The sequence below is a fragment of the Shewanella sp. 1180_01 genome (genome assembly GCF_052850535.1).
The window spans coordinates 1-57671 of record NZ_VXCT01000007.1 but is presented as its reverse complement, the minus strand read 5'-3'; the positions used below and the strand labels follow the sequence as shown (position 1 = coordinate 57671).

At 48.2% G+C, this 57671-nt stretch carries 57 protein-coding genes and 2 pseudogenes (1 of these 59 running past the window's edge); 20 read left to right on the top strand and 39 right to left on the bottom strand.

What is annotated here, in order from left to right; all coding sequences use genetic code 11:
* On the top strand, nucleotides 1–941 hold the 3' portion of the coding sequence (locus FW758_RS06195; RefSeq protein WP_446444929.1) for a trans-sulfuration enzyme family protein. The gene continues 220 nt to the left of window position 1, outside the view; 941 of the gene's 1161 nt are visible here — the last part of the coding sequence; its start codon lies off the left edge, out of view; its stop codon occupies nucleotides 939–941.
* A gap of 229 nt (nucleotides 942–1170) precedes the next feature.
* Here FW758_RS06195 and FW758_RS06190 read toward each other — a convergent pair whose 3' ends face one another.
* Both FW758_RS06190 and FW758_RS06185 read right to left on the bottom strand, forming a co-directional pair.
* Entirely contained in the window at nucleotides 1171–1824 is a 654-nt protein-coding gene (locus tag FW758_RS06190; protein WP_006079785.1) for a DUF2959 domain-containing protein, read from the bottom strand.
* A gap of 29 nt (nucleotides 1825–1853) precedes the next feature.
* On the bottom strand, nucleotides 1854–2075 hold the full coding sequence (locus FW758_RS06185) for a hypothetical protein (RefSeq protein ID WP_006079786.1): 222 nt from the start codon (nucleotides 2073–2075) through the stop codon (nucleotides 1854–1856).
* Between the two features lie 81 nt (nucleotides 2076–2156).
* On the opposite strand from FW758_RS06185, the gene FW758_RS06180 reads away from it, so the two are divergent.
* The 6 genes from FW758_RS06180 (at nucleotide 2157) to azoR (ending at nucleotide 6558) form a co-directional block, all read left to right on the top strand.
* Nucleotides 2157–3128: a virulence factor BrkB family protein gene (locus tag FW758_RS06180; protein ID WP_446444928.1), complete on the top strand. Its 972-nt coding sequence runs from the start codon at nucleotides 2157–2159 to the stop codon at nucleotides 3126–3128.
* A 36-nt stretch (nucleotides 3129–3164) separates the two neighbouring features.
* The gene (locus FW758_RS06175; RefSeq protein ID WP_446444927.1) at nucleotides 3165–4130 is read left to right on the top strand and encodes an alpha/beta fold hydrolase; all 966 of its coding nucleotides are present in this window, start codon (nucleotides 3165–3167) and stop codon (nucleotides 4128–4130) included.
* A complete protein-coding gene (locus tag FW758_RS06170) occupies nucleotides 4127–4732 on the top strand; it encodes a hypothetical protein (RefSeq protein ID WP_259527451.1) in 606 nt (201 codons plus the stop codon). Before FW758_RS06175 ends, FW758_RS06170 begins: the two co-directional genes overlap by 4 nt.
* Nucleotides 4733–4749: 17 nt before the next feature.
* A complete protein-coding gene (gene dtd / locus FW758_RS06165) occupies nucleotides 4750–5187 on the top strand; it encodes a D-aminoacyl-tRNA deacylase (RefSeq protein ID WP_011982175.1) in 438 nt (145 codons plus the stop codon).
* Between the two features lie 159 nt (nucleotides 5188–5346).
* The gene (locus FW758_RS06160; protein WP_432370387.1) at nucleotides 5347–5802 is read left to right on the top strand and encodes a thioesterase domain-containing protein; all 456 of its coding nucleotides are present in this window, start codon (nucleotides 5347–5349) and stop codon (nucleotides 5800–5802) included.
* Nucleotides 5803–5961: 159 nt separating this feature from the next.
* Nucleotides 5962–6558, top strand: coding sequence for an FMN-dependent NADH-azoreductase (gene azoR / locus FW758_RS06155; protein WP_006079792.1), 597 nt, complete (start codon nucleotides 5962–5964; stop codon nucleotides 6556–6558).
* Between the two features lie 85 nt (nucleotides 6559–6643).
* Here azoR and FW758_RS06150 read toward each other — a convergent pair whose 3' ends face one another.
* Both FW758_RS06150 and FW758_RS06145 read right to left on the bottom strand, forming a co-directional pair.
* Nucleotides 6644–6967: a rhodanese-like domain-containing protein gene (locus FW758_RS06150; protein WP_011845563.1), complete on the bottom strand. Its 324-nt coding sequence runs from the start codon at nucleotides 6965–6967 to the stop codon at nucleotides 6644–6646.
* 145 nt (nucleotides 6968–7112) lie between these two features.
* Complete coding sequence (locus FW758_RS06145; protein ID WP_226059398.1) at nucleotides 7113–7688, bottom strand: helix-turn-helix domain-containing protein; 576 nt, start codon at nucleotides 7686–7688, stop codon at nucleotides 7113–7115.
* 163 nt (nucleotides 7689–7851) lie between these two features.
* On the opposite strand from FW758_RS06145, the gene FW758_RS06140 reads away from it, so the two are divergent.
* On the top strand, nucleotides 7852–9039 hold the full coding sequence (locus FW758_RS06140) for a benzoate/H(+) symporter BenE family transporter (RefSeq protein WP_012586541.1): 1188 nt from the start codon (nucleotides 7852–7854) through the stop codon (nucleotides 9037–9039).
* A 52-nt stretch (nucleotides 9040–9091) separates the two neighbouring features.
* Here FW758_RS06140 and FW758_RS06135 read toward each other — a convergent pair whose 3' ends face one another.
* The gene (locus FW758_RS06135; RefSeq protein ID WP_446444926.1) at nucleotides 9092–9547 is read right to left on the bottom strand and encodes a GNAT family N-acetyltransferase; all 456 of its coding nucleotides are present in this window, start codon (nucleotides 9545–9547) and stop codon (nucleotides 9092–9094) included.
* Nucleotides 9548–10651: 1104 nt separating this feature from the next.
* Here FW758_RS06135 and FW758_RS06130 point away from each other — a divergent pair.
* Together FW758_RS06130 and FW758_RS06125 are read left to right on the top strand one after the other, a co-directional pair.
* Nucleotides 10652–11218 (top strand): annotated as a pseudogene (locus FW758_RS06130) (FRG domain-containing protein); the annotation flags it as partial.
* A gap of 1 nt (nucleotide 11219) precedes the next feature.
* Complete coding sequence (locus tag FW758_RS06125) at nucleotides 11220–12275, top strand: DUF262 domain-containing protein (protein ID WP_263266513.1); 1056 nt, start codon at nucleotides 11220–11222, stop codon at nucleotides 12273–12275.
* Nucleotides 12276–13150: 875 nt separating this feature from the next.
* On the opposite strand, the gene FW758_RS06120 is transcribed toward FW758_RS06125, so the two are convergent.
* Together FW758_RS06120 and FW758_RS06115 are read right to left on the bottom strand one after the other, a co-directional pair.
* Complete coding sequence (locus tag FW758_RS06120; RefSeq protein WP_446444925.1) at nucleotides 13151–13450, bottom strand: type II toxin-antitoxin system RelE/ParE family toxin; 300 nt, start codon at nucleotides 13448–13450, stop codon at nucleotides 13151–13153.
* An 8-nt stretch (nucleotides 13451–13458) separates the two neighbouring features.
* The gene (locus tag FW758_RS06115; protein WP_446444924.1) at nucleotides 13459–13701 is read right to left on the bottom strand and encodes a type II toxin-antitoxin system Phd/YefM family antitoxin; all 243 of its coding nucleotides are present in this window, start codon (nucleotides 13699–13701) and stop codon (nucleotides 13459–13461) included.
* Nucleotides 13702–13744: 43 nt separating this feature from the next.
* Here FW758_RS06115 and FW758_RS06110 point away from each other — a divergent pair, with 43 nt between their 5' ends.
* Entirely contained in the window at nucleotides 13745–13972 is a 228-nt protein-coding gene (locus FW758_RS06110) for a hypothetical protein (RefSeq protein WP_446444923.1), read from the top strand.
* A 17-nt stretch (nucleotides 13973–13989) separates the two neighbouring features.
* Here the strand turns inward: FW758_RS06110 and FW758_RS06105 are convergent, their stop codons facing one another.
* The 30 genes from FW758_RS06105 to gmk all read right to left on the bottom strand — a co-directional run bounded on the left by FW758_RS06105 (nucleotide 13990) and on the right by gmk (nucleotide 45269).
* Nucleotides 13990–14733 (bottom strand): hypothetical protein, encoded by a 744-nt coding sequence (locus tag FW758_RS06105; RefSeq protein WP_446444922.1) that lies wholly within the window; start codon nucleotides 14731–14733, stop codon nucleotides 13990–13992.
* Nucleotides 14734–14761: 28 nt separating this feature from the next.
* Entirely contained in the window at nucleotides 14762–16021 is a 1260-nt protein-coding gene (locus tag FW758_RS06100; RefSeq protein ID WP_446444921.1) for a beta-ketoacyl-ACP synthase, read from the bottom strand.
* Nucleotides 16022–16747 carry a 3-ketoacyl-ACP reductase FabG2 gene (locus FW758_RS06095; protein ID WP_446444920.1) on the bottom strand — a complete coding sequence of 242 codons (726 nt, stop codon included), beginning with the start codon at nucleotides 16745–16747 and terminating at the stop codon, nucleotides 16022–16024. It abuts the gene before it with no gap.
* Between the two features lie 177 nt (nucleotides 16748–16924).
* Entirely contained in the window at nucleotides 16925–17458 is a 534-nt protein-coding gene (locus tag FW758_RS06090; RefSeq protein ID WP_446444919.1) for a hotdog family protein, read from the bottom strand.
* Between the two features lie 4 nt (nucleotides 17459–17462).
* Nucleotides 17463–18662 carry a beta-ketoacyl-[acyl-carrier-protein] synthase family protein gene (locus tag FW758_RS06085; RefSeq protein WP_446444918.1) on the bottom strand — a complete coding sequence of 400 codons (1200 nt, stop codon included), beginning with the start codon at nucleotides 18660–18662 and terminating at the stop codon, nucleotides 17463–17465.
* Between the two features lie 47 nt (nucleotides 18663–18709).
* Entirely contained in the window at nucleotides 18710–19474 is a 765-nt protein-coding gene (locus FW758_RS06080; protein WP_446444917.1) for a DUF3261 domain-containing protein, read from the bottom strand.
* A 4-nt stretch (nucleotides 19475–19478) separates the two neighbouring features.
* The gene (locus FW758_RS06075; RefSeq protein ID WP_446444916.1) at nucleotides 19479–20768 is read right to left on the bottom strand and encodes an NAD(P)/FAD-dependent oxidoreductase; all 1290 of its coding nucleotides are present in this window, start codon (nucleotides 20766–20768) and stop codon (nucleotides 19479–19481) included.
* 23 nt (nucleotides 20769–20791) lie between these two features.
* A complete protein-coding gene (locus tag FW758_RS06070) occupies nucleotides 20792–23287 on the bottom strand; it encodes an MMPL family transporter (RefSeq protein ID WP_446444915.1) in 2496 nt (831 codons plus the stop codon).
* A 2-nt stretch (nucleotides 23288–23289) separates the two neighbouring features.
* Nucleotides 23290–24087: an outer membrane lipoprotein carrier protein LolA gene (locus FW758_RS06065; protein WP_446444914.1), complete on the bottom strand. Its 798-nt coding sequence runs from the start codon at nucleotides 24085–24087 to the stop codon at nucleotides 23290–23292.
* A complete protein-coding gene (locus FW758_RS06060) occupies nucleotides 24087–24518 on the bottom strand; it encodes an acyl-CoA thioesterase (protein WP_063884990.1) in 432 nt (143 codons plus the stop codon). Before FW758_RS06060 ends, FW758_RS06065 begins: the two co-directional genes overlap by 1 nt.
* Nucleotides 24515–26089 carry an HAL/PAL/TAL family ammonia-lyase gene (locus FW758_RS06055; protein ID WP_446444913.1) on the bottom strand — a complete coding sequence of 525 codons (1575 nt, stop codon included), beginning with the start codon at nucleotides 26087–26089 and terminating at the stop codon, nucleotides 24515–24517. Before FW758_RS06055 ends, FW758_RS06060 begins: the two co-directional genes overlap by 4 nt.
* Complete coding sequence (locus FW758_RS06050; protein ID WP_446444912.1) at nucleotides 26086–27945, bottom strand: glycosyltransferase family 2 protein; 1860 nt, start codon at nucleotides 27943–27945, stop codon at nucleotides 26086–26088. Before FW758_RS06050 ends, FW758_RS06055 begins: the two co-directional genes overlap by 4 nt.
* Nucleotides 27939–28343 (bottom strand): ApeI family dehydratase, encoded by a 405-nt coding sequence (locus tag FW758_RS06045; protein ID WP_446444911.1) that lies wholly within the window; start codon nucleotides 28341–28343, stop codon nucleotides 27939–27941. The genes FW758_RS06050 and FW758_RS06045 overlap by 7 nt, the downstream gene beginning before the upstream one ends.
* A complete protein-coding gene (locus FW758_RS06040; protein ID WP_446444910.1) occupies nucleotides 28336–29700 on the bottom strand; it encodes an AMP-binding protein in 1365 nt (454 codons plus the stop codon). Before FW758_RS06040 ends, FW758_RS06045 begins: the two co-directional genes overlap by 8 nt.
* Nucleotides 29697–30245: a hypothetical protein gene (locus tag FW758_RS06035; RefSeq protein ID WP_446444909.1), complete on the bottom strand. Its 549-nt coding sequence runs from the start codon at nucleotides 30243–30245 to the stop codon at nucleotides 29697–29699. The genes FW758_RS06040 and FW758_RS06035 overlap by 4 nt, the downstream gene beginning before the upstream one ends.
* On the bottom strand, nucleotides 30245–30493 hold the full coding sequence (locus FW758_RS06030) for an acyl carrier protein (RefSeq protein ID WP_006079822.1): 249 nt from the start codon (nucleotides 30491–30493) through the stop codon (nucleotides 30245–30247). Before FW758_RS06030 ends, FW758_RS06035 begins: the two co-directional genes overlap by 1 nt.
* 9 nt (nucleotides 30494–30502) lie before the next feature.
* On the bottom strand, nucleotides 30503–30757 hold the full coding sequence (locus tag FW758_RS06025; RefSeq protein ID WP_006079824.1) for a phosphopantetheine-binding protein: 255 nt from the start codon (nucleotides 30755–30757) through the stop codon (nucleotides 30503–30505).
* The gene (locus FW758_RS06020) at nucleotides 30741–31616 is read right to left on the bottom strand and encodes a lysophospholipid acyltransferase family protein (RefSeq protein WP_259578580.1); all 876 of its coding nucleotides are present in this window, start codon (nucleotides 31614–31616) and stop codon (nucleotides 30741–30743) included. Before FW758_RS06020 ends, FW758_RS06025 begins: the two co-directional genes overlap by 17 nt.
* Nucleotides 31609–32343 (bottom strand): beta-ketoacyl synthase chain length factor, encoded by a 735-nt coding sequence (locus FW758_RS06015; RefSeq protein ID WP_115335696.1) that lies wholly within the window; start codon nucleotides 32341–32343, stop codon nucleotides 31609–31611. The genes FW758_RS06020 and FW758_RS06015 overlap by 8 nt, the downstream gene beginning before the upstream one ends.
* 355 nt (nucleotides 32344–32698) lie before the next feature.
* On the bottom strand, nucleotides 32699–33595 hold the full coding sequence (locus FW758_RS06010; RefSeq protein WP_115335695.1) for a DUF3014 domain-containing protein: 897 nt from the start codon (nucleotides 33593–33595) through the stop codon (nucleotides 32699–32701).
* Nucleotides 33596–33793: 198 nt separating this feature from the next.
* Nucleotides 33794–35869, bottom strand: coding sequence for an ATP-dependent DNA helicase RecG (gene recG, locus FW758_RS06005; protein WP_446444908.1), 2076 nt, complete (start codon nucleotides 35867–35869; stop codon nucleotides 33794–33796).
* 184 nt (nucleotides 35870–36053) lie between these two features.
* Nucleotides 36054–36650 carry a response regulator transcription factor gene (locus tag FW758_RS06000; protein WP_011845584.1) on the bottom strand — a complete coding sequence of 199 codons (597 nt, stop codon included), beginning with the start codon at nucleotides 36648–36650 and terminating at the stop codon, nucleotides 36054–36056.
* The gene (locus FW758_RS05995) at nucleotides 36650–37729 is read right to left on the bottom strand and encodes a sensor histidine kinase (RefSeq protein ID WP_259574438.1); all 1080 of its coding nucleotides are present in this window, start codon (nucleotides 37727–37729) and stop codon (nucleotides 36650–36652) included. Before FW758_RS05995 ends, FW758_RS06000 begins: the two co-directional genes overlap by 1 nt.
* Before the next feature lie 84 nt (nucleotides 37730–37813).
* A complete protein-coding gene (locus FW758_RS05990) occupies nucleotides 37814–38518 on the bottom strand; it encodes a hypothetical protein (RefSeq protein ID WP_446444907.1) in 705 nt (234 codons plus the stop codon).
* Nucleotides 38519–38732: 214 nt separating this feature from the next.
* Nucleotides 38733–39677 carry a calcium/sodium antiporter gene (locus FW758_RS05985; protein WP_259587668.1) on the bottom strand — a complete coding sequence of 315 codons (945 nt, stop codon included), beginning with the start codon at nucleotides 39675–39677 and terminating at the stop codon, nucleotides 38733–38735.
* A 179-nt stretch (nucleotides 39678–39856) separates the two neighbouring features.
* Complete coding sequence (locus FW758_RS05980) at nucleotides 39857–41521, bottom strand: AMP-binding protein (protein ID WP_006079836.1); 1665 nt, start codon at nucleotides 41519–41521, stop codon at nucleotides 39857–39859.
* Nucleotides 41522–41748: 227 nt separating this feature from the next.
* A complete protein-coding gene (locus FW758_RS05975) occupies nucleotides 41749–42132 on the bottom strand; it encodes a RidA family protein (protein ID WP_115335691.1) in 384 nt (127 codons plus the stop codon).
* A gap of 25 nt (nucleotides 42133–42157) precedes the next feature.
* Complete coding sequence (gene spoT, locus FW758_RS05970) at nucleotides 42158–44263, bottom strand: bifunctional GTP diphosphokinase/guanosine-3',5'-bis pyrophosphate 3'-pyrophosphohydrolase (RefSeq protein WP_006079840.1); 2106 nt, start codon at nucleotides 44261–44263, stop codon at nucleotides 42158–42160.
* 45 nt (nucleotides 44264–44308) lie between these two features.
* Nucleotides 44309–44587 carry a DNA-directed RNA polymerase subunit omega gene (gene rpoZ / locus FW758_RS05965; RefSeq protein WP_006079841.1) on the bottom strand — a complete coding sequence of 93 codons (279 nt, stop codon included), beginning with the start codon at nucleotides 44585–44587 and terminating at the stop codon, nucleotides 44309–44311.
* 49 nt (nucleotides 44588–44636) lie between these two features.
* Nucleotides 44637–45269 carry a guanylate kinase gene (gene gmk / locus FW758_RS05960; protein WP_006079843.1) on the bottom strand — a complete coding sequence of 211 codons (633 nt, stop codon included), beginning with the start codon at nucleotides 45267–45269 and terminating at the stop codon, nucleotides 44637–44639.
* Nucleotides 45270–45521: 252 nt separating this feature from the next.
* Here gmk and FW758_RS05955 point away from each other — a divergent pair, with 252 nt between their 5' ends.
* The 4 genes from FW758_RS05955 to FW758_RS05940 all read left to right on the top strand — a co-directional run bounded on the left by FW758_RS05955 (nucleotide 45522) and on the right by FW758_RS05940 (nucleotide 50885).
* Nucleotides 45522–47150 (top strand): hypothetical protein, encoded by a 1629-nt coding sequence (locus tag FW758_RS05955; RefSeq protein WP_446444906.1) that lies wholly within the window; start codon nucleotides 45522–45524, stop codon nucleotides 47148–47150.
* A gap of 204 nt (nucleotides 47151–47354) precedes the next feature.
* A complete protein-coding gene (locus FW758_RS05950) occupies nucleotides 47355–48227 on the top strand; it encodes an NTP transferase domain-containing protein (protein WP_446444905.1) in 873 nt (290 codons plus the stop codon).
* On the top strand, nucleotides 48220–49284 hold the full coding sequence (locus FW758_RS05945; protein ID WP_006086635.1) for a phosphotransferase enzyme family protein: 1065 nt from the start codon (nucleotides 48220–48222) through the stop codon (nucleotides 49282–49284). Before FW758_RS05950 ends, FW758_RS05945 begins: the two co-directional genes overlap by 8 nt.
* Before the next feature lie 182 nt (nucleotides 49285–49466).
* On the top strand, nucleotides 49467–50885 hold the full coding sequence (locus FW758_RS05940) for an MFS transporter (RefSeq protein ID WP_432344924.1): 1419 nt from the start codon (nucleotides 49467–49469) through the stop codon (nucleotides 50883–50885).
* A 9-nt stretch (nucleotides 50886–50894) separates the two neighbouring features.
* Here the strand turns inward: FW758_RS05940 and FW758_RS05935 are convergent, their stop codons facing one another.
* On the bottom strand, nucleotides 50895–51848 hold the full coding sequence (locus FW758_RS05935) for a sulfotransferase family protein (protein ID WP_432344927.1): 954 nt from the start codon (nucleotides 51846–51848) through the stop codon (nucleotides 50895–50897).
* A gap of 646 nt (nucleotides 51849–52494) precedes the next feature.
* Between FW758_RS05935 and FW758_RS05930 the strand changes: the two genes are divergently transcribed.
* On the top strand, nucleotides 52495–53610 hold the full coding sequence (locus tag FW758_RS05930) for a Fic family protein (protein ID WP_446444904.1): 1116 nt from the start codon (nucleotides 52495–52497) through the stop codon (nucleotides 53608–53610).
* Nucleotides 53611–53701: 91 nt separating this feature from the next.
* Here FW758_RS05930 and FW758_RS05925 read toward each other — a convergent pair whose 3' ends face one another.
* A complete protein-coding gene (locus tag FW758_RS05925; protein WP_446444903.1) occupies nucleotides 53702–55024 on the bottom strand; it encodes an ATP-binding protein in 1323 nt (440 codons plus the stop codon).
* A 121-nt stretch (nucleotides 55025–55145) separates the two neighbouring features.
* On the opposite strand from FW758_RS05925, the pseudogene FW758_RS05920 reads away from it, so the two are divergent.
* The 4 genes and pseudogenes from FW758_RS05920 to FW758_RS05905 all read left to right on the top strand — a co-directional run.
* Nucleotides 55146–55633: pseudogene (locus tag FW758_RS05920) on the top strand (Fic family protein); the annotation flags it as partial.
* A 26-nt stretch (nucleotides 55634–55659) separates the two neighbouring features.
* Nucleotides 55660–55812 (top strand): hypothetical protein, encoded by a 153-nt coding sequence (locus FW758_RS05915; RefSeq protein WP_446444902.1) that lies wholly within the window; start codon nucleotides 55660–55662, stop codon nucleotides 55810–55812.
* 118 nt (nucleotides 55813–55930) lie between these two features.
* Nucleotides 55931–57229 carry a restriction endonuclease gene (locus FW758_RS05910; protein WP_446444901.1) on the top strand — a complete coding sequence of 433 codons (1299 nt, stop codon included), beginning with the start codon at nucleotides 55931–55933 and terminating at the stop codon, nucleotides 57227–57229.
* 23 nt (nucleotides 57230–57252) lie between these two features.
* On the top strand, nucleotides 57253–57671 hold a 419-nt coding region (locus FW758_RS05905), incomplete at its 3' end, for an AAA family ATPase (RefSeq protein WP_446444900.1).

Below are 57671 nucleotides of genomic sequence, written 5' to 3'. Positions count from 1 at the left end.
ATGACGCGCTCGTGGTTGCGAGTGGTATGGCGGCAATCAGCAGTATTTTCTATGCCTTGGCCAGTCAAGGTGATGAGATCGCATTTATCGATCCTGTATATGGTGGTACTGCGGCATTTCTAATCCAAACGCTGACCCGCGCGGGCATTACAGTGCGCCGTTATCAAGATGACGACCACTTATTGTCTGAGATAAGCCCCGAGACAAAAATTATCTTATTTGAGCCTATTACCAATCCGACGTTAAAAGTCAGTGATTATCGTAAGGTAAAGCTCGCCGCTGAGCGGGTTGGGGCAATCACCATTTGTGATAATACGTTTTTAACGCCGTATTTATTCAAACCGCTGGAACATGGCATAGATATCGTGATGCACAGTGCCACTAAATATTTAAGTGGACATGGTGATTTAATCGCAGGTGTGGTCGCGGGCCGTAAAGCATTAATGCAGCCAATTCGCACCATAGCACTTAAGCATATTGGGGCTGCTATTGGGCCACAGGAAGCCTATTTACTGCAGCGCGGTTTACGTACTTTAGCGTTGCGAATGGATGCCCATCTTGCGGGAGCCGCTAAAGTCGCTGCTTTTTTAGCATCACATCCGAGCGTCGCAAAAGTCTATTACCCTGGGCTTTCACAGGACCCTGGGCATCAAGTTTTGAGTGAAACGATAAATGCCTTTGGCGGTATGGTGAGTATTGAGCTTGAAGGCGGGTTTAGCCGAGCGGCGCAGTTTTTAGATAATTTAAACCTATTTACTCAAGCGGTCAGTTTAGGCGATCTAGAAAGCCTAGCTTGCCACCCAGCAAGTACTACTCATGCGGCAATGGATGCCGCGAGCAGGCTGGCGTCTGGGGTGAACGATAACCTGATCAGACTGAGTATTGGCGTTGAAGATCCTCAAGATTTAATTGCCGATCTTGAAAAGGCATTAGCAATATAAGACGGATAATTTGAATCCGGCCTGTAGCTAAGATCGTGTGACAACTCGCGGTAGATTTTTCCTGCGGGATAATTTGATAAATGGTCAATCACTTAGTGTGATGTGCAATGTCAGCAACTCACTAACAATGACTCATATTAAGCGGCGATGAGTTAGCCCAAGCTGTTAGTTCTGTTTTCTTTAATTGAAACTAACAGCTTGCGCCTCGAAGGAGTCAAAGGTATTCAAGCTAACTTTTGGATTTTTCGAGTGACTCAATAAACTTGTTCGACTCGTTAATCGATTTGTTCATCTCTTTAATCAGGCCTGAAATATCGGTTTGCAGGCTGGCAAATTCGCCTTTGATCGCACCAATGGCTTGGGCGTTCAAGTTATGCTTGAGATACAGCATGTTGTCTTTCATGGCGGTGAGGATGGGCGGCATTTTTGATTCGGCGCGGTGCATGCTTTTGATCAATTGTTCGTAGGCGCGGCGGGTTTCTTTGAGCTTAGCTTCACTGTTACGGCGCAGGCTGGCTTTGCTGATCTCGCCAATTTCATCTTGCCACTCATCGAATAACGCTTCGGCTACATCTTCAACTTTCTTGATGCGGTTACTGACGTTATCTGCGGCGCTTTGGGCCGATTCGTATTCATCCTTAGCCTTGTTATAGGCTTTTTCTAGGTTGCCGCCATCGTGATTGAGCAGGGCTTGCATCTCTTCGAGGGCCGAGCTGAACTCTTTTTGGGCGTCCTCTTGGGATTCTTTCGCGTCTTTAACTCTGTCGACCATAATATCGCGTTTATGGTAACCGACCTTTTCCATCGCGCCGTAATAGGCACTTTGGCAACCACTGAGCAGGAGGCTTGCGGCAATCAGGCCTGAAGTTATCAGTCTTTTCATTGGGTATTCCGTCACTGAGTGAATTGAAATTAATCGGCCTTAAATCGGGCCGCATCGATAATGCTCCACAGATGAAAGATAGCACCTATTACCGCGGGCACAATTAGCCACCAGAGGGCATAACCCACCACTGTGATAATGAAAAATAACAGTGCGGCCATAATGCGGCCTTGTAATAGTTGGCCTAACCCAGGGAAAAATAGGCTAGCAATAGCGGAAATAACGTTACCCGCAGATCCTTGTTGAGACATCAATTCACTCCTTAGACTTGTAAATTAAGTGTTTATTGTACGAAGATAACGAGTCTATACCAACAGAATCAAGAGAAACCCGTGACTAAGAAGATAGAACTGGCACAAATTCGCGTCTTATTCCTCGGGATCTGGCACTTCCTGCTGCATTTAAGGCGGCGTTTAGTGGAAGATCAGATCAATATCCGCGCCGGACACTTGGCCTATGTCACGCTATTGTCACTCGTGCCTATGGTGGCCGTGACTATGTCTATGCTGTCGGCGTTTCCAGTGTTTAAGGGCATTCGTGGGCAGATAGAAGGCTTTGTTTACGAAAACTTTTTACCCGCTGCTGGCGACACAGTGCAAGTGTATATCAATGAATTTGTGGGCAATGCGTCTAAGGGCACAGCCGTGGGGATCGCGGCCTTAGTGGTGGTTGCCATTATGCTGATTTCCGCCATCGACAAATCACTCAATAACATTTGGCGCACTAAAGAGAAGCGTTCCGTGGTGGTCGCATTTTCTATGTATTGGATGGTGCTAACGTTAGGGCCGGTATTGGTCGGGGCGAGTTTGGTCGCATCTTCCTATGTGATTTCACTGAAGGTGTTTGAAGCTGAAGCTTTATCGGGCATGTTGCCGATTTTTATTGCGCGTTTGCCCATGTTGTTTTCAGTTGCCGCATTCCTGCTTTTATACATGGTGGTGCCGAATCAGAAGGTGAAGTTTTTACATGCGTTATTGGGGGCGATTGTGGCCGCGCTCTTGTTTGAGCTAGGTATAAAAGGCTTTGCCTTGTACGTGACTCAGTTTCCAAGTTATGAAGCCATCTACGGCGCGCTCGCGACGATACCCATAGTGTTTGTCTGGGTGTATTTATCGTGGATGATAGTGCTGCTCGGCGCGGAAATTACCGCGGCTATGCCAGAATATTTAGATTATGAATCAAGCTCTGATGATGAAACGGCCTTGAATGCCAAGCCATTAGCAGATGCCAGCCAAGGTGATTCGTCGTCAGTATTAACGTCGGCAGAGGTGACGGCACTCAAGGCCGTGGCGAAATCGGAATGACATCCCTAAACGGTTAAGTAATGGCGATAACACTTAATGCCTGAATCAGTGCCCGAATCCTTTCCCCCTTTTATCCGCCGCGACTGGTTTAGCGTTGGCAATGGTCAGCAATTACATCTGGCGCAATACGGTAATCCTCAAGGTATCCCTCTGTTGTATTTGCACGGCGGTCCGGGAGCAGGTTGTGATATCGGTGATTTAGCCCTATTTAATGGCGAACAATATTGGATTTTGCTGTTAGATCAACGAGGTTCTGGGCAATCCTTGCCCTTTGGCGATTTAGCCCATAATCATCTTAATGGTTTGATCTGCGATATGGAGGCTATTCGCCTCGCGTTAGGTATTGAGCGCTGGTGTTTAGCGGGCGGCTCCTTTGGGGCCACATTAGGCTTAATTTACAGCGGATTATTTCCCGAACGGGTGATAGCGCAAGTGCTGTGGGCGTTATTTATTCCGTCTAAAGAAGGCATCGATTGGCTCTATGGCGCTGACGGCGCGGCAAAATTGCAACCTGCGGCTTATCGACTCTTCAGTGGTAATGCGCCCGTTGCGCCATCGCTGGCTGAACTGCTGGATTTATACCATCAAGGTTTGGCATCGGCCGATGAAAACCTGCGACACCATTTTGCGCGGCGTTGGGTTCAGTGGGAGCTAAAGCTCGCGGGGGCGAGATTGGTGTTGCCAAGACAGTTACCTGACCCAGTATTAGCGTTAGCGGATATCGAATTGCACTTTGCTCTGCATGATTACTTCAATGCCATGAGTGTGTTGCAACGCGTGACGCCTAGGGTGAAGGCGCGTAGTGTGTTATTGCAAGGAATGCAGGATGCGATTTGCCCAGCGGCGCTATTGCGCGATTTTTTGGCTGGGTTAGAGCATGCTATTACGATTCAATCTGTTGCCGACGGCGGACATATGCTCAATAGCGAGTCGTTGTTTTTGGCGGTCACAGCAGAAATCCATGCTATGTGGTCGTGGATACATCAAAGGGAAATACAATGAAAACATTGCTCATCAGTGCCAGTTTACTCGGATTAACTGCCTGTGCCGCCACGGCGCCCTCGCAAACCAGCGCGATTGACCCTGTGGTGGCTCAGGAGACCGTGAGTGCGCCCGTCGCGCCCAAAGTCGTTGAACTGGGTGGACTAACCAATGACGCTGCCGCTGAGCGCTTGTATCAAGCGTTGATTAACGCTAACTACTTGGCCACCAAGGTTGCGCCAACTAAAGTCGCGGTGCAGTTTGGTAATAACCAGTTTTTGCTTGAGCCGAGTATTAATTCTGCGGGCATTGACCGTATTTTAATGAATCGTTTCTATGCTGTGCATCCGCAATTACAGGCTAGCCAAGAGCTGCCTGTGGTGATTGGCACTTTGAATCAAAAGCTTAATTTTGCCAAGTTCGTGTTGCTGGACCAAGGCGCTGTGATCCAAATACAAGGCACTGTCACCTTTGCCGATCGTGTTGAAATCGAAGAGTTACGTCGTTTTATGCTGTGGACCAATGGCGGTTTGGCACAAGTCGCGCAATCCCTGCCAGATGGCATCGATCAATATATTCGTCCTATCCCGCTCATGCAGCAAATGGTTCCCGTTAAGCCTTAATCTAAAAAGGAAAAGTTGTGATTGCGTTAATTCAAAGAGTGAGCCGCGCCAGTGTGGTTGTCGATAATCAAACCATAGGTGCAATCGATAAGGGTCTGTTGGTACTCCTGGGCGTCGAGCAGCAGGATACCCGTGAGAAGATGGAAAAACTGGCAACTAAAGTGATGAGTTATCGCGTGTTTTCCGATGAAAATGGCAAGATGAATCTCAACCTAGAGCAAGTCGGTGGCTCTTTGTTAGTGGTGTCGCAATTTACCTTGGCCGCCGATACGGGCCGTGGCTTGAGACCGAGTTTTTCGGGCGCCGGTACGCCGGATCAAGCCTTGGCACTGTATGAAGAGTTTGTCGCATTTTGCCGCGCTAAGGGCGTGACCACAGAAACCGGACAATTCGGCGCCGATATGCAAGTGTCCTTAGTCAATGATGGCCCTGTGACTTTTAATCTGCAGGTGTAGCTTCTTATCGCACGAGTGATTGCGTTAGTTATTGTGTTAGCTATTACGTTAGCTATTACGTTAGCTATTACATTAGTCATCGCGTGGTTTTTCTGGGGGATAGAGTGTTGAACTTATTCGGTGTTAGCTGTGAAGAGGGTTGTATCGAGGTAAATGCACATGGATGAATTACTACTTACTCAATTACTCACTCAGTTACGCCAGACGTGGCACAGTACTATTCCTGTTAGCGAATTTATGCAGATTGCGCCACTCGATTACAGCGAGGGTGAGTTTCGAGTCACTGCGCCGATAGCGCCCAATATTAATCTGCATCAGACCATGTTTGCCGGCAGCATTTATACCTTGATGACCTTAACTGGCTGGGGCGCTGTGTGGCTGAACCAGCAGTTAGCTGGCGTTGCGGGTGACATTGTGCTCGCCGATGCCCATATTCGTTATCTCGCTCCAGTGACTTGTGACCCTGTGGTAACAGTGCAATGGCCAGATGTGGATCTCAGCCCGTTGCAAAGGGGGCGCAGAGTTAAAGTGAAGTTAGCTGTGCAATTGTATTGTGATGCTAAGCTTTGTGCGGTATTCGAAGGCCTGTATGTCAGTGCGCCGAAAGCGAGTTAATTTATAGCACGTCGCAACAACCTATAACCTTTCTAAAAAATCGAAGTGAATCTCAAATTTTATCCACTTTATTTCTTTTTTATGGGCGAATACACTAGCGTCATAGAGTTGAGATATTCCATCTGACTCTGAGTCATTTACCTATTTTCGGAGCAGATTATGTCTAAAGTCTTAATTTTAAAATCAAGCATTCTTGGCGGTTATTCACAATCTGCCGTGTTAATTGACCACTTAGCTAGCCACTGGGAAACCCAAGGCGCCGCTATCACAGTACGTGATTTAGGCGGTAAAGACGTGCTGCCTATGGTAGACGGTGAAATAGCTTCTGGTTTACGTGGTGGTGCAGAATTGTCGGCACGTCAGCAAGAAATGCTCGCATTATCAGATACCTTAGTTGCTGAATTAAAAGCGAACGACACTATTGTTATCGCAGCGCCTATGTATAACTTCACTATTCCGGCTCAACTTAAAAACTGGATCGATTTCATTGCCCGCGCTGGTGTGACTTTTACTTACACTGAAACGGGTCCAAAAGGATTAGTGGAAGGTAAACGCGCTGTGTTAGTGACGACCCGTGGCGGCGCTCACAAAGATGGCCCAACGGATCACGTTGTACCTTACTTGAAAACGGTTTTAGGCTTTATTGGTATCACTAATGTTGAAGTGGTTTACGCCGAAGCGCTGAACATGGGTCCTGAAGCACACGACAAAGGCATGAGCGAAGCGAAACACAGTATCGATCAGCTGAAGGCTTAATTTTCCCATTGATTAGTTGAGTCATTTGATTTAGCTGAATAAATAATGCCAGCCCTTAATAGGTTGGCATTTTTGTATGTGCATTTTAGCTCGGTTGGCAGCAGACTAAATCTTTAAGTGAGCCACCATTCACCACGCAGCCAAAACCATTGGCCTTGAGGATATCGCAGCCTTTTTGCGCTCGAATACCCGCGCCACAGTAGAGCACGAAGGGATGTTGTTTATTGTCGACTTGATGCAACCATTGGTCGAGCGTTGGCAATGGCACATTAATGGCTTGGGGCAAATGACCGGAGGCAAATTCCTCTGGTGAACGCACATCAATCACCCGTGCGCCTTGCTCAATCAATTGCCAACACTTTTCGCCCGATTGACTGCCGGATAACTTAGCCAGTAAAGATTGAAACATAGCATTGCTCCTACCATTAGAAAATTTTCAATAAGTTTATTCTAATGAATTGGCGAGTGCAAGCGTTGCAAATTATCGGTAGTAATGGTTTGGTCTTTGGCGTTGTTGGTACTCGAACTCTGCATTACTGGCGTTAGATAAGCTGCTACAAGCTAGATTCACTGCCTCGTTGATAGTGAATGATGTCGTGGAAGACCACGGCTTGGTCGTTGAGATTTCGATAGCCATGGGGTTTGTCGGCCGCAAATCGTACCGCTTCACCTTGTTTGAGCGTTTGCCACTGTCCATCGACTAACACTTCCATCGTGCCGCTTAATACAATGACATGCTCAGTGACGCCAGCTTCATGGGGCTCAGAAAGCCGCTCATAGTTTGGCAGCAGAGTGAGTTCAAACATCTCAAAACCGAAACGGTCTTCAAAGGGAAACAGTGAGGCGACTAGCATGCCGTCGGTGGCGGGTTGTTGGCGTAATTCGTCGGGTTTACGGAATACTGCGCCTTGGCTCTGGGGCATGGGCTCGAGAAAGGTCGAAAGCGAGATATTGAATCCACTGGCAATTTTCCACAGCGTCGCAATGGTTGGGCTCGATTCACCGCGCTCGATTTGTCCTATCATGGCCTTGCTGACGCCTGTCTCTTGGGCGGCTTTATCTAAACTCCATCCCTTTTGGTTGCGAAGTGCTTTGAGTGTGGTGGCGAGATAGCTGTTTATCGTCTGCACAATGGCCCCATCATTTTTATAAAAATTTAGTTTGTACGTTATAACGCACAGGTGCTATCTTGTCCATCTCGTACGTTATAGCGCACGAAGGCTATCTTGTTCATTTGATAAGCGATAGCGCACAACGTGGTGGCGACATCAATTGCAGAGAAAGGGAGTGGATATGTGGCGAGATGCAGGGAGTTTGTCAAAAATATCAGCGGGTTTTATTGCGGTATTAGTGGGTTATAGCAGCTCGGCTGTGATTATCTTTCAAGCGGCGGAAGCTGTGGGTGCGACACCTGCACAGATTAGTTCGTGGCTGTGGGCTTTAGGTGTGGGCATGGGCGTGACCAGCATAGGGTTATCGCTTTACTACAAGAATCCTATTTTAACGGCTTGGTCGACACCGGGCGCGGCGCTGATGGTGACCAGCCTTGCAGGGTTGAGCGTAAACCAAGCCATAGGCGCTTTTCTGGTGAGTTCGATTTTAATCACTCTTTGCGGGGTGGCGGGCTGGATGGATAAACTTATTCGTATCATGCCGCAGTCAGTCGCTTCAGCCATGTTAGCGGGGATCCTGCTGCAATTTGGGCTAGGGCTATTTCAGGCTATGCAAACCCAGCTGAGCCTCATATTAATCATGCTGTTGGTGTTTGTCGTGGTTAAGCCTTTTGCGCCGCGCTACATCATCTTGCTGACCTTGCTGGTGGGCATTGGCATGAGCTTTCAATTGGATTTACTCAAGTTAGATGCGGTTCAGTTGCAACTGGCGATGCCAGTGTGGACCACGCCTGAGTTTTCGCTGGCGAGTGTAATTGGCGTGGCGCTACCGCTGTTTGTAGTGACTATGGCCTCGCAAAATATGCCAGGAGTTGCTGCGCTGCACGGTAATGGCTACAGGCCGCCTATTTCGCCTTTGATCACGAGCACAGGGCTAATCGGGGTAATTCTGGCGCCCTTTGGCGGTTTTGCTTTTAACTTATCCGCCATCACAGCGGCTATCTGCATGGGGAAAGAGGCGGATCCGAATCCGGCGACCCGCTACTGGGCGGCGGTATGGGGCGGGGTGTTTTACTTTATCACTGGGTTACTCGGCGCCACTGTGGTTGGTCTGTTTTCCGCTTTCCCGAAGGAATTAGTACTAGCCATCGCCGGATTAGCGCTGCTTGGCACTATCGCCAATAGCCTGACTGCCGCATTAGCTAAAACCGAAGATCGCGAAGTCGCGGTGATCACTTTCTTGGTCACGGCATCAGGTTTTAGTGTGCTGGGTATCGGCAGCGCATTTTGGGGACTGTTGCTTGGGTTTATTATCCATTGGTGGAACGGGCACAGAACTGCAGCTGTGGTGAAGCGAGCGAATAATTAGCTGCAGCACAGCGCCTTAGTAGATGAATTTAAAAGACTAAGGCGCATGTGTTTTAGATTTTCTTTGTCATAAACACGCTATTGGGGTCGAGTTGGTAGCCGTCGAAGGGGCCACAGATTTCAAAACCAAATTTGCAGTAGAGCAGGCGAGCTGGGTTGAAGAAGTCCATCGAACCTGTCTCTAGACTCAGACGTTTGACGCCAGCGCTTTTGGCATCGTTAATCAAGTGCTGCAATATTTTAGACGCTATGCCTTGCTGTTTATAGGGCGCGGCGGTGCGCATGGATTTGATCTCGGCGTGCTCAGCATCTAACCATTTTAGTGCACCGCAGCCCGCTAAATTGTTGCCATCCCATAGGGTCCAAAAACGGATATTGGGCTGACGCAGGCCATCAAGATCTAATGCGTGAACGCTTTCGGGCGGTGAAGTTGTCCGCATATCGTCGAGGTGTTCTGTTAAAAGTGCTGCAATTTCAGGCCCTTTTAGATCATCTAGTATTATTTTCATCGTTGCTCTCAAGATTAAAATTCCCTGTGTTGTCGCTTATCCATCATAGTGTTATCGCGTTTAGTTCTTTTTAGGGGTAAACGCTGCGGTGGATAAGCAAAGGGTAGGCCAAGAGTTTTTATCTTTAGCTAAAGCTAAACCCAGAATCAAAGTCAAAGTCGTGGGGCTTCACCCCACACCCGACCAAGGAGGACTGCTCGTCCTATCCTCCTTGGATTCTCCAAGACGCCCCTTACGGAGTTGAAATCTCCTTGGGCAATTAGCGTCCTTATGCTATCGCGTCAGACGCTCGTCCCTGATTCGACTGATGCTATCTCGGCCTCCATGCCTCGATCACGCAACGAACGCTAACGCCCTGCGGCAACTCCGAGGGGAAAGTGTATTCCTTAGACTCTAGCGTTATTGGTCAATTGTTAAGAAGTAAAAGTTATGTTTGTCCGACCTTTTACAATCCTTAACTCCTTTGCAAAACCGCTGTTTTTTTTGCGACTATAACGGTGTTTTAAGCGGATACATTCACCATTCCTTTAACGCATGTTCTGTAGTTCTATTTACTACAAAGTGGCTTGCCGAAGCTTGAATGCAGATTGAAAGTACATTATGTCGTTGTTTTTAAATAGACTACTTGATTTCATGGCACGAATGATTAGTGCGCTAAATATCTTATCGGTTTATTTGTGTAGTAAATAAATGTGAGTTATGCGATAACGGTGATAACTTACTGTCATATTTAAAGAATTTTGTCATAGAAGTTTAAAACAAAGTAGGTTTTTTGTTTGAGTTTAACGAGAAGTATAGGTATAACCCCGTTAAACCTACGAAATCTAGAATTCATCGCGCTAACACCTTTTAGGGAACATTAGTTTTGCCTAACATATTGACTACTATAAGAATTACTTCATTTCAAGATTTTTTGAATAATGTTGATATGGGGCAGAATAGTCCTGAATCATCCTTATGGTTCAGAGGGGCTGGTAAGTCTAGCTATACATTATCACCATCTCTTCATCGTCATCTAAAAGTGACAGATACTGCTTCCTTACTAGATTATGAAAAAAAACTATTAACTAGATTTAAGGAGCGGTCAGTACATATTTACAGCATCGTATAGATGATGTTTGGGAATTGTTGTTTTTAATGCAGCACTACGGTATGCCAACGAGACTATTAGATTGGACTGAAAATCCCTTTATATCTCTGTTTTTTGCGCTGAGTTCTGCAAATAAAGATGCTAGTGGTAATTATGTTGACGATGCAGCTGTTTGGGTATTGTCACCTCCAAAATGGAATCAATGTGTATTTAGTAATATAAGTTATCGGGGAGGACCTATGTCGCCATCTGAGACAACTGTTACAAGCTATCAGCCAAACACTGAATCTCAGTTAATGCATGAAAACCCTGTTGCAATACTTGGAATTCATAATAGTCCTCGAATAGTTGCTCAAAGAGGATCATTTTGTTTGTTCGGAAAGTCGTTAACTCCAATGGAAACAATTTATAAAAATGGTGCATTTGAACAGGATACGCTAAAAAAAATAGAAATACCTCATGAAATTATTGGTGATTTACTAGATAAATTAGTTTGGATGGGTATTACTGATTCTGTCGTGTATCCTGATCTGGAAGGGTTGGCTAAAGAAACAAAGCGTCTATTTGGGTTTGGAGTTTAATATGTTTAAAGTGCAGTCGCATCAAACTAGAACGCTCAGTTGGTGGTATAAACAACGTAATGAAATTGATTTTGAACCTTCATATCAACGAAAAGGAAATCTTTGGGGGGATAGAGATAAAGCATATTTAATAGATTCAATAATTAATGGTTTTGATGTGCCGAAAATATATTTGACTGACTTTACAATTGTAAACTCTCCTCTAAACGAAAGGAATCTTTCGTACTCAGTAATTGATGGTCGTCAGAGATTAGAATCTATTTTTGCATTCATGGCAGACAAGATCCCATTGAATAGTGATTTTGTTTATTATGCAAATCCCAGCATTAAAATAGGTGGAAAATACTACTCTGACCTTAAAATGAATCAACCTAAAGTCATTGAGGTACTTGAAGAGTTTAATTTAGACGTAATGAGCGTTGTTGCAGATGATGTTGAAAAAATTAAAGATCTTTTTATTCGCCTAAACAAAAGCAAGCCTTTGACTGGCGCTGAATTGAGAAATGCGATGGAGGGAATAATACCTGACTTGATTAGGGGGTTGGTAGATAGACCATTCTTTAAGGTTAATATAAAGTTTTCAACACAACGAGGTCAAGATAGTAATGCTGCAGCCAAAATACTTCTGATCCAACATAGAGGACGGTTTGTTGATACAAAAAAAGCAAACTTAGATAAATTTGTTAATGAAGGAACTAAAGCAGAAAATCCTGAACTATATATTGACTCTGCTTTTGCTGCACAAAAAATAATCGACATTATGCATGAAATATTTGAAGAGAGAGACCATCTTCTTAGTGCACAGGGAATGCTTTCGATTTTTTATGTTTTGGTTAGAGATTATAAACAAAAATTAGAATTCATACGTCCTTTCTTATTAGAGTTTATGAGTGAGCGAAAGAAAAATGTCGATTTATCTAAGCTTGGTTCTGCAGATGTGGAGCAAGAGTATTTAACTTTTGATTCATTTATAAAAAATGCTAATGATATTGGAGGGCTTAAAGGGAGTTACGATATTTTAAGTAGTCGATTTGATGAGTATTTGAAATACGTATAACAAGTTTATGAACACGGACTTGTATAAGCTGTCCCCTTTTTTGCTTGTGCGAAAAAGCCACCTACTTATACAAGCCGGTTACCAAGATATTAATCCAAAATTGTAGTATTTATCCTCACCCAGTGAATCATTAAGCTCTTATTTAACAATACTTCTATTGTTAGTTTTCCCCAAAAGTTTGGTGAAACCTGTAATCGTTAAATATTAGCTCTAGTCTTTTGAACTTAGAGGCTATGTTAATGATCGAAAGGCCAACCATGGTGATTGGTGAGACGACCGTCCGCCCCATGGACGGGGCGGTCGAGCATCCAAGGATGAACTTGCTGCGCGTCGTCGAGCCAGTACCATGGTTGGCCTCACTCTGAGCAATATCTATGTTTAATAGCCTCTTCGCCTTTCATAGCTCTCGTTCATAAACTTTGAAACTATTCACAGTGTAGTGAGTGATTACCATCGCAAGCCTGTATAGGCAATTTCAGCAAACGCTAAGGCCAACAGTAATTTAAAAAGTGATCCAAACGAATATAAAAATGGCCGAGCATAAGCTCGGCCATGATTTGTTCGATTAAGCGTAAAACGGGCTGGTTTAATAGAATTTCTTCAGGTAGCTGAATTTAATTGGCCACCCACTGTTAATTCTTTTGGTGTGCAGATATAACTACTTTAATTTCATGGTTTTACTGTGGATTCAACCATATAAGCTAGCAGATTACGCAGATGCTCGAAAGGCAAACCATGGTGATTGGTGAGACGACCGTCCGCCCCATGGACGGGGCGGTCGAGCATCCAGGGATGGACTCGCTGCGTGTCGTCGAGTCAGTACCATGGTTGGCCTCACTCCTACTTTTTATATCTGCTCTATGAAAGGGGTGAGACTATTTCAGATGATTTTGTGGTAGTTGTGGCTGGCCTAACATGGCAACGATGAGGATGAAGTCGTCTTCTTTTGTGAAGTAGGCGGTGTGTTTAGCAATCGGAAAGTAGAATCCGTTGGGGTAAATATCATCGCAGCTTCTGCCTAGTCCGGGGTTATCGGCTAACATTTGAAAGCCAGATATTAGGCTTTCTTTGTATTTGTGCCACTGCGACTCAGAAAAGTGTTGAATGGTGTAGTCTTTAATCTTTAGTAAGTGAGTCTGAGCTAACTTACTCAGTTTATAGCGTTTATTTTTCATGTAAGTTGCTACAGGGCGTTAAGAAAATCTTCGCCATCAACAACATTAGCTTTCGCTAAGTCTTCTTTAGCAGCGTTGAAGCAGTGTTTAAGGTAATCCGCTTTCATCGCCTCAAGCTGTTCGAAGTCGTGGATAGACATCACAACAACCGCATTTTTACTGTTTTTGCTGATCTTGATAGGTTCGCGTTGAGCATTTAGCAGTAACTCACCGAAATTTCGTTTGGCGTCATTGGCTGTTAATGTTTGCACGATTAAGCCCTCTTATTTGGAAATACAGTAGCAGTATAGTGTATTGTGCGAAACGCTCAAAACGATTAAATCGTGCGATCTTTTCGAAAACAAATGGGTCATAAAGCTTTATCACCAACAAAAAGCACTGGCTACAGGGCCAATCGCGCTGTGCGGCATTCTGCGGGGGTTCCCTAATCCACCCACTGTTAATTTTTTCTCCAAACGCAAAACTGTCGAAGCCAATATAAAAATGGCCGAGGATATGCTCGGCCATGATTTGCTCGATTAAGCGTTAAACGGGCTGGTTTAGTAGAATTTCTTCAGGTAGCTTGCCGCATATTTTTGCAGTTTTCGGTTCGAACTTGTGGTCGCAATATTTTCAATCACGTCGCGGTAATCTGCGTTGCCTGAACTAGCTAGCGCTTTTGCCATGTTGGCATAGGTATCGATGGCGAGTTTATCATCGGCCATTAAGCGTGGCGTTTTCAATTCGTTACTGAGGATGGCTAAGATAAAGTCATCGTACTGACGATCATCCATAATGCGTTTAGCCGCCAGTCGCATTAACTCTAAATCATCGCTGCGTAGCGCATTGGCAAAGGCATTATTTTGCTGACTTTGGTCGGCAGCATATTGGCTTTTATCACCAAGAATGGTATTCCACTTTTTATATTGCGCTAGGTTTTCATTGGCTTGAGATGCGTATTTTTTGAGTTTTTTGTGATAGTTGCCATTCATAATGCTGTTGATGGTTTCGCTGTACTTGTCGTTACCCGAATAGGCTAAGCCTTTGACTAACCAAGCACTGTAGTCGATGGCATTTTTTTCAGTCGCTTGGGGTAAAGAGGCAAGCAGTTTAGCTTCGAGCACATCGTAAATCGCAGGATCGGATAAGCCTGCAAGGGTTAAGGATTCGATGGCTTGTTTCTGCTTAAATTCGTTGTCGCCATTAAAGATTTCTTGATAGGTTTCTACCGTGTATTCTTTGGCAAACAGTGGTGCGGTTAATAAACTGATGCTCAGCAGCATCCCTGCAAATAGTGGTTTCATTGCTATGTCCTTGTGTGGGTTTTAGGTGTTATCTAGTCCAGCGTTTAAAAATCAGCGAGGTATTAATGCCGCCAAAGGCGAAATTATTACTCATGACATAATCTGTGTCGATTGGGCGCAGTTCGTTGCGGATATAGTCCAAATCGGCGCACTGTGGGTCGATATTCTCAAGATTGAGCGTTGGCGCAAACCAGCCCGCATTCATCATCTCAATACTCACCCAAGCTTCTAACGCGCCGCATGCGCCTAAGGTGTGGCCCGTGTAGCTTTTAAGGGATGAAATCGGCATGTTAGTGCCAAATACCGCGTGAGTCGCGTGACTCTCGGCAATATCACCACGGTCGGTGGCTGTGCCGTGGGCGTTCACATAACCTATGGCGCTAGGCTCAAGCTGCGCATCCTTAAGCGCTAATCTGATAGCTATTTCCATGGTCTGCGCATTCGGTTGGGTGACGTGTTGACCGTCGGAATTTGTGCCAAAACCGACTAACTCAGCGTAAATCTTGGCACCACGCGCCTTGGCGTGTTCTAGCTCTTCGAGCACCAACGTACAAGCACCTTCGCCAATGACAAGGCCATCACGGCTCGCATCGAAGGGGCGCGGCGTGAGTTCGGGTGTGGAGTTTTTGGTGCTAGTGGCAAACAGGGTGTCAAACACCACAGCTTCAGTGGGGCAGAGTTCTTCGCCGCCGCCTGCCAACATTAAGGTTTGCTGACCGTATTTGATGGCTTCATAGGCGTAACCTATGCCTTGGCTACCCGAAGTGCAGGCGCTGCTGGTGGTGTGAATGCGGCCCTTTAAGCCGAAGAAGACGCCAACGTTCACCGCTGTGGTGTGCGCCATCATACGGATATAGCTAGTGGCGGTGACGCCCGACATATCGCCCGTTTTCAGCATATCGCCAAAGGCGGTTATAGGATCGGTACTGCCCGTGGATGAACCATAGGCGATACCCATTTCACCCGAGGATACGATAGGGTCATCCAACAGCCCCGCATCGAGTAAAGCCAGTTCACTGGCGCGAGTCGCCATAATGGAAACCTTGCCCATGGAACGAATTTTCTTGCGCGAATAATGGCTTGGTACTTCAAAGTCAGTAATTGGCGCGGCTAAACGGGTGTTGAGTCCGTCGTATCTATCCCAGTCACTCATAGTGACGACGCAGTTTTTCTGCGCCTTAAGGCTCGCCGCTATCGTCGGCCAATCATGGCCTAGGGCGGTAATACCACCAACACCTGTGATGACCACTCGTTTACCCAAGCGTGTTTGATTTGTCGCCTCGCTCATTTAGATCATGCCTCCATTGACCGATATCACTTGGCGAGTGATATAGGCGGCATCGTCAGACATTAAAAATGCGGCTAAGGCTGCGATTTCATTGGGTTTACCCATGCGGCGCATTGGCACTAATTGCTCGACCATGTCTTTAGGAATATCGGCCACCATGTCGGTTTCTATCAAGCCCGGGGCGATACAGTTGACGGTAATTTTGCGTTTTGCCAGTTCTAATGACAGTGCCTTAGTCGCGCCGATAATGCCCGCTTTGGAGGCGCTGTAATTCACTTGGCCACGGTTGCCCGCGATCCCAGATACCGAGGCTAAGGTGATGATACGTCCACCTTTTCGGCCTTGTACCATAGGCATCACGCAGGGATGGATCACATTATAAAAGCCGTCCAAGTTAGTGTGGATCACGCTGTCCCATTCGCTTTCTGTCATGGCGGGAAAGGCGGTATCGCGGTTGATGCCGGCATTGAGGATCACGCCGTAATAGGCACCATTGGTCTCTATATCGGCTTCGATGGCAGCTTTGACTGTCGCGCGTTCGGCAACATCAAATTTTAGCAGGCTCACATTGACGCCAAGCGCGCGGATTTGCGCCGCAGTGTCATCGGCCGCCGTTTGGTTACTGTGGTAATGCAGGGCGATATCTAAGCCTGCAGCGGCAAGTTTTAGGGCGATGGCTTTGCCTATGCCGCGGCTCGAACCTGTGACTAATACTCTGTTATTCATCTATTTTCTCCACCCCATTTTATCTTTAGGAGTCTGTATGGGGTTGCATGTATTTATGGTAAAAAGCTGCTTGCTACGGCGCTTAATCTAACGCTTTCTATCGACAGGCTAATTCAGTTTGCTGCGATTGCATGGTCTCAGCATGGTCTCAGCATTGCCTCGATATTTGTGTCTAAGTTAGTGCCCAAGGCTTCTATTGGCTACGTCTTGGTTGCCAGCAAGGTAGGCTTGCGTGTCCTGAGGTTGGAACACATTCACATTGGCTGTAGCCACTAAGATTTTTTCTTGATCGCTTCCGGCCTTGGGCAGCAGATAAATCTGGCAGTCAAATACTGCTAATCCCGACTCCTCTTGATAGAGGCGGCTGACTTGGGTGCGATAGGTGCGCCCGAGTTCATATTGCTTGGCATGGAGCGCTAATTTACGCGAGCCCAATAGAAAACCCACGCGGATTTTATCATTGCGCAGCTTAGCTTCTACTCCGGCCAGTGCAGCAATACTTTGGGCCATATATTCGATGCCGACATAATTGGGTACGGCTTGATATTTATCATCGAAATAAGGGCTCTTGGCCGTGATAGTGACTTCGGTCTCTAGGTTATCGCGGCGATAGCCAATGACTTTATCGAGCAAAATCATCGGTGCCCTATGGGGGATAAAGTCGGCAATATCTTGTTCGGCAAAGGGTTGGTTAATTTTAAGTAACTGCATGGTACTAGGCCTCGTTACGGCAAAAAATCAGGCTGGCATTGCTGCCTCCAAAGGCGAAGGAATTGCTCATCACATAGTTAAGTGCGCCTTTGGCGGCGACTTGATGGCGTTCGACTAAGGCAATGGACGGGTCCTGTGGATCGACTTGTCCGTCCCATTGATGGGGCGGCAGGGCTTGGCCGTGATTATGTGCCGAAAGCAATAAATAGCAGAAGGCGGCTTCGATTGCGCCAGCGGCACCTAAGGTATGGCCGATTAAGGGTTTGGTCGAGCTGCAGGGCGGGGTGTTCACGCCAAATACTTCAACCACAGCGCGGCTTTCCATCGCATCATTTTTGGGTGTGGCTGTGCCGTGTAAGTTAATGTAACTGATGTCTTGTGCTGCAATGTTTGCATCCTGCAACGCCGCTTGCATGGCGGTGATGGCGCCTGCGCCTTCGGGGTGTGGCGCCGAAATATGATGGGCGTCGCTCGACTCGCCAATACCCGCCAGCATCACATCGGACTCGCCCAACGTCAGCACGAAAAGCGCCGCGCCTTCGCCGATATTGATGCCATCACGGTTGATACTAAAGGGATTGCAGTGGCCCTTGGACACGGATTCCAAAGCATTAAAACCATTAACTGTGAGTTGGCACAAACTGTCGACACCACCAACAATCACCATATCGCATAGGTTAGCCTGTAATAGGCGTTTGGCACTGGCAAAGACTTTGGCGCTGGAGGAACAGGCGGTTGAAATCGTGTAGCAAGGGCCATCTAGCTCAAAATATTGGCGTAAAAAGTCGCTAGTGCTGCCGAGCTCCTGCTGGAAATAGTGGTAATCCGCCGGAAAGTGGCCGTGTTGATTGCGATAGCTCAGGGCCGCTTCACCTTTAGAAATCCCCGAGGTGCTCGTGCCTAGCACAACGCCAATGCGGGCATGGCCAAAATCCCGTTTTGCTTGTTCAATTGTGGTGGCAATTTGCAGTGCGGCGCACAGCAGTAATTGGTTGTTACGGCAGTCGAACTGGATGAGCTTTGCAGGAATGCTTGGTAGCGCAGCCGTCACGGGTGCAACTAAGGTTGGGTGCTCGAACAGGAGTGTGTCACTGCGCTGCATCGCGCTGGTATCGCCTGCGATCAGGCGGTCTAAAACCTGCTGGGGATCTTGCCCTAGCGGGGTACACAGTCCAATTTGTGTAATGGCGACTCTGTTCATCATAGCGTATCGTTTTTACCATGGCACAGTGAAGTGCGGGTGTTAAAAGGTTAAATAGGTTCGATATCTAGCTCAAACTTGGCCTGCGGCATAGTTAAGCTGATGTGGGCTTGCCATAGGGCATCGCCGACATTTTGTTGATAACGGATTTGCACCACATGGGTTTGCAGGGCGCTTTTACTGATCAAGGTATCTTGGCTATAGATCTGGCGACAGGGGATTGTAATTACTCGGGTATCGACAAGCGTGTCGCTCTGATTTCCCCCAACCGTATCGCAAAGACCAGTCACTAAATGGCCACCTTCCAAATGGGCGCGAATACTTTGCTCAGGCCAATAGATCAGTTGCATCATCGCCATTAAATACTCGGCTTTAAAATTGTCGCCTAGCAGCACACTTTGCTCACTGCTGAGTGTATTCCCATCATAAACTAAGGTAAACAAAGCTTGTCCGAGTGGTGCTAAACCCACGAGTGTCATGCGCTCACCCTCTAATTCCAATTGAGTGAGCAGTTCGTGGGACTCTTTACCCACTTTAATACTGACTTTTTGGCTAAAGGACTGGGGTGAAGATACGCCAGTATTACTGTCGGTTTGCTGACTCGCCATGATGGCGGGCTTTGCCGTTGGCTTAGTCAATGGCTTATCGGTCGCGGGAGCAAAGTCATGGGGCAGTGGAGCCAAACAATAACGCATATCCTTAGCGAGCCCGACACAGGTCTGCCTGAACAGCAGTTCACTACAGCCCGTTAGCCCAAGGCTTGCGAGCAGCAGGGCGGCGATCACTGGCCATTTAGCGTTAAGGTTTAGCGGCATGCGGTTAGACCTCTGCGAATGCTGGAGTGGCGGCTGGGTTTCGGCACAGTTCGACTATCATATTCAGGCGGCGCTCCGAGTCTTTAACAAAGGGGTTATTCGTATCCCAAGCATAGCCCGCCAGAATAGAACAAATCATCTGCTTGATACGCTCGTTCGGTTCTTCATAGAAGATCACGTCCTGAAAGCGGCCATCATACCAAGCTTGCACATAGGTACGAAAGGCATTCACGCCCTGCATCAAAGGTGTTGAGTAATCGGCTTGCCAGTCAACCGTTTCGCCATTGAGTTGTTTCGTCAGGCATTTTGCTGCCATAGACGCCGATTGCATGGCGATAGTCACACCGGAGGAAAACACAGGATCGAGGAACTCGCCCGCATTACCCAGTAGGGCGAACTTGTCGGTCGCAAGGCGTGACACATTGGCGGAATAACCTTTGAGCGTGGCGCATTCCTGTACCACTTTAGCGTTTGCCAGCAGGACTTTTAGCCCAGGTTCTTCATTGACTATGCTCATCAATTGTTGCTCAAGCGAACCCTGTAAACGCTCAAGTAACTGCGGCTCAGCCACCACGCCGAGTGAACAACGGCCATTGCTAAAGGGAATAAGCCAATACCAAATGTCTTTATGTTCAGGGTGGACGCTGATCAAAATCTTATTACGATCGAAGCTAGCATCGCTGATGTTGTCTTCTACATGGGTGAAGATGGCGCTGCGCGGTGGCAGGCAAGACGGACTTTCTAAGTTGAGCAAGCGGGGTAATACGCGCCCAAAACCACTGGCGTCGAGCACATATTGGGCATTGATTTGATAAAGCTCGCCCTGTTCATTACGCACCGTTAAGCGTGGGTTCTCGGTTAAATCTATCGCCTCGACCGTTGCGCCGTAGCGGATGTCGACCCCTTGGCTTTGGGCGGTATCGGCTAACAGTTTATCAAAACTGGCGCGCTGCACTTGAAACGTGGTGCCCGGCCCAGGAGTAAATTTATCGGTAAAATCGAAGGTGGTGTAAGTTCCATTGCGACGAAAGGCGGCGCCATTTTTATGTTGGAATCCAGCGGCATTGAGCGCATCTAACATACCTGCTTCTTCGATAAACTGCATGCAGCAGGGCAGTAAACTTTCGCCGATGGAGAAGCGAGGAAAATGCTGTTTTTCTAACACAAGCACGCGCTTGCCTTGCTGGTGTAGCAGGCTGGCAGCGATGGCGCCTGAAGGTCCTGCGCCGATAATGGCCACATCGACATCAAGTGAATTTGGTATAGCTGATAAATCGTGAACCTGTGTAGACATGTAAAATACGTTCCTTGTAATCATCAGGACTTTTTTGTCGTTAGAAGCTGATTGGTGGTTAAAGCCAGTGTTGCGGTCAAAATCAACGGCGAAAGTAAAAAGGTAAACCCTATGCCCAGCGACAGGGTTAAACCAAAGTAGTGGATCGCTTGGGTCTGGCTAAAGGCAAGTAAACCAAAGGCCAATAGGGTCGAGCAGGCGGACATAAACACCGCCATCATCACTGCCTTGCCGTGGTTCTGGGCTGAGGCAAAAAACAAGCTGTAGTCTATCCCAATCCCGAAAACTAAAATGAGCGCCAGTGCATGGAACAGACTCAGTGGTGAGCCCGTTAAGCCTAAAGTTGCCAGCGTTAGCAGGGCCGCAAGGGCTGGCACGGCAACCACAACCGCCGCTTTTTTAAAGCCGAAATTCAGGCTAAACAATAAGAGTGCGATGCCAAGTGCAAGGGCTAACAGCTTTAGGGTTAACAATCGATAATGGCCCATGACGGCGGAGATATCCGCGACTTTATCGATAAGTTGTACGCTTTCATCATGGGCAAAACGCACCTTAAGGGCATCGATTTGCTGAATGCCGCCAAGGAGGACTATGGCTCCATAATCTGCACCATGATCCGCGCTCGCCCTATCATCATTTAGCGCGCCATTACTGACTGGCCAATTAGCCTCATTCGGCGCGAGCCACAGCGGCGCGAGTTGCTTGCCTGCCCCTAGTGTAAAGAATGCAGCAGGCGTGATGTACTCTGTTTTCGCGGCCAAATAGGCGGCTTGCAGTTCTGGCTTTAGATTTTCATCCAACCCAAGGCTTGTGAGCACTTGCTCTAACTGAGTTTGATAGATTTCGCCCAGTAAGCGGTAAGCCGTGTCTTGTTTTTGATGGCTGGGCAGATAACGGCTGAGGCTGACATAGTTACCTAACTCTTGATTTGTTATGGCGGCATCAAGCATGGGTGACACTCGCTCAAGCTGTTGCAGCAGCGCTTCTTCGCTCGGTGCGCGCACCAATAAGAATTGATTATCTGTGCCGCCACTGAGTAACTGACGTAGCTGGTTTTCTGGCTCAGTCACGCTTGCAGGGCTTTGCTGTAAATGACGAATATCGTCATCGACGGTTAGCTTTGTTACGCCGCCCAGACACCAGACTAGTATCACTAAAGCAAACATGCCCATGCCTAACGGCGTGGTAAATCGTTTCGATAACTGAATGAGACAGGCAAGGTAAGTCCCCGCGAGCGCTAACGGGCGGGAGCCTGCGGGTAAGCGACTGCCGGCTAACAGTGGATAGGCGAGAATGAGGGTGAGATAGGCCCCAAGTAAACCTGCGGCGCAGAAGATGGCGACTTGCTGCATGCCGGGAAACGGCGCTAAACCTATGCCGACGTAAGCCAAGGCGCTGGTGATAAAGGCGAGCGTCACCGTTGGGAAGATATACGCCACTGTGGCCTGTGCGCTCCGCTCTGTATCGCTTAAGCGTTCGCAGTAAAAATGAAAACTGTAGTCGATGGCAATGCCAATCAAGCTAGTGCCAAACACTAAGGTGAGTAAATGCAGCTCGCCAAATACGCTTAAGGTAAAAGTCACGGCCAGCAACAGCCCGCTAGAAATAGTGACGATTGCTAGCAGTAGCGGCATTACAGAGCGAAACGCCAACCAAACTAAGGCTATCACCCCAAGTAAGGATGCTAGGCCGAGGATCGATATTTCACTCTTAGCCGTTTGCGTTGCCGCAAGGGCATGAAACAGGGCGCCAGCTTTGAGCACGGTAATATCTGGGTAGCTTTGTTTAACGGCATCCAATCCTTGGGTTAATACCGTCATCTGCGCTAATTGTGCATTGGGATTAAAAGCGCTTTCTCGCCCTTTTGCCATGACGACAGCGGCAACATTATCGCCTTGATTCACAAACAGTATCCCTTGGCTGGCTCTGACTTTTGAACTCGGTGCGAGGGTGAGTAAATTGGCTGGGAATAACAGTAGCGGATCTTGGGCGAGCAAGTTGCTATTGGCGTAACTAAAGGCGTTGTAAAGCTGCGCAGTGGCGGCCTCAATCAGACTTTCAATATTTTGGCTGGCTAACGCTTCGGCTTGCGGCGCTGTCAGTAATTTAAATCTGTGGGGGAAATAGAATTGTCCTAGCGCTTCGCCGAGCTGCATATCGGCGCTGCGGATATCGGTTAGCGCGCCTTGCTTACCCCTTGCAACAAGGTCATCTTCAAGCTTTTGCATCAACAGCTTAGCCGCAGCGATTGCTGTGGTTTCATCCTTGGCGACAAGCGCAATATAGACTTGGTCAGCGAGCGTGGCTTCAACTTGGTTAAGGGCGCGTTCTGTGAGTTTATCTTGCTGTAAATGCGGCAACATGGCGAGAATATCGCTCTGCACCCGAGCGCCGTTTTGCCAGAGTTGCAGTGTCCACAAGCTTGCTGTCAGCATCAATAGCAACCAAACGACGAGGCGCCACTTAGGGGAAGATTGCATTAGAGCTTGATTGGCGCGCGCGGCGAAGTTGGAGGCCATGGCTAAGGTTTGCCCGCCTCGAGCTCCAACGCATACTGCGCTAATTCGGTTTCGCTGAGTGTGCCTTGGGAAAGCGCACTAAAGTCGATGCGGGTCATATCCTGTGGGCTCACATTCGGCGCGGCGCTCAGCAGCACTAAGGATTGCAACACATCGCTACCTTCTAACACCATATTGGCGATAGCTTTTTTCATTAAGGGATCTTTGGGCGTTAGGCCTAATTGCCATTGGCTGTCTGGGCTCAAGCTTTCTGGGCTTAACTTTTCTGTGTTTAACTTGTCTGTAATGAGAAAGTGCAGTTCGAAGTTTTCGCTTAAACCGGAAATATTCCCGCCCAGCATAGCGCGCACTAGGCTGGGTAATAAATCGCCCATAACGGCAGCGTTTGCCGAGGCATCGGCCTTGCTGATCTGCACTCGACCTTGGCTATCACGCTGAATCAGTTGCTTATCCTTTAAAATCAGTAGGGATTCGAAGGGTTTTATCTGTTGCCAGATCAGCCCTTGGGTTTGATCGAAGATAAACTGACCTTGGCTGATTAACGGCTTTTTGAGCACCTTTAACTGCCGAGATTGCACAAAGTGACCTCGCACCGTTTCGCCCAAGTTAAGTTTTTGGCTTAAGGCCACAAGCTGCGCGGTGTCTGCACTTTGGCTAAAGAGCGCTTGATAAACGCCGGGCTCAGCATGCTTGTCACTTAAGGTTTCAGCTTTGAGTGGCTGGCTTATCAAAGCAAAAGCTAAGCAAAGAAATAATGCACACTTTGTCAGCACAAGATTCTTCGCCAGAACTGAGTTCATTAGTCTTCCACCTTAGCGAGCAGGGTGGCGATTTTGTCACGGAACACATCTGGGGTAACAAAGCACAATTCTTGGGTGCTCATATCGACCGCCGCTTGAATGGTATAACCCTTAGTGATGCGCGCACCGGTTTCGACATCGCGAATTTGATAATTGATCTTTAAGCGGTTTTCCCACTCAACTAACTCGGCGCGCACTGTGATTTTTTGCTCGAAGGTGCTGGCTTTGACGTACTTAATCTGCAAATCGATAATCGGCCACGCATAGTTGGATGCTTGCATTTGGCGGTAGTTGTAGCCCAGTTCGTCGAGCAGTTTACAGCGGGCTATTTCGAAATAACGCAGGTAATTGCCATGCCAAGTAATCCCCATAGAATCCACATCGTGGAAGGGAATTTGCATTTCCATATCGATAGTGAGCAATGATTTCATCGACACACTTCCCATTCGCCCGCTTGGATTTTAGCTATGGTTTGGCGCAGCACGGCTTCGAGCGGTCTATCTTCAATTAAGGTTTCAAAATCGGCGCGCACTTGAGCGAGGGTTTTCGCCAATGAGGGTGTGAGCGAGGCTTCGTTCAGCTCATTCTGTGCGATACGCAGGCCAATACCTTGAGTCACGGCAAGTAATGCAGCCGCTGCGACTTGTTCGGTCAATTGCAGCACGCGCATACAGTCGCGGGCGGCGATAGTACCCATGCTCACCTTGTCTTGGTTATGGCATTCGGTCGAGCGTGAGAACACGCTGGCCGGCATAGTGTGTTTGAGCGCTTCTGCCGTCCAAGCCGACACGCCAATTTGTACCGCTTTAAAACCATGATTAATCGCGCGGCGTGGACCGGTTGAGCCGGATAGGTTCGCAGGTAAGCCATTGTTAAACTTAGGGTCCATCACTAGCGCCATTTGGCGGTCGATAAGATCGGCTAAGTTGGCCACAGTATTTTTCAGTGAATCCATCGCAAAGGCGATATGACCGCCGTAGAAATGACCACCGTGGAGAATATGCTCGCCTTCGCCGTCGACAATCGGGTTGTCGTTGGCGCTGTTGACTTCGGTTTCGATAAACTGACGCATAAACGGCAGGGCATCCTGCAACACGCCGATAATGTGCGGTGCGCAGCGGATGGAATATCTGTCCTGTAGACGATCAGAATTACGTGGATGTTCGTGGTGATTCAAATCTTCACGGATCCAAGTGGCGATTTGGTTTTGCCCTGGATGCGGTTTGGCGGCAAATAAGATTTCATCAAAATGGTTCGAGTTGCCTTTTAGCGTTAACGAGGCCATGGCGGTAATGCGACTACTCAATCGAGCAAGATATTGAGCACGATCAAAGGCTAAGCAGGCTAAAGCTGTCATCACAGCCGTGCCGTTCATCAGGGCTAAGCCTTCTTTTGGACGCAGTACGTGCGGAGTGATGTTGAGCTTAGCGTACACATCTTGAGTCGCTTGGCGCTCACCTTGGTAAATCACTTCGCGCTCACCGACTAACACGGCGGCTAAATACGACAACGGCGTTAAATCCCCGCTGGCGCCGACCGAACCTTCCTCTGGGATCACTGGCACTATGTTGAGATTCAGCAAGGTTTCGATGCGCTTTAATAGCTCATAGGTCACGCCAGATTTGCCAATGGCTAAGGAGTTTAAACGGCAAGCCATCACAGCTCGGGCCTGCATTATGCTTAAGGTCTCGCCTAGACCGCAGCCGTGGAAGCGGGTTAAATGCAGTGGTAATTCGTGGACCAGATCTAAGCTCACATTGACTGTGCAAGAGTCGCCATAACCAGTGGTTACGCCATAGACCACGCCTTCTTCGTGCAGCAGGCTATCGATAAAACGCGCACCTTTTTGGATATATTCTTGATAATCCGCATCGTCACAGAGCTTGACTGGCGAGCCTTTGGCGACGGCAACCACTTGTTCTAAGGTGAGAAATTGACGGCCGAACTCAACAGTCTGTAGGTCTGATTGACTCTCGGAGTCGGCTGCTTTGGTGTGGCTCATGAATGCTGTGTCCTGTCTGTCTTATGATCCTGCTCTGGGAGCGGCGATGATGCTGAAGTTGTCGGTAACGGATTAGGCTGTACTAAATGCGATGGGGTGCGTTGTAGCTCGCTGTCTTTGCGCCAAAAATCGAAGAAGTTAAACCATTGCAAAGGCTCGCGTCTGGCAAAGTATTCTAAACGTTCGCTGTAGCGGTTCACGGCCTGCTGTAATCTGTCCATTCTGCCCGCTCTTGGGCCTTTCAGTGTTTCGGCGAAGCGTTCTAAATGCACCCGATAACGCCCTTGTTCCCGCAGGCAAAACATTAAAAACACTGGGCAATCGAGTAAGCCCGCCAAAATAAACGGCCCTTGTGGAAACGCGGCATCTTGGCCCATAAAGGGCGCGTACATGACGCGGCCTTGGGTATTGGATGAGGTTCTATCGCCCGCGATCACCACTAGTTCACCGTCTTCTATCTTTTGCTGCAACAGCATAGACGTTGCAGGGTTCAGCTCAGTCACTTGAATAAGATTGAGCGTGCTATCTGGGTTTAACTGTTTGAGTACTTTATTAAAGTTTTCCGCATGGCTAGTTAGCACCATGACGTTGACTTTGACTTTGCGCTGGTGGATGGAAATGGCGCGGCAGAGTTCTAAATTTCCAAGGTGCGACACTAATAACACCGCGCCTTTGCCGCTTTCGAGTTGACCCGCCAGCACTTGGCGATCGGGGAAATCCACTTGGCTTAATTGAATACGATCGCACCAGGCATCGATTCTATCGAGTGCGGCATTGCCAAAGGCTAAAAAGTGATTCAGGCTATCACGCCAGCCTACGGGCCGATTGAGCTTAGGGTGTTGCGGCTCAAGTTTTTGCACGCGGCGCAGAAAATCTAACGAGGCTTCGCGGGTGACTTTGCCTGTGAGGAAAAAATAGCAAATCACTGGATACATAATGGCACGGCACAACCAATGGCCGCCAAAGCGATAGCTCTCGGCTAACAGTTTGATGCCCCAGTAACTGCCGCGCTCCTTCATGCCAGACCAATGGGGGGGCGCAGTTGTTTGCGGCTTCGATGAGGTCTCTGAAATATAGGCTTGCTGCTGCGATTGTTTGCGTTTCAGCAGCCAGGGGAGGCGTTTGAGCATGCCGAAAAATAACTTAGTGTGCAGCTTTGTGATGCGCACATTATCGGCCACACCTTGAAAGTGACTGACGCCGCCTTCGGGATAAATCACCTTAGTCGGTTGGAATAAAATCTCCACCCCTTGCCAGTAGAGTTTGACTAGGATTTCGATATCAAAATCCATTCGCTCGGTTAAGGCTTGCTGGCAGAGTAATCGTTCGGTGGCGGCCAGCGGATAAACGCGAAAGCCACACATAGAATCTTGAATATCAAAGCTTAAGGTTTCGACCCATACCCAAAAATGGGTCAAGTAGCGTCCATAAAGCCTGCCCTTAGGCACGGATTCATCGTACTCAGGTTTGCCCGAAATCAGCGCATCGGGTTTAGCCTGTGCCCTTGCTACCATAGCCGGAATATCGGCGAGATTATGTTGGCCATCGGCATCGACCTGCAGCGCATGACTAAAGCCATCGCGGTAGGCACGGCGCAGCCCCGTCATCACAGCGGCGCCTTTACCGCGATTGTAAGGATGCAGCAACAATGTCACCCAAGGATAGGTTTGGGCTAAGGATTGCAGCAGATAACGGGTTTCGTCATTACTGCCATCATCAATTAAATAACAGGGCAGATTAAATTGGGCGAGTTCGGCCAAGGTCTGGGCAATCGCGGCGCTGTGATTGTAATTGGGGATCACTAAGGCGAGCTTAATAGGCGCCGACTCAACAAGGTCGCTGGGTGGCGTTAGCACTGGCTCGCTCCGTTATTGTTGACATCGGAAGACTGATTGACCAATGGCGTGCTATCAAAGGCGATACGGCCTGAAGCATAACGGTTTTCACCATCGCAATAGGCGAAGGTCAGTTTTGCCTTAGCGGCATTATTGCTAATGCTTAAGGTGACTTCTTGGCCCGGCAGTATGAGTTGCTGAAACTTAAGCACTTCTAAGTTAGCGACCGCCTCTGAATAACCGAAATGTTGGCAGCCTAAACGCACCGCCCAATCTAATTGCGTCACGCCCGGCAACACGGCCTGTTCGGGGAAATGGCCGTTAAAATACTCAAGGTCGGCCGCTACTAGCAGACGTAACTCAATGTTGTCAATGCCGATATTGGAATGCAGGATCGGCGGTAAACTCGATTTAATCATGATCAAATAACTCGACTAACAGGGCAGTGACACGCTTACCCTGAGTGTTAAGCGGTAAAATATCGGGATAACGCCAGCGGCGTGGCAGGGTGACGCGCTCAAATTGGGTCAGTAAATGTGCTTTTAGGGCATTGTTAATACTGAGTTTGCCCTGTTCTTGCAGCACGTTTTTACCGAGTTCTGACAAGGTCACCACTGCGCCAAGTTGGGATTTAAACTCTGGCAGCACGACTAGTGCAGCTTGCTCAACGTAGGCGTGGCTGCACATGAGGGTTTCCATTTGCGCGAGCGACAGGCGTTTCTCTTCAATCTTAACGATGCGATCGAGTCGGCCTTTGAGTCTAAACTGGCCATTCTCGGTCGGTTCAATTTTATCTTCGCAGCGCAGCCATTCATCGTCGGCCAAATAGGGCGATTTTAGCAGCAGGGCGCCGTCGGTCGGATCTTGATCTATTGAGATGCGGTCAAACACTTGCCAAGGTTCATCGGCCTCATGCTGACGGCGATAGGCGATGCCGCCAGTTTCTGTGCTACCAAAAATTTCGATGGGCAGGTGACCATAGCACTGGTTGACGCCTTTGGCCGCGGTAAAACTTAATGGCCCGCCAGAGCTAAATACTAAGCTCGGTGAGCGCAGTTGCCGCTCGTGCTCTAGCGCTTTAGGCAGGCGCGATAACTGGGCTGGGCTACTGATCAAGCACAGGTTTGGCAGCAAGGCAGTGTAATAACTTAGGGTTTCTGGGTATTCAATCTGCTCGCTTAAAAACGGTCGACTGGCGGCGAGCGGCCACAAAATCTTGAATAACAGACCGTAAATATGCTGGTGGGAAACCGTGGATACCACGCTGCAATGGGGCAAATGCTCGGCAAAAGTATGTTCGAGCACAGACACTTCGACATCTAACTGTTCGAGTGTTTTACGGATCGCCTTAGGTTCGCCGATGCTGCCAGAGGTAAAGAGCACTAACTCGCCGATAGCCTCGCTCGCGGGCCAAGGTTTGTTGGGTAGACTCAGTTCTTTTTTCAGCAACACAAAAGCTTGGCATTCGCACAAAGGCTTGTCTGACAAGATGCCATCAAACTGGTGCGTTAACTCGCTCAAGGTGCCGGTTTGGGTGTTGGGAGGCAGGATAATTTCCTTGCCCGCTAGCAGCGCGGCACATAATCCGACGGCAAACAGATCGCTGGTATCACTCGCGAGCAGCCATTTTTTCTCGGGCGCGGCGAGCAGTTGCTCGTAAAAATACGCCACCTGATTGGTAAATAATGCACCTGTGACTATGTCGTGGTGATTAAAGCTGATCAGTTGTTGGGCAAAGGGCCCTTGGGTTAACCAGTTTTTGAGTAGCTGTGTCATGTTTTCTTCAACCAAAAGCTGCGATATAACCACTCCCCACTGAGGAGCAGTCCCATGAGTACGTATGCAATCAAACCGTTATACAAGGTCCAGGTTGCTAAGCTAGTAAAGCCAGCGGTATAAGCCGCCATCGAGCCATTTAAGATAAATAAGCCGCACCAAAGTAGGGTGACTTTTTTAAGATACGGAATGGCTTCATCCGGTAAATCGGGTTCTTTCAAGCGGGCTAAACGCTCTATCATGCATGGGCCAGTGTGCAGTGAATAACTAAACAGAGCTAGCATAGTCAGATTTATTACCACTGGGTAATACAAAAGCCAGTCGCTGCGCTTGGCAAGATAACTGCCTGCCGTAAGCGCAATCCCCACCAACAGGGGCAATACTAGCGTCTTAACCTTTTGCTTTTGTAGCATTAACCGCACAATTAGCAATACACACAGCACGAGCGCTATGGTGCCAGCAGGCAAATAATTCAGCCCGAAATACACGGCAACCGGATAGGCCAGCAATGTGAGAGCGGTTAAGACTTGTAGCAAGGCGCGCATTAGTCTTTAACTAAACCTTCGATGGCATTAACCACATCGTTGACTGTGCGAACGGATTTAAATTCATCGGGTTGGATCTTTTTACCCGTCAGTTGCTGCAGCTTGATCACTAAGTCGACGGCATCAATACTGTCGAGATCGAGCTCTTCATACAGGTTGGCCTCAGGCGTAATCGCTTCGGCCTCAATTTCGAATTCGTCCACTAAAATAGTGGTCAGCATAGCGAGGATTTGTTCACGATTTTGCATATTCCTCTCCTATGGACGCTGTGATTCGATAAAGCTAGCTAAGCTGGCAACACTGTGGAAATGGGCCTTAGTGGCATCCGAATTAGCTTCGATTTTGACATCAAATTTTTTCTTGATGGCTAAGCCGAGTTCGAGGGCGTCGATTGAATCTAAGCCTAGACCTTCGCCAAAGAGCGGCGCATCGGTTTCAATATCATCAATACTGACGTCTTCAAGATCGAGACAGTCGATGATTAACTGCTTTATTTCATTGTTTAAGTTCATAATTATTTTCGAGTTGTTGTTTATAGTAGTGTTCAAGATCCCGCGTCAGCTGCCGGGCCATTTTTGCATGCTCACCTAAAGCCGCTTGGTACTTCTGGTAAGAAACTGTTGCGCCGATTTCAACGGCCATCCCCATGGTTTGCCTTGGGATCTCATACCAAGGTTGCTCCTTTGTCAAACCACGGACATTGGTACGCAGCACCACAGGTAAAATATCGGCTTCGGCTCTTAAGGCAATGTTGGCTGCGCCGCGGGCAAAGTCGTTAATGGTCGCGCCGACAACCGTGCGTGTGCCCTCGGGGAAGATAATTAAATTGGTGCCTCTCGCGAGCACTTCGCGGCAATCCTCTAGCATAAGTTCGGCGCCGCGATTGGGAATATAACCCGCGCAGGACACCACACCACGCAAAAACGGATTACGCCATAAACCTTGTTTGACTATGCAGCCCGCATTGGGCATGAGGCTTATCAACACGACCACATCCACTAAACTGGGATGATTGGCGATCACGATAACGCCTCTGGCGTCATGCAGTTGTTGTGCTCTATGGGTACTAACGTGGATCACGCCCGCCCAAGTGAGCATGGCGACAAAACCTTTGAACATCAAATGTACGGCCTTTTGGACTCGAATAATCCGCGCCTCGGGTGTACCAGGCCAGAAACGTAGCAAAGGTAAAATGGTCAAGGAGCTTAACAAGCCGCCTAAGCCAAAGGCGATATAACAACTCACGCCGCCTAGCCAACGTGACACATAATTCAGCCCTGCGCGGCGAGTTTCCGGCGGGCTATAAGCGGCATTGTGCATTGAATCTTCATAACCCTTGGTGGCGTCATGGCTGTGGGCAGTATTAAACATGCTCTAGCTTCCAATGCCATTGGGATAAGCAGCCTGAAATATTTTGCGCTGTCGCGAGTGCGTGGAGCAAGGCGCCATAGGTCAAAGGATTTAATGCTGTCGACTCTGAGATGCGGCTCACTGTGAGCTTGACCGAAGCGGGCGCATCGAAGGGCGCGAGCTGTAGACCTAGGGCCAAAGGCAATTCAAATTCTTGGGTAAACTCGTCGTACACAGGTGGCACAGGATCATCACCGAAGACTAACAGCAAGGGCTCTGGCGACTGGTGTAACTGGGCGAAGGCTTCAACCATAGCTTGTGATAGGGTTTCGGTACCTGCGGCAACTGAGGTCGACGGCGCGGTATTGGCCGCCACTATGCCAAAAATGCCGCTGGCGGTGTTGTGCACCGACTGACTAAACCCTAAGGGCGATAAGGGCTGTTTGGCGATAATGTCTTCGAGCAGTCCGATAGTGCGCTGCAACTCACCGTGGCGCGAGGCAAAAATAGAGCGGCAGTTTGCCGGCATATCGCACTGAAAGCTCACCTCTAGCATCATCTTAGTTAAGCGACTAAAGCGGCGGCGTTGCATGGCGGGAACGTGTTTGAGTGCGGGAGCTATGGTATCAGACTGTAGTGTGTCGAGATTTAATTCAGCCGAATTTTTGCACCAAGTTTGCCAACTTTGCGGGTGCTGATATTGGGGGGCCCAAGCGCCCCAAGAGAGAATGCTGAATGTTAGTTGCACTACTTTGCCTCGACACTAAATTTAAGCTGTCTTAGTTATCCCTAACTAAGTTAGAACATTGATGGATTGTCATACCATAGTGAGGTGTAAACGCGTTTGATGAATGACGATGACGCTAGGAATGCCCTCTACAGCGGGGCCATTCTACACCATGCCCCGCGTTTTTATGAAGCCATTTGCATTATGTGGGTTAACGTAATGGGATCAAGTGCTGTAATTTTCAGCGGTTAGATCGAATTTCTGTAACAAATATCGCAATAGCAGTCTCATTCGATAGGCTTTTTTATCCAAGCGATTTGCGCTCAAAATGAAAAAAGGCGCACTGAGCGCCTTTTGTCTTAACCACGGCAAGGTTTTACTGCGCCAGTTGGTTCTCGAGTTTGCGTAGAGCGACTTTTAGCTTGCGGGTATTTTCTGGACCCATACGGATCAGCAGTTTTTGCGCGCTAGGTAGTGCCTCTAAGTTAGGGTCAACAAATTGATAGTTAACGCTAATAGAGCTCAGCTCAATCGGATCTTCAATGATAGGCGCCGCGAGCAGTATTTTAATCGCTTGCAGCATTCTGTCGTTGAATTTAGCGTTGCTGTAGCCGAGTTCGGTAAAGGCTTCCTCTAGCATAGGCGTCATTTGCTTATAGGTGACCATTAACGTCTGTTCGTCCATTTTGGCAATCGAGTCAACATAGGCATCGTATCTGTGGAAACCCTCAGGATTTAAATACACTTTGTTGGTGATTTCAGAAACCGAGAAATGCTTCTCTGGGCCTTTGAGTGGACTCACTTTACGGGTCAATTCGCCCTGAGCTAAGTTATCGACAAACACCACAAATTGGCGCGCGAGATCTTGCTGCACTAATGCAGAACCCAGCACATTGTTATCGATAATGGCGAGGGCTTTTTGTTGTACGAATGCATCACTTTCAGCCAGCGCGGGTACAGGTTCAGCAATAACTTCCGGCTCAGTTACCGCAGGGGTTTCTGTGCTGTTGGTGTTTGTTTCTGTAACAGCAGGCGTCGTCTCAGTGGTTTCTGGCTCTGGCGCACTTTCGAGCGTCATTGGCTTAGATGGCGGTGTTTCAGGCAATACAATTGGCGCGTTAGGGATGAGTTTAGGTGAATCTGAGTCACCGCTGTAGTAATAATATCCTCCGGCAGAAAGTAGCACGACGAGCACTATCGCAAAAAGCGCAAAGCGATTACTGCTAGAAGAAGTCTCTTGAGGTGTTATTCTATCATCTTGATTAACTTGCATTTTACATCCTTCGCTTGAGTGTCAAGGTAACTTGGTGAATACATGCAGCTAACATTAAAGTGCAAGAGCGGACTATTGGAATACCGCTGGTTCATTTTGCAAGTTTCCATGCGCTTGTCTATAGCGCTTAGCTGAACATAAACAATTTATTTTGAGTATCGAGGCAGATGTCACTCCTCGGCCTTTACCCTTTACTGCCTAAGCCTGCACATAGTGCTGCTTGTGCCCGAGCCAACGTAAGATAATCGCATCGACTTTTTCGGGGGCCTGCGCCATCACATGATTTGCCAGTTTTTGAATATGCGGGATCAAAGCTTGATCGCGCACCAGATCGGCAATTTTCAGCTCGGCCAGTCCCGTTTGCTTAGTGCCAAGCACTTCACCTGGGCCACGAATTTCTAAATCTTTCTGCGCTATGATGAAACCGTTATTACTTTGCCTGAGTACACTCAGTCTTTGGGTGGCGGTATGGCTCAGTGGCGCCTTGTAGAGTAACACACAATGGCTTGCGATGGCGCCTCGACCGACTCGTCCGCGCAGTTGGTGTAGTTGTGCCAAACCTAAACGTTCAGGGTTTTCAATGATCATCAGGCTGGAATTAGGCACATCAACGCCTACTTCAATCACGGTTGTCGCCACCAGTAAATGAATTATGCCCGCCTTAAAATCGGCCATAATTTGCTGTTTTTCGGCACTCTTCAATCTGCCATGCACGAGACCGATATTGAGCTCGGGCAGGGCGAGACGCAGTTCTTCGGCGGTGTCTTCGGCGGCTTGGCATTCGAGCACTTCGGATTCTTCAATCAGAGTGCACACCCAATAGGCCTGACGTTTATCTGTGATGACGGCGTTACGCACCCGTTCAAGCACTTCGTTGCGGCGAGAATCGGCAATCGCCACTGTGGTCACAGGTGTCCGTCCCGGCGGCAGTTCATCTATAATGGATGTGTCGAGATCCGCATAGGCTGTCATCGCTAGCGTGCGCGGGATCGGCGTTGCCGTCATGATCAATTGATGCGGGTGGAAACCTTGGCTCACGCCTTTTTCCCGCAGACCTAAGCGTTGGTGTACGCCGAATCTGTGCTGCTCATCTATGATAATTAACGCAAGTTTGTTAAAGACCACATGCTGTTGGAAGATGGCATGGGTACCAATCACCATCTGGGCGGCGCCGGATTCAATATCCGCAAGGGATTGCGCTCTGACCTTACCTTTGAGTTTACCCGCCAGCCAACCGACCTTAAGTCCGAGTGGCTCAAACCAAGCGGCAAAGTTAGTTGCATGTTGCTCGGCCAATAGCTCGGTCGGTGCCATCATGGCAACTTGATAGCCGTTTTCAATCGCTTGAAGAGCTGCCATCGCCGCGACTAAGGTTTTACCTGAACCTACATCCCCTTGCACTAAGCGCATCATAGGGTGCGGTTGTTCTAAATCTTTGCCTATATCGGCCACCACTCTTTGCTGGGCGCCTGTGGGCTTAAAAGGCAAAGCGGCAAGGAAGGGATTGAGCAACTGCCCCGTGGCCTGCATGGTGACGGCAGCGTCTAAATTACTGCGCTGTCTTAGGCGTAACATGCTGAGATTATGGGCGAGTAATTCTTCCTGCACGAGTCGCTGCTGGGCTGGGTGTTGGCCTAACTCTAAATCAAACTGTGAGATCCCCGCAGGAGGTCGATGCAGCGTTTGCAACGCTTGTTTAAGGCTGATTTTGTTTGGTTGCAACTGCGGTGGCAGCAGCTCAGTTAAGCCGCCATCTTCCAGTAATACCAAAGCTTGCTCGGTCAGCTTGAGCCAACTTGCCTGTTTTAATCCCTCAGTTGTGGGATAAATCGGCGTTAGGGTATCACTCAGATGAACATCTTCACCGGGATACACGACTTTATATTCTGGATGCACTATCTCAGCTTGATGGCCGCCACGGCGCACTTCACCGTAGGCGCGGATCATCAAACCGTTTTGCATGGCATTACGCTGGGCGATAGAGAAGTTAAAAAAGCGCAGGCTCAAGCTGCCCGTATCGTCGCGCACATTGCAGACCAGCATACGCTTGCGGCCTTGAATGATTTGCGTCGATTGGATTTCAGCTTCTATGGTGCCGTAACTGCCGGGCATGAGGGCGGCAATCGGATAGATTTGGGTTCTGTCTTCGTAGCGCAGGGGTAAGTGAAACAGCAGATCTTGTACTGTTGTGATGCCGAGCTTTGCGAGTTTCTCCGCGACCTTTTTGGCGACGCCTTTGAGGTCGGTGATCGGAACAAGATCCAATTGCTGCAAGTCGTTAGCACTCAATCACTGTGAATTTATACATATATTAACAGAGAATAAGCGTAAGGCAATCTCAAGCAGAATGAGGGACTTATTTGCCAGCATAACTAACGTCAGTTTGCGGTCCTTAGGTTTCGGCTAAGGCCGCAGAAATTGTCGATATGAACGAAAGAGTGGTTAACCGTGAGCGTGTTTATAGCCAGCCCTTTTGTTTGGCGATGCGTGCTGCGTCGATTCGGTTGCTGGCATTGAGTTTAGCTATGGCTTCGGAGAGGTAGTTACGCACTGTGCCTTCGGCGATAAAAAGGGTTTCGGCGATGTCGGCGGTGGATTTGCCTTCACTGGCGAGGCGTAGGGCGCGGCGCTCTTTATCGTTGAGTGGGTCAACGTCACCAATTGCCATCATGGCAAGTTCAGGATCGATAACCCGTTTACCCGCCATAACTTGTTGAATCGCGTTGACTAAGGTTTCTGAGGGCGCATCTTTTAGTAGAAAACCGCCGACTCCAGCTTCGATAGCACGTTTGATATAGCCCGCGCGGCCGAAGGTGGTGATGACCACTACCTTAGTTTGACTATGTTGATCCTTTAACCAAGCTGCCAGCTCAAGGCCTGTGCGGCCGGGCATTTCGATGTCGGTTAGCAAGAGATCAAAGCTTTGCTGTTTGAGTAGGCTTAGGGCCTCGTCGCCGTCACTCGCTTGGGTGATATTAAATCCTCCCGCAAGCGTGAGGAGTGCGGCAAGCGCGCCTCGCACCATGGCTTGGTCTTCCGCCAATAAAATCTTCATTAATCTGTTGCTCCCTGCAAAGGTAAACTGACGGTAAATGCATATCCCTGTTCGAGATTATAGCTCAAGCTGCCGCCTAAGCTGTCAAGACGTTCGCGTATCCCCGTGAGGCCATTGCCTTCAGCGATAGGTTTACTTGTGCCATTATCTTTGACCTCAACGACTAGCCTATCTGCTTGCTGAATAAAGTCGATAATACATTGGCTTGCGCCGCTATGGCGTAAAATATTATTCACTAGTTCAGTGACAATTAATCCCAGCTGGCTCTCCATTCTGGCGGGCAGTTTAGGGATATTGCCTGTCAGCTCGACACTGACTCCTTTTTCCCTCAATAGTTTACACAGTTGCGTCACGCTATCCGCGAGACCCTTATGTTTGTAGTCAGATACGGTGTGACGAATTTGGCTGAGGCTCTCACGGGCAATTTGGCCGAGTTCATTAAGCTGGATTGTGGCCAGTTGGTATTCTTGTTTTGCCAGCAGTTTTTCGGCCAGTTCTGCCTTAAGCGCAATCGAAGACAAGCTGTGGCCCATGATGTCGTGTAGATCGCGGGCAATGCGTTCTCGCTCAACCATAGCCGCTAAGGTACTAATTTCTTGGGTGCTTTGCTGTTCTTTCAATTTATGTTGATGACGCCTGCGTTCGGCTACGCCAAACATGCCTACACCGAGTACCAATCCTGAGCCGTAAAGCGGAAAGTAGTAACTGTTAAAGTCGTAAATCTCATTGAGGGCAAACAACAGGCCGATTAAGGCGGCAATAGCCAACAGACAGGTTCTGAGAGGATAAAAAAAGCCAATGAAAAAAGCGGCAAAGGTGAATAACGAGATAGATCCCGGGTTGATTGGCGTGATTGCTGTGGCGATGGCCACCATCATCAGAATGGGGCGATAGGCGCTATTCTGATTGCACTTATAGGCCCAAAAATAACTGGCAATAAAAGGAATGAGCACGGCAAAGCTAAGGGCGATTTTCCATGTTGGATACACATTGATGGCAAGTGGAATAAGATAAAACACTAAGTTTATCAAATACACCCAAGCCAGTTTTCGTTCGAGCTGAAGATGCGTGCTGAGCATAATGCCTCAATGAAACTGTGTTATTTATTCTGTTTAGGGATTGGCGCTGGGGTCAGCGCCATCAGTCCCTGTTAACAACTTGGTCTAGTTTGCACTTAATTGCTGATTTTGTTGAAGCAAAAATTTTGCCCAACCGTAATCTGCTTGCACTTTGATCGCCTGTTGCCAATCTTCACTCGCGCCTTGGCTATCGCCTAATTCCTGTTTAGCAAGCCCGCGCCACGTGTAAGCTTCGGCTTCCCCCCAACAAATATCGTCGCAAGGTTGGGCGAATCTTTCTATGGCCGTGGTGGCGAGCGTCTTAGCATTTTGCATGCTGCCGCCAAACATAGCAGGCGTGTTGTAGGCGGCGATCGCTTTAACCAACGCGACCCGTGGATTTTGGGGTTCTAACTGCTCGGCGTTGGCAATGGCTTTGGCTGATTTCATGCCGAGAGTTGCGCCTTTGCTATTGTCTAAGGCGATTTGCATGCCATAAACCGACGATAACAGCGCTAGGGATTCCGCGTCAGCTTGGCTGGTTTCTAAGGCTTCCAATGCGGTTTGCGCATTAGTCAGTGCACTGCTGGCGAGGACTTTTTGTCCCATGACATTGACGCTAATGGCTAAGCGATAGTTCGCATAGGCTTTATCGTAATCTTGGGTGCTGGCACTCAGTTGTTGCAGCTGCGCTAGGTTCATCGAGTTTGAGGCCGCATCTATGCTGGTGATATTGGCATTAGAGGGCGACGCTGCAAACGCGTGGCTGCTGATAAGCGCTAAGCTTGAGACGATTAATAATGTTTTCATGGTATTTCCTTATTGAGTAAGTTTCCCCGTGTTTGGGTACGGACTCATTATCAGAAATTCGACAGGAGAAATGCAGACACAAAGGTCATGGCTTTCGCATGACAAATGTCATCAGTTGGAGGGGGTTAAACTTGTCTTTTTTAAAAAGTGCGAAACCCAGATAGCAAAACACCGGAGAGGCTCCGGTGTTTTAGGTGGATATTACCGCTGAGTGTTATACCAAAGCTTGAGCGCTCGCTTGGTTAATCAGGTAACCCATGTAACCTAAATAGGTCAGTAGCAGCACAGAACCTTCGCGGCGGCCGATGCGTAATCCCGTCCATGCAAAAGGCAGAATCACTATGGCTAAAGCTAACATCACCATAAAGTCGAAGGGTTGGAAACCGAGTGATGATACAGGATGCACTATGGCGGTAACGCCTAAAATACCCAAAATATTGAATAGGTTAGAACCCACAACGTTACCGATAGCGATATCGCTTTGACCTTTTAGTGCCGCAATCACTGAGGTCACTAACTCTGGCATACTGGTACCAATCGCCACGATCGTTAAGCCGATAATGACTTCACTAACGCCGAAGGTTTTCGCTAAATCGACTGCGCCGTTTACAAACAGAATACCGCCGCCAACCAGCATGCTAATGCCGACTAGGATGAACAGGCCAGAAAGCAGTGGGTTATTGGGGCCCGCTTCAATCTCTTCGTCATTCTTGCTGTTTTTCGAGCTGATATAACTAAAGGTTAAATATCCAACCAGTAGTGAAAGCAAAACCACACCGTCAATCAGGCTGAGTTCGCCGTCTAACAAGAGTCCCCAGAACAGCATAGACGCCAAGATCATCAAAGGGATATCGCGCTTCACCACTTGGGATTGCACTTGGATAGGGCGGATTAGCGCCGTGATCGCTAAGATCAAACCTATGTTGGCAATGTTAGAGCCGATAACGTTACCTAAGGCGATACCACTGTTTCCGGCGAGGGCAGATTTGACACTCACGGCCAGTTCTGGTGCGCTAGTACCAAAGGCAACAATAGTTAAGCCTATGATAAGTGGCGTAATACCTAAGCGTAGGGCGATAGCACTCGCGCCACGCACTAGGGCTTCGGCGCCTAAGGTTAAAATAATAAAACCGCCAATAATCGAGAGTGTAATGAGCATCACGGGACTTTGTTAAACCTATATTGAATGAGAAAGTACAAGGGAATCATCCCTTAGCCGACTGGCGCACATGATACGTGGTTTTATCGAATTTTGACAGAATATGTCATAAAAAAGCACGCCGGGGCGTGCTTGATTTGTGTCGATAACCACATTGGGCATCACTCTGTTTAGCTGAGCTATTTTTGCGTTAACTCATCTTCCCAGCGAACTTGGGCGCCACGAATGCCATCAACTCGTTCGCTAAAGGCTTTTTCAAGCACATGGCGTTTGATCTTAAGCGTCGGTGTCAGCACATCGTTCTCAATCGTCCAAGGATCGTTAACCACGATAATGGCATCGACGTGTTCGTGTGATTCTAAGTGCGGATTCACGCTATCGAGTGTCGCCTTGAGTGAAGCGCGGACTTCTTCGCGGGCCTGCAAACTAGCGCCTTCGGATAATTGCACTAATGCGACCGGATGCGGCAGACCTGAGCCAATCACGCAGATCAGTTCAACATGCGGGTCCTGCGCCAATTTACGTTCGATAGGCACAGGCGCGACATATTTTCCCTTGGCGGTTTTGAAGTTGTCCTTCACTCGGCCAGTAATGGTCACGCAACCATCGGCATCAATAGAGCACAAATCGCCAGTGTGGAAGAAACCATCGGCGTCGAAGGCCGCTGCAGTGGCTTCGGGCTGTAGATAATAAGCCGTCATTAACCCAGGACTCTTAAGCAGCAACTCCCCATCTTCACCTTGGCGGATCTGACAATCCTCAACCGGGCGACCCACAGTGCCAATTTTACGGGCATCGAAGGGGTAGTTGATAATCGAGTAGGCGCAGTTTTCTGTCATGCCCCAAGCTTCACAAATGTTCAGACCAATGCTGTGATACCAGTGGATCAGCGACGGCGGAATGGGCGCAGAGCCAGAGCCGAGCAAACGACAATGGTTCAAACCTAAGCCTTTATGGATTTTGTGCTTCACTAAGCTGCTGATTAACGGGATCTTCAGCAATAGATTCAGTTTACTAACACCAATTTTGTCTATGATGTTTTTCTGGAACAGGCTCCACAAACGCGGCACTGAGAAAAATACCGTCGGTTTTGCCCTTTGCACGTCGGCGACGAAGGAGTCGAGACTCTCGACGAAGGCGACCACGCTGCCGGAATAGAAGGATGAACCTTCAATCGCGACGCGCTCTGTGATGTGCGCTAAAGGTAAATAGGATAACAATCTGTCATTGCCGTCGGTGCGCAAATCACGCACTACCGCTTGGCAGGTCCAGCCATAGCTGGCGAAGGTTTGAATCGCGCCCTTAGGTTGACCCGTCGAGCCAGAGGTATAGATAAGTGTCATCACTTGATCAGGCAGCGGCAGCGGCGCATCAACTAGTGGATAACCTAGTTTAAGTAATTGTTCCCATTGATATTGGGCTGGCATTGTATCGTAGGGCATAGCAAGGCGTAGCAGCTCGCCGCCGACACCGGCTTCTTGGTCGGCCCAATGGTCGAGCTTGCCGAGGAAAATGGCTTTTGCACCGCTGTGTTGCAGCACATAGCGAATGGTATCTGTGTTGGCCGTTGGGTAAATCGGCACGCTAACATAGCCGCCGTGCATTAACGCGAGGTCGGTGATAAACCATTCGGCGCAGTTTTTAGAGAGTACGGCAATCTTATCACCGCGCTCTAGGCCTAGATGCTGTAAGGCACCGGCCAGTTGTTGCACTTTTTCTTGAACTTCGGCCCAAGTAAAATCAAGGAATTGACCCTTGATAGGTTGGCGTAAATAGACTTGATCCCCCTGAGTCTTAGCCCAGTGCGCCAGCATTTCAATTGGCGTCTTAATCGCTGTATCCATTGGCAATTCCCTGTTCTTTATTGTTATTTTGGCTGCACCCAGTATGGCGAGTTTTGTGAGCCCGCGCAAATAGTTTACAGGATTGTAAAATATGAGAATGGAGCCCAAAGCCTACAAGCTGAGTATGAAAATAAGATGAAGAGAATAGTAAGCGGAAACGAGGATTGTGGCGGCAACAAAAAAGGCGCCGCAGCACCTTTTTGTTGGTTGAAGTGGAATGCCAGAGCTTACAGCTCCATCACGCCATCCATTTCAACTTGAGAATCCTTCGGCAATTGCTTCACGCCGATAGCTGCACGGGCAGGGTATGGCTGGCTGAAGTAACGGCTCATGATTTCATTCACTTTTACAAAGTGGCTTAAATCAATCAGGAAGATGTTGAGCTTAACGATATCGTTGATTGAACCACCCGCAGCAGTACAAACCGCCGTTAGGTTTTCAAATACTTGCACCACTTGCGCTTCAAAATCATCGCTGACAATTTGCATTGTGCTTGGCACAAGCGGAATTTGGCCGGATAAATACACTGTGCTGCCGACTTTGACGGCCTGTGAATAAGTGCCGATGGCCGCAGGGGCGTTTTCGGTCGCTATGATGATTTTTTCTGCCATGACGCTCTCTCTAATGTTGAGTTAATTAACGATTACGGGACGTACGCAGCACTTCGGGCAGTACCCTAATTCGGCGCATCACGTTGGCTAAATGGATCCTGTCTTTCACCGAAATCCGCAGGTTGATCAAATACACGCGGCCATCTCGTTCCTCTGTACTGAGGTTGTGAATGTTCGAGCCTTCGGCGGCAATGATCGAGGTGATCTTCGCCAGTGCGCCTTGGTGGTTAACGATTTCGACCCGCAGGTTGGCTTGGTAATCAACGCCTTCGACATTATCCCATTGCACAGGAATATACTTGTCAGGCTCGCCTTGATAACCACGAATGTTGGCGCAGTTTTCCATGTGTACCACTAAGCCCTTACCTTGGCTCACGTGGGCAATTACGGCATCACCAGGGATTGGGCGACAACAGTTGGCGAAGGTAACGAGCATACCTTCGGCGCCACGAATTGGCATCATGTGGCCGTCGCGGCTTTCTTGATTCTCAAGATTATCGCCAATCAAACGCTGTGCGATAACAATGCTCATGGCATTGCCAAGGCCGATGTCGGCGAGCAGTGAATCGAGCGTGGTATGTTTAGTATCGCGAATGACTTTTTCAATCTGCTCAGGCGGAATACTGTCGAGCTTAGTCTTGCCGAGCGCATGGTTGAGCAGACGGCGACCGAGTGCAATCGCGTCATCACCCTTAAGGCTTTTCAGCACTTGGCGGATTTTGGCGCGGGCCTTACCTGTTACTACAAAGTTCAGCCAAGCGGCATTCGGACGGGCGCCTTTGGCGGTAATGATTTCAACAGTTTGGCCTGAAATTAACGGCTGGCTGAGCGGATACGCTTGACGGTTAACGCGGGCACCGACGCAGGTATTACCCACATCTGTATGCACTTCGTAGGCAAAGTCTACCGCGGTGGCATTCACGGGTAATTCCAGAATGCGACCTTCAGGGGTGAACACATAAATCTCTTCTGGGAAGAGTTCAGTCTTCACGTTTTCAACGAATTCGAATGAGGTGCTGGCGCTTTGTTGTAATTCCAACAAGCTTTGCATCCACTTACGGGCACGCACTTGAGTCGTCGTGCCTTGGCCTGTTTGCGCACCGCCTTTGTAGGCCCAGTGTGCGGCAACCCCTTTGTCGGCCATCTGGTCCATATCTTCGGTACGAATTTGGATCTCAACGGGCACGCCGTGTGGACCAAACAAAGAGGTATGGAGTGATTGATAACCGTTGGCTTTAGGGATAGCGATATAATCTTTGAAACGACCGGGGCGAGGTTTATACAGTCCGTGCATGGCGCCGAGTACGCGATAACAAGTGTCGATGGAATCGACTATCACCCTAAAGGCGTAGATATCCATCACTTCTTGGAATTGCAGCTCTTTACTCTGCATCTTGTTATAGATGGAGTAGAGATTTTTCTCGCGGCCTTTAACTTTTCCTGGAATACCCGCATCGTTTAAGCGCGTATAAACAGCGGCTTCAATGCCTTGGATCAATTCTTTGCGATTGCCACGGGCAGCTTTAACGACTTCTTTGAGCACCCGATATCGCATGGGGTAATACGCTTGGAAACCTAAGTCTTCTAACTCTGTCTTGATGTTATGGATACCGAGACGGTTAGCGATGGGCGCGTAGATTTCTAAGGTTTCGCGGGCGATACGGCGACGTTTGTCGGGACGCAGGGCACCTAAGGTACGCATATTGTGGGTTCTATCGGCAAGCTTGATGAGGATAACGCGGATATCCTGCGTCATCGCCATCATCATTTTACGGAAGTTTTCAGCCTGAGCTTCTTTCTTGTCGCGAAATTTAAGCTTATCGAGTTTTGACACGCCTTCGACGAGCTCGGCCACCGCGACACCGAATAGTTCGGCTAAATCGTCTTTGGTGACATGAGTATCTTCGATAGTGTCGTGGAGCAGTGCTGCCATCAGCGTCTCATGATCAAGACGCATGTCAGCAAGGATGCGGGCAACCGCAACCGGATGAGTAATATAAGGTTCGCCACTCGTGCGCATTTGCCCTTCGTGGGCATCACGCGCAATCTGGTACGCCTGCTTGAGCAATTCTACCTGTTCGGGTTCTAAGTAACCGGAAGCAGACTCCTTTAGACCTTCAAACAGATACAAGTGGCAGCTCTCCTTTTACCTAAACAGGTGTTTACTCAACAACTCTTATAATGAACGGCCTTCAGCAATGGCTGAAACTGCTGCAATTTCAGCTGCTTCACGTTCACGTACCGTTTGACGCTCATCGGCATCTAAGGTGTGAGCGTTAACTAAACCTAGTTCGATTTCACGCAGGGCGATAACCGTTGGTTTGTCGTTCATCTCTTCAACCATAGGGTCTTTACCCTGCACGGCGATTTGGCGAGCACGACGCGCCGCAACCAAGATCATATCAAAACGGTTGCCGATTTGTTCTACGGCGTCTTCTACAGTTACGCGAGCCATGTGTTGAAACTCCAGTTTATCTAGGGAAAAAATGACGCAAAATTGTACACTATGACAGTTGGCCTGCCAACAGATCGTTAAGCATATCATTTTGCGCGTGGATCTGACTAGCACAGGTTAAGCGCTGACTGCGAATGATGGCACGCAAATCAGCTAACGCAGTGTCAAAATCATCGTTGACGATAATAAAATCATATTCTTTATAGTGGGACATTTCCGATACGGCTTGTGCCATACGGCTGGCGATCACATCGCTACTGTCTTGTCCACGTCCAGTGAGGCGGCGTTCTAGCTCGGCTTTCGAGGGTGGCAGAATAAACACACCAACGGCATCGGGCATCACAGCTTTCACTTGCTCGGCACCTTGCCAGTCGATATCGAGGAAAACATCGATACCTTGGGTGAGCGTATGCTCAATCACATGGCGCGAGGTACCATAGTAATTGCCGAACACTTCTGCCCATTCAAAAAAGGCATTTTCAGCAATTAACGCTTTGAATTGTTCAACATTAACGAAGTGATAGTGCTGACCATCGACTTCACCTGGGCGTGGCGCGCGGGTGGTATGTGATACCGAAACCTGCATGTCAGCGGGCTTGTCTTTAAGCAAGGCCGAGATCAGCGAGGATTTACCTGCGCCACTTGGCGCCGACACAATAAATAAATTTCCGCGTGCGGTCATGAGCTAAATATCCAATTGGTTAACGCAAGAAGGGCCCAGAAAGCCGAGCATTATACCGATTTTGACCATAGAAATACTAGGGCTTGTAGGCCAGCAATTTAAGCCTATTTTAGATTTACTTCGATATTATGCGCATTTTTATCCGACTAGGGTCGTAGGCACTGACAATTGCGGGTAAATTGGTTACGCTCGTGCGAATAAGGCAATGAGTGTCTTTTTGTATCTCGTTTTTACAACAATAAAGGAAGGGTCGTGCTGTTAAAATCTCTTTTCTGCCTTCACGGGCGTGATTCTCGTCCCCGCTTTGTCGCAATCAGTGTTGGCGTTTACGTCTGTATTGCACTTGCCGCCGCTGCTTTTGGGGCTAATTTCCTGATGTATTTACTGGCATTGTTGGGCTTACCTTTATTAGGGCTCGCCAGTTTGCGTCGTTTGGCTGATGCCGATAAATCAAAAGGCTTGATTGGCGTATTCCTATTACCCTTATTTATTTTCATCGGGATGTTAACGGCCGATGTGCATATTGCCTTGATCGGCTTGAGTTTAGTGTTAGCCGCTGGACTGACGTTTTGGGGCTGGCGTTTACCGGCGCCAACCATAGTCGATTATCGCTACGGTTATTTCGGCCCTGAGCTGGATGCGCCAACATCGCAGGCTATGCCTAGGCGCCGAGTGGAGCCGACGATCGTTCCAAAGGCGGCTAAAGAGATAGAAACTCAAGATGTTGCCGCAAGACAGGCAGGCAAATCGACCGCCCATATTCAAGCGCAGCCTCAAGTTGAGCGACATGAGCCGCATGTTGAGCAGTCGCATGCGCAGGCCATTAGTGCCGCAACGGCCTCTGAGCCTGTGGTGGATTTATCTGCCCATGTTGAACCCATTGCTGCTGAGTCTAATGTCGCTGAACCTATTGTCGCCTCGACTATGAGCGCGGCGGATGCCGAACTTGAAGCTCAGCGCCAAGATGAACTGCGTTTTGATGCCCTTACTCGGATGACGCAAAATCCTGCCGATTTTGTGGTGCCCGACAGTCATGCGGATTTTCGCCCAGCTAATGCTAGCCGTATTGAACAGACCAATATTGATTTAGTCGACGTTGATGTCGCCAATGTAGATTTAAAACATGTCGACTTTAACGCGGCCCAATTAGATCCTGCCGAACGCAGTACAGAACCGGGTTGGCGTTTTGCCGCCGAAGAAGATGACGAACTAGATAGCTTTAACGATCGAGATCATGCCGAAGAAGTGCGTCAACGCCGCGCCGAAGCGAAAGATTCTGGCTCGATGACCGAGCTATTTCGCGGTTTGTTCGAATTTTTAGCGCCGCTGAAGCGGCTCTTCGTACTACCTAAGATTAAGCTGCCTAAACTGGAACGCCGTTATTGGCGTCCTGCGGGGATAGGTTGTGGTGTTGTGGTCGTGCTCGCCTTAGTGTGGGGCCTTTGGCCAAATGGCGATGCTGAGACAGGCGACGGCGCAGAAGTGGTAACGGTTAACGCGATTGCACCCTATGCGGGTGAGCGGGTGACGCTCGCGCTACCGGACGGCTTTTCTGTGGCGCTGGAGGATGACATTTTGATCATGCGTTGGCTCGGTGAGAAAGGTAAAGCGCAAAACCTGTGGTCCTTAGCGACGGCAAAGGGCGATAAAACCTGTAGCCTGTTGTCCTTTAACAATGGCACTGACTATCGCCCTGTGACTGTGGATTTGAAAGCCGACTCAGCAACCGAGGCGCGATTCACCCCGCTCGACACCCAAGCCATCATAGTGGACCTTGCGCGCCGTGGCAGTATCAGCCTATGTGGTTATAAGTTCAGCCTTAAGGGCAGCCAAGCGATATTGGAACAGAATCGCACTTTTGGTGATTACATCGCGCGTTGATTTAGACTGCAAGTTAGGTCGCAGCTTAGGTCAGCAACATAAGTTGATAAAATTTCTGCTTAAATGCTAGTCACAATTAGAGGGGTAGATTACACTTTTGCTCCTCTTTTTCTCAAACCGCGTTTTAAATGCGCTATGCCTTGGTATTGGACGCTGCGGTTTGGGGAAACATCTTTAAATTTGAACTGAATATATCAATCCAGCATGAATACAGAATTGACCTTAGTCATTATGGCTGCAGGGCTAGGTAGTCGTTTCGGCGGCGATAAGCAATTGGCAGCGCTCGGTCCCGCTGGCGAACCCATGTTGGTGTTATCTATCATGTCGGCCATTCGCAGTGGCTTTCAGCGTGCTGTGCTGGTGATCCGCCCAGAGTTAGAAACTGAGTTAACTGAGATACTGACACGGTTTTTACCCACCGATTTTGTTTATCATTTTTGCTATCAAGCCTTAACGGATTTACCCGAAGCGGCGCAGCTGGCTGATCTCAGTCACAGGCTAAAACCTTGGGGCACGGCCCATGCTCTTTGGAGTGCGCGCCATCTCGTTAAAGGGCCAATGGCCGTTATCAATGCCGATGATTTTTATGGTGATAGCGCTTTTGACTCGTTAGCCAAAGGCTTAAGCATGAGACCTACAGAGTGGATGATGGTGGCTTATCCCATAGAACTCACATTGTCGGAGCACGGCGGCGTTAACCGCGGTCTGTGTCAGGTTGAAAATGGTCAGCTTAAATCGGTTGCCGAATGGCTCAATATCGCCGATCAAGCTGGGCAATTGGTGGGTGATGGCCCACAGGGACATGCGAGTTTGCCGCCCGAGTCCTTGGTCTCTATGACTTGCTGGGGCTTCTCCCCAAGCATATTTGATGTTATTAAACGTGAATTAACCGAATTTATCGGGCAACAGGGTCAACAACCTAAGTCTGAATGTTACTTGCCCGCGATAGTACAAGCGGGCATTGAGCAAGGTTTGCCTGTCTATGTCGATGTTGCCTGTGAGCCTTGGCTCGGCGTGACTTATCCGCAGGACACTGTCTGGGTAAAACAAAAATTAACGGAGTTATTGAGTGATTAAACTCATCAGGCAGTCAGTGTTGCCTCATTTTGGTATTGAAGCTGCCGAGGCAAAAATTTCTGCACTCGGTAATGGCCACATCAATGACACCCTTTTGGTGCGCTGGCCTGCGGGCGAATTAGTATTGCAGCGAATTAATACTGAGGTATTTAAAACGCCCAACGCTTTGGTCAGCAATGCCGATAAAATTAGCCATCATTTATGCGCTAAATCGTTGCAGCAACAATACGGCCTCAAAGTCGTTAGCCCTTGTTTAACCCAAGAGGGTGAATTGGCTATCGATTTAGGTGAACAAGGATTTTGGCGCGCGATCAGTTATTTGCCCCACAGTCTCAGCATTGAAGTGGTTAAATCAGAGCAAGAAGCAGAAATGGCGGCTAAGGCCTTTGGTCATTTTGCTTCAGCCTTGAGTGACTTTGATGCGACTCAGCTCGAAGATGTGATCCCTCAATTTCACCATTTACCGGGACGCATGGCTTTGTTGCAACAGGCCGCCGAACTCGATAGCCAACACCGCCTAGATCTTTGCCGTCATTGGGTCGATTACGCGTTATCTCAGCAGGCTTTGCTGGATGAACTCGCGGAAATATCGCCAAAGTTGCCGCTGCGAATTTGTCATAACGACACTAAAATCAATAACATGCTTTTCGATAAACGCGACATGTCCAGTATGGCGATTATCGATTTAGATACCTGCATGAAAGGTCATCTGATGTATGACTTTGGCGATATGGTCCGCACCTTCTGCTCGCCAGAGGAAGAAGACTCAACGGCCTTGGATAAAGTCCAAGTGCGCCAAGATATCTTCGCTGCGATTTGCCGTGGCTACTTGAGCGAGTTGGGTGATGTCTTAACAGAAGACGAAAAACGCAGTCTGTGGCTCGGTGCGCGGGTGATTTGTTTGATGATAGGCGTGCGTTTTTTAACGGATTATCTTAACGGTGATGTGTATTTCCACATCCACCGCGAAGGCCACAATCTGGACCGCGCCGCCAATCAGTTTACCTTGTACCAAAGCTTGCTCGACCAAGAGACGGTACTTAAAGCCCATTTCTAAGTCAGGATATGGATCTTGGTGATTGCGCCAGTTTATTGAGCCAATACACAGATAAACAAAACGCCCAAGGCTTTGCTTTGGGCGTTTTGCTTTAATACGATTGGTATAAGCCCTAGGCAGATGGCATTTCATCCGACATAATCGAGCAATATCCCTTAATATTATATGGATTTGTGCTTGGTATGGATTCACCTGTGGCGCAGCCGTTAGTCACTTGTTCACGGCGCAGCGAACGTAACTCTTGGTTAAGATGTACCCTGCGTCGCTCGCAGCAGGAGGCGGTTGCCTCGTCTATGATGACGGCGACCAGCGATAACTTCTTCAATGCCTACGCTATTTTTCTCGGTGCCAGCCTAGCGCAGATGGGCTTTGTCACGGGGTTACCTCAGCTTTTTGGCGCTATCTCCCAGCTTTTATCTGTCTGGCTCGCCAGCCATTTCTCCCGCCGAACTTTTATCGTCTTTTGCGCCGCCTTTCAGGCCTGTGTTGTGCTGGCGATGGGCGCGTTAGCCGCTTTCGGCCCTGAACATGCGGTGTGGATCTTTATCGCTTTAGCCGTTGGTTACCATGGTTTTATCAATCTAATTCAACCCCATTGGCGGGCGTGGATGGGCTCTATTGTTCCCGAACGGCGCCGTGGCACTTTTTTCGCCGCGCGTACTCGGCTCACTATGGGCGCATCTTTGAGTGTGTTCTTTATTGGCGGCGGCATACTCACCTTAACCGACTCGATGCAGATGGCGTGGCTGGGCTTTAGTCTGTTGTTTTCTATCGCGGCGATGGGGCGGTTTGTCTCGGCTTGGTTACTACTGCAGATGCACGATCCCGATCCGCGCGAGCCCAAACAGCGCGGTGTATTTTTGCAGACCATAGGTCATTTTCGCGAGGCGTGGAAGGATAAAACCTTTCGTCAGTACAGTTTGTTTGTCGCCAGTATGCAGGGCATGGTGGCGATCTCGGCACCATTTTTTGCCGTTTATATGTTGGAAGGCTTGAAGTTTACTTATCTCGAATTTGTGTTCGCCAGCGTGGCTTCGATAGCGACTCAATTTGTCACCCTGCGATTTTGGGGCCGCTTTAGTGACCAATTCGGCAATCGATTAGTGATGATCATCACCAGTTGTATGATCCCAAGCTTGCCGCTGATGTGGCTATTCTCGGATAACTATCTGTATATCTTAGCTATCCAAGCTTTCTCTGGCTTGGCGTGGAGCGGCTTCACCTTAAGCACGGCAAATTACCTTTATGATATCCGCCCCTTTCGCAGTGACTTTGCGACCTACGCCGCTTTGCAAGCAGCCTTGAGTGCGGCCTGTGTATTTGTTGGCGCGATATTGGGCGGCACTATTGCCTCCCATGCGGCGGATTTTTTAGTTTGGTCGGGTGGGAATAGCGTGTTATCGAGCCCTATCTTCGTGGTGTTTTTAGTCTCGACCGTGCTGCGAGCCTTAGTGACACTTTGGTTTATTCCGCGCTCGGTCGAACCTAAAGTGCGCCCAAGGCCGCAGTTACTGCAACTTATTTTCCGTATCCGCGGCTTTAATGCCATTTCGGGCGTGAGCCTCGATTGGCTCACTGTGGTAAAACGCCGCAAGCAATAGGGCGTACAGCTAAAGCGTATAGTCGAAAAACTTACGGCTTTGCGGGCCAGCGCTATTACTGTTCACCTTATTGGGATGTTTATATTCATGCCAAGCCGCGACGTGCGTACCAGCGTTTAATTTAGGGAAATCCAGTCCATGCTCGCTGGTGTTGACTGGCAGTGGTTGAACAGCTGCCTTTACCTGACTCGTTTCTTCCTGTGATATCTGGCTTGGTGCACGTTTTATTTGAGGAACCGAGAATGCCCTATCTGTCACTTGGCCTAAGGTTGGGCAATCCGTGGTTAACCCCAAAAATTGCAACAAGCGACTCAAGCTCCCCGCATGGCTTATGTCGAGCGAGATAAAATCTTCTCGGCCATGAAAGTAAGCGAGCACTTCGTTTTGATGCCTTTGATAACAAGCAATAAGATGTGCCTCATCCGCGGGATCAGTCACTTTATCGATTGCAAACGTGTGCCGAAAGCTGCGTTTCATAATCGGGTGGAATCGCCCCGATTTTGCTTCTAAATGCGGCAGCATTTTACCTAGCAGCATTTGCATTGAAGGCACCCACTTCGCCATATCACGCTCGAGGTAGACAAATTTGGCCTGCGGGAATAGACCATCAAGCTGCCGATAATCACTAAAACAGGGTACATCAGAAATCGCATCGGCCAGCATAAACGCCTGTTTAGTAAAGGCCATGTGCGCCACTTTAAGCCCTTGCTCCAACAACGCCACACTCACACTTGTAGTGCCCGTACGCGGCAAACCTATGATAAAAACCTTCTGTTTTTCTACACTTGTCTGTTCACCACCGAGCTTATTCGACTTTGCAGGATTCATCTCAGCTGGCGTGGCAATCGGTGAATGACCAGTGTGCTGCGTATCGGCTGCATGATCTGCATTGCCAATATGTTGTGCATTAGCAGAACATTGTGCGTGAGCAGAAGCTGGTGAATTGTTGGCATTATCAGGCATAGATTGGGCTCAGAATGTGTGTGCAAGTGGTGCGGTGTAAGCAATGAGTTTTCACATCGGCGTTTCGCATTGGCGTGTCAAATCAGCGGCAACAGTATATCTCAGCACGAAGGCTTTGTCGGTAGTATACCCAAACAACCTGAAGATGCAGGATTCAGCGGGAGTTTAACGCACTTTAGGCAAGGCGGTTATTTGCAGACCTAGCGGGCTAAGTTAAAAATAACCAACACAGCATAAAGTGCGTTAAAACCCGCCGAGACGGAGCGCCTAGGGCACTCCACTTCCGTGTTGCATCAATTCAAAAGGTGGCCGACATTCTGTCATTGATGCGCCTTGAATTGAATCACCCTAGACGCTCTGAAACTCGTATATTCAGGTAGCTTGGGTATATACATAAAAGTCACGAACAACGGCAATGCGCCACAGTATTGTATGGCCGCTGTACGATAAAAGTGGAAGCCCATAAGGCTTAGGATCTGAGTTCCCGGATTACCAACAAGGCTCATTTCCCTGCATTGCATAGCCATGTTGGTATTGATGAGGCGATTATTAGCACTATTTGACTCATAATTTGAGGCGAATATGTTTGTTAATCGCCTCATTATGTGAGTAGAATAGGCTTGTTATTTGACTCGTGGGGTAAGATATGTGGATTTGGCAGCAAGCCGATTGGCCTAAGTTTCATTGGAATACCAGCAGCATTGATGCCTTGCTGCGTCAGGTCTATTTCAATCAGGGCCAGCTGCTTGGGAAGCAAATGCTAAGTCACGACGACAGCCTGTTAACGTCAGATGCAGCACTCGACACCTTACTCGCTAACATTATCCATTCCAGTGCCATCGAAGGTGAAAAGCTCAATGCTGCTTCAGTGCGCTCATCCTTAGCTAAAAAACTCGGCGTGACTGAAGATAAACCGTATCCGACAACAGCGCAAACCGATGGTTTAGCTGACATTATGCTCGATGCCTTAAAAAATTTAGAGACTGAATTAACCCTCGAACGGATATTGGGCTGGCATCAGCAGTTATTTCCGCTGGGTTACACATTACTTAATCCTGTTATTGGTGGAACGCTGCGTGGCGATACACCTATGCAGGTTGTCTCTGGCCGCATTGATAAACCAACAGTGCATTTTGAGGCACCCTCTAGATCGGCATTGGATGCTGAACTCTCGCAGTTCATCGAATGGTTTAATGCTTCACGGCAAGCGCAGGTTTTAGATCCGCTTATCCGTGCGGCGATAACACATCTTTGGTTTGTTACTCTGCATCCACTTGATGATGGTAATGGGCGTATCACGCGTTTATTGACTGATTTAGCTTTGGCGCAAGCGGAGAAGCGCTCGATTCGTTTTTACGCTATGTCGGTCAGTATTCTTGCCCGTCGCCAAGTCTACTATGACATTTTAGAGTCCACTCAAAGGGGCGATGTAGATATTACTCCTTGGTTAGTCTGGTTTTTTGAAACCCTCAATGACTGCTTACTCAATGCGATGGCAGATGTGAGCAGAACGCTGTCGAAAACTCAGTATTGGCAAAGTGTCGACCCATCTTTATTGAGTCAGGAGCAAGCCAAAGTGCTCAATCGGATGTTAGATGGCGATTTTGAACTAGGGATTAATAGTAGCCAGTATCAAAAGGTCGCTAAGGTGAGCCGTGCCACCGCCACCCGTCACCTTGCGCAAATGGTCGAGCAAGGCTTTTTAGTGAAAGCCGACGCCGGCGGCCGAAGTACGAGGTACTTATTGCCGAGTGGGAAGTAGGTTGTTTCAATGAGCTTAATTCGCTAAATAAATGGCTAAGCAACTTCAAGTTGTTGAAGCTAGCTGTTTGAGTTGCTTGGCGACGGATCATTTAGCTTAATAAGTGTTTCTTAACGACATGCTCAGTGTAATACAGCGGAAAAACGAGATGTTTTTGCTCAAGGGCCGACGAGCCTTGAGTTCCTGTCAACTTGATCGTTTTATGTGGATTGCATTTCTCTATATATGACTGTAGCGATTTAGCTCTTGTGCGTTTGCCACTTTTTACTTCGACAGGGATGATATCCCCTTCATCCGTTGCCAAAATAAATTCGATTTCGGCGCGGGCGTCATTCCATGAATAACTTGGGTCAATGCCAATGGCGGTGAGTTCTTGCTGCACAAAGTTTTCTGCCACATACCCTTTGTATTCATAGTTTTGTTGCTTGATCTCTTTATAACTACTACCCAGCATATGATTGAGCAGGCCTACATCAAACAGAAACAGCTTGACCATATTTTCTTTTTTATAGGCCGCCAGAGGCGATTTCGGCAACCCTTCAATAGGATAGTTTGGCAAGGCTAAGCGGCAGCAGTTAAGCCAATGGATTGCGGTTTCAAAATCGCTATAACGAGATTTACGCTCATGCACATGTTTAAATTTAAAGCGTTTAACGGACTCATCGCTCACAAGTGATAGCTGCGCTGGAATGCTATTGAACACCGATTCAATTAGTGTGGCATCGACCTTGCCCGCGTATTTACCAAAATCGCGGCGATAACCTTCAACTAAATCGGCATGAATTTTAGAGACTTTTTCAACACGCTCTAAAATGCTTGATTCTTTAAACTGATACCAAGCAGAAACCGCTTCCGGCATACCTCCTGTAAAAAAGTAGTCCGTCAGTTTCTCCATCAATTTAGTGTGTACTGCCGCCGTGCTTGCCTGGGCTTCAAAGGCTTTGATTAGCGTTTGTTCGTTTGATGCGTGAATAAATTCTTGGAAGGTCAGTGGTCGTAAATTGTATTGCTCTACCTTGCCAACGGGAAAGGTGTTGAGCAAACCAATGTTCGAGCCGCTGGCCGCGACAAAATAGGAAGGTGCTTTTTCAGCAAAATACTTTAGTGAGGTAACGGCACGTTCACATTCGCCAATTTCATCTAAGATCAGCAGATCGGTTTCTGGGTTGAACGTTTGGTTGGTCAACAGCTCAATGTTCATTAACAGCTCGTCAGGAGACAATGAGCCATCGAACGCTTGTTTGTAAGCTGGGTTTTCAAGGAAGTCGATACGAAGGACGTTGGTAAACGTATTACCAAACAACTCTTGCAGCAGATACGTTTTACCCGTTTGCCTCGCGCCATCGATCAATAATGGCTTACGCATAGGTTGGTTTTTCCACGCAATTAAGGCGTTGAGTAAGATGCGCTGCATTGTCTTTTCCTGCCTATTAAGATTGTTAATCGGCCTACACTATAACCTATTTTACACATTTACGCGCATAAAAGTGGGTTTTTTATCATTTTTATGCGCATTAAAGTGCGCATAGAATTCGCTTGATGATAATAATGGGCGCATCACGCGTTTATTGACTGATTTAGCTTTGGCGCAAGCGGAGAAACGCTCGATTCGTTTTTACGCTATGTCGGTCAGTATTCTTGCCCGTCGCCAAACCTACTATGATATTTTAGAGTCCACTCAAAGGGGCGATGTCGATATTACTCCTTGGTTAGTCTGTTTTTTGAAACCCTCAATGATTGCTTACTCAATGCGATGGCAGATGTGAGTAGAACGCTGTCGAAAACGCAGTATTGGCAAAGTGTCGATCAATCCTTATTGAGTCAGGAGCAAGCCAAAGTGCTCAATCGGATGTTAGATGGCGATTTTGAACTAGGGATTAATAGTAGCCAGTATCAAAAAGTCGCTAAGGTGAGCCGCGCCACCGCCACCCGTCATCTTGCGCAAATGGTCGAACAGCGCTTTTTAGTAAAAGCCGACGCCGGCGGCCGAAGTACGAGGTGCTTATTGCCGAATGGGCAGTAGTGAGTGCTTAGATTTTCGGCTCAACAGTGGCCACAAAATGGTATCGCCCGCAGGCACGCCGTAAACTCTTCCATGAGGGCTCCACCGCGCCATCCATGGCGCAGAAGGCCTGCTTAGCGATACCATTTTCCGCTTTGCTGCCCTTGTATCGCGTTACCTTCAGTGTGGTACTTGTGTGAGGTTATAAATTAGCAGTTGAATAAGCGCATACTCACAATTGGTATCCACATTTCTTCTAATTAAATATCAGTATGTTATATTGCACCAAGCTGCTTAGATAAGGATTGGTGACGAATAATGGAAATTCAGATTGGTGATGTACTGAGATATAAAAAGCCAGCATGTGGAGAAAACATGTATGAAGATGGCTACCTTAATTTCCATTTTCTAACCAAATCAATCGAAGCCAACAATCTGCAGCTTGAAAAGGGAATAAACCCTAGTGCCAAGATTAAAACCAGCTTGGGCCAACTCGTCCGCCCGGCAATACTCATTTCCAGTAGTCCAAATAAGAAAGGTTCAATAGAAACACCCCGGGAAGATTTTTATGACGTTGATAACGGTCATATCCGCTACTTTGGTGACAATAAAGAACCTGGTAAAGATCCTGCTACTGCACCAGGTAACAAAGCGCTACTCGAAGCTTTTCGATTAGCGCATTCACATTGCCTACTAGAGCGCTCTCTTACTCCACCTATCTTATTTTTTAGACGCGTAGTTATGAATGGTGTTGCTAAGGGTTATCCCCAGTTTCAAGGATTGGGTGTGATTAATAGCATAGAGCTAGTAACGCAATGGGATAACAAACTCGGGCGTACGTTTACCAACTATGCCTATGACTTTACCGTTTTTTGTATAGCAGCAGAGCATGAAGAGTTCGAATGGGATTGGATAAATAGCCGCCGTAAAAAAGCTTTTTCTCTAGAGATGACCAATCAAGCTGCTCCTAAAAGTTGGCAACAATGGCTGAGCGAAGGTAGCAATGCTTTAAATAAACTACGACGCCGAGTATCTAAGTTAAAGCTAGAGAAAGCGATAAATCAAAAGCCTATTCCGGGTTCTGAGTCAGACAAAATTTTAAATCAAATTTATGATTACTACGCTAACAAGAAGCATAGATTTGAGGCGCTCGCTGAGGTGATTGCAGAGCGTGTTTTAGACAGAGAGCTAGGCATTTATCAAAAAGGCTGGGTGACTCAAGGCTCGGGTGACGGTGGTGCTGATTTCATCGGTAAGGTGACTTTGGGTAGTGGATTCTCCAAAGTGGAGTTGATTGTGTTAGGACAAGCTAAATGTGAGTCACTCAATACGCCAACGGGTGGTAATCACATTGCTCGTACAGTGGCACGTTTGAAGCGTGGTTGGCTCGGAGTGTATGTCACAACCAGTTATTTTTCTGACTCGGTTCAACGAGAAGTCATTGAAGACAAGTATCCGATAGTCTTGATCCATGGACGCAGACTTGCAGAGGAAGTTGCTAAAATAGTCTATGAAAGCGAAGCGTATTCGAATGTCACAGAGTTTTTAATCGCGATGGATGCAGTGTACCCATCGCGATTAAAGCAAAGGCAAGTTGAAGAAATATTAAACAGCTAAAACATAAATGAACAGAGATTTAGATGTCAGACTTTTTGAATGAATTAAAAAAACGCAATGTTAAAAGTTTTAAAAGATATATAAATAAAATTCGATTTCCATATTTTAAAAAGCTTAAACAGCATACTGAAATTACTTTTAACTTCCCATTTACAGTGCTGGTAGGGCCAAATGGCTCAGGTAAGTCATCTACGCTTCAAGCATTATATGGTTGTCCTAATGGTAAAAATGTGAGTGATTTTTGGTTTTCGACTTCTCTAGACCCTATAGTAGAAGGTAGTGGTGAGGTCAATAGGTTTATATATCAATATAAGCCTGATGGATATAATGCTGAGATTGAAGTTATTAAAACACGTAGAAAAAGGAAGGCCAAAGGTAATCAACCAGAAGATCCTGATTATTGGGAAACGGCTAGACCTTCAATTAAAGATGGTATGAATAG

Excerpts from the sequence above, each read along its gene's own strand:
- FW758_RS06190 (WP_006079785.1), bottom strand. The coding sequence starts at position 1,824 with ATGAAAAGACTGATAACTTCAGGCCTGATTGCCGCAAGCCTCCTGCTC.
- FW758_RS06185 (WP_006079786.1), bottom strand. The coding sequence starts at position 2,075 with ATGTCTCAACAAGGATCTGCGGGTAACGTTATTTCCGCTATTGCTAGC.
- FW758_RS06175 (WP_446444927.1), top strand. The coding sequence starts at position 3,165 with ATGCCTGAATCAGTGCCCGAATCCTTTCCCCCTTTTATCCGCCGCGAC.
- FW758_RS06170 (WP_259527451.1), top strand. The coding sequence starts at position 4,127 with ATGAAAACATTGCTCATCAGTGCCAGTTTACTCGGATTAACTGCCTGT.
- FW758_RS06160 (WP_432370387.1), top strand. The coding sequence starts at position 5,347 with ATGGATGAATTACTACTTACTCAATTACTCACTCAGTTACGCCAGACG.
- azoR (WP_006079792.1), top strand. The coding sequence starts at position 5,962 with ATGTCTAAAGTCTTAATTTTAAAATCAAGCATTCTTGGCGGTTATTCA.
- FW758_RS06150 (WP_011845563.1), bottom strand. The coding sequence starts at position 6,967 with ATGTTTCAATCTTTACTGGCTAAGTTATCCGGCAGTCAATCGGGCGAA.
- FW758_RS06140 (WP_012586541.1), top strand. The coding sequence starts at position 7,852 with ATGTGGCGAGATGCAGGGAGTTTGTCAAAAATATCAGCGGGTTTTATT.
- FW758_RS06135 (WP_446444926.1), bottom strand. The coding sequence starts at position 9,547 with ATGAAAATAATACTAGATGATCTAAAAGGGCCTGAAATTGCAGCACTT.
- FW758_RS06125 (WP_263266513.1), top strand. The coding sequence starts at position 11,220 with ATGTTTAAAGTGCAGTCGCATCAAACTAGAACGCTCAGTTGGTGGTAT.
- FW758_RS06120 (WP_446444925.1), bottom strand. The coding sequence starts at position 13,450 with ATGAAAAATAAACGCTATAAACTGAGTAAGTTAGCTCAGACTCACTTA.
- FW758_RS06105 (WP_446444922.1), bottom strand. The coding sequence starts at position 14,733 with ATGAAACCACTATTTGCAGGGATGCTGCTGAGCATCAGTTTATTAACC.
- FW758_RS06100 (WP_446444921.1), bottom strand. The coding sequence starts at position 16,021 with ATGAGCGAGGCGACAAATCAAACACGCTTGGGTAAACGAGTGGTCATC.
- FW758_RS06095 (WP_446444920.1), bottom strand. The coding sequence starts at position 16,747 with ATGAATAACAGAGTATTAGTCACAGGTTCGAGCCGCGGCATAGGCAAA.
- FW758_RS06090 (WP_446444919.1), bottom strand. The coding sequence starts at position 17,458 with ATGCAGTTACTTAAAATTAACCAACCCTTTGCCGAACAAGATATTGCC.
- FW758_RS06085 (WP_446444918.1), bottom strand. The coding sequence starts at position 18,662 with ATGATGAACAGAGTCGCCATTACACAAATTGGACTGTGTACCCCGCTA.
- FW758_RS06080 (WP_446444917.1), bottom strand. The coding sequence starts at position 19,474 with ATGCCGCTAAACCTTAACGCTAAATGGCCAGTGATCGCCGCCCTGCTG.
- FW758_RS06075 (WP_446444916.1), bottom strand. The coding sequence starts at position 20,768 with ATGTCTACACAGGTTCACGATTTATCAGCTATACCAAATTCACTTGAT.
- FW758_RS06070 (WP_446444915.1), bottom strand. The coding sequence starts at position 23,287 with ATGGCCTCCAACTTCGCCGCGCGCGCCAATCAAGCTCTAATGCAATCT.
- FW758_RS06065 (WP_446444914.1), bottom strand. The coding sequence starts at position 24,087 with ATGAACTCAGTTCTGGCGAAGAATCTTGTGCTGACAAAGTGTGCATTA.
- FW758_RS06060 (WP_063884990.1), bottom strand. The coding sequence starts at position 24,518 with ATGAAATCATTGCTCACTATCGATATGGAAATGCAAATTCCCTTCCAC.
- FW758_RS06055 (WP_446444913.1), bottom strand. The coding sequence starts at position 26,089 with ATGAGCCACACCAAAGCAGCCGACTCCGAGAGTCAATCAGACCTACAG.
- FW758_RS06045 (WP_446444911.1), bottom strand. The coding sequence starts at position 28,343 with ATGATTAAATCGAGTTTACCGCCGATCCTGCATTCCAATATCGGCATT.
- FW758_RS06040 (WP_446444910.1), bottom strand. The coding sequence starts at position 29,700 with ATGACACAGCTACTCAAAAACTGGTTAACCCAAGGGCCCTTTGCCCAA.
- FW758_RS06035 (WP_446444909.1), bottom strand. The coding sequence starts at position 30,245 with ATGCGCGCCTTGCTACAAGTCTTAACCGCTCTCACATTGCTGGCCTAT.
- FW758_RS06030 (WP_006079822.1), bottom strand. The coding sequence starts at position 30,493 with ATGCAAAATCGTGAACAAATCCTCGCTATGCTGACCACTATTTTAGTG.
- FW758_RS06025 (WP_006079824.1), bottom strand. The coding sequence starts at position 30,757 with ATGAACTTAAACAATGAAATAAAGCAGTTAATCATCGACTGTCTCGAT.
- FW758_RS06020 (WP_259578580.1), bottom strand. The coding sequence starts at position 31,616 with ATGTTTAATACTGCCCACAGCCATGACGCCACCAAGGGTTATGAAGAT.
- FW758_RS06010 (WP_115335695.1), bottom strand. The coding sequence starts at position 33,595 with ATGCAAGTTAATCAAGATGATAGAATAACACCTCAAGAGACTTCTTCT.
- FW758_RS06000 (WP_011845584.1), bottom strand. The coding sequence starts at position 36,650 with ATGAAGATTTTATTGGCGGAAGACCAAGCCATGGTGCGAGGCGCGCTT.
- FW758_RS05995 (WP_259574438.1), bottom strand. The coding sequence starts at position 37,729 with ATGCTCAGCACGCATCTTCAGCTCGAACGAAAACTGGCTTGGGTGTAT.
- FW758_RS05990 (WP_446444907.1), bottom strand. The coding sequence starts at position 38,518 with ATGAAAACATTATTAATCGTCTCAAGCTTAGCGCTTATCAGCAGCCAC.
- FW758_RS05985 (WP_259587668.1), bottom strand. The coding sequence starts at position 39,677 with ATGCTCATTACACTCTCGATTATTGGCGGTTTTATTATTTTAACCTTA.
- FW758_RS05980 (WP_006079836.1), bottom strand. The coding sequence starts at position 41,521 with ATGGATACAGCGATTAAGACGCCAATTGAAATGCTGGCGCACTGGGCT.
- FW758_RS05975 (WP_115335691.1), bottom strand. The coding sequence starts at position 42,132 with ATGGCAGAAAAAATCATCATAGCGACCGAAAACGCCCCTGCGGCCATC.
- rpoZ (WP_006079841.1), bottom strand. The coding sequence starts at position 44,587 with ATGGCTCGCGTAACTGTAGAAGACGCCGTAGAACAAATCGGCAACCGT.
- gmk (WP_006079843.1), bottom strand. The coding sequence starts at position 45,269 with ATGACCGCACGCGGAAATTTATTTATTGTGTCGGCGCCAAGTGGCGCA.
- FW758_RS05950 (WP_446444905.1), top strand. The coding sequence starts at position 47,355 with ATGAATACAGAATTGACCTTAGTCATTATGGCTGCAGGGCTAGGTAGT.
- FW758_RS05940 (WP_432344924.1), top strand. The coding sequence starts at position 49,467 with ATGGATTCACCTGTGGCGCAGCCGTTAGTCACTTGTTCACGGCGCAGC.
- FW758_RS05935 (WP_432344927.1), bottom strand. The coding sequence starts at position 51,848 with ATGCCTGATAATGCCAACAATTCACCAGCTTCTGCTCACGCACAATGT.
- FW758_RS05930 (WP_446444904.1), top strand. The coding sequence starts at position 52,495 with ATGTGGATTTGGCAGCAAGCCGATTGGCCTAAGTTTCATTGGAATACC.
- FW758_RS05925 (WP_446444903.1), bottom strand. The coding sequence starts at position 55,024 with ATGCAGCGCATCTTACTCAACGCCTTAATTGCGTGGAAAAACCAACCT.
- FW758_RS05910 (WP_446444901.1), top strand. The coding sequence starts at position 55,931 with ATGGAAATTCAGATTGGTGATGTACTGAGATATAAAAAGCCAGCATGT.